Origin of the sequence: Bartonella sp. AP258QHHD (assembly GCF_042196145.1) — a bacterium.
In the GTDB taxonomy this organism is placed as follows: domain Bacteria; phylum Pseudomonadota; class Alphaproteobacteria; order Rhizobiales; family Rhizobiaceae; genus Bartonella.
The window spans coordinates 57672-101847 of the sequence record NZ_JBHIPR010000019.1; the positions used below are offsets into that span (position 1 = coordinate 57672).

The following is a 44176-nucleotide window of genomic DNA, read 5'->3' on the forward strand; positions in this document are numbered from 1 at the left end:
AATGTTTCTGCTTTTGAAGGAGCATGCCGACACAATTATTCACTTTGCTAGCCCCTAATGTTGCGGACAGCCCTTGGCTTTTAAGACGGTTCATAAGAGGCAGTTTTTAGTCTTTTCTTTGATGTTTTGCCCCACACGGCTTTTCCCGCTTGTGACGTGCAAGCAAGTGATTTTGATTGATTTAACATACACAGATTTGAAATGAGAGAATCTTACGGTATTCAGGGTTCTTATTCAAGTTAAAAACCGCAAATTATCATTATAAATCAATGTATTATATATTTCTTGCTAAGAAAAGAGAGATCGGTAATAATATTTTTTTGGTCTTTCGTTCTATTGAAATTAATGGCTTTATTTATCCTGTTATGCCGTAACATACTGTCATTTGAGGGGTGGTGAAGGTATCTTGTTTGATACATTAAGTATTTTAAGAAGTGTATGGTGAATATTCTTAAGTCTTGTTTATTGCGTCTTTAGTTTAAGTGAATCGCATGCGTGGAAAACGAGAGAAACCTACTCGGTAGGACACTAGACTGTTTACAGAGCAGATTGGATTAAAAGACTTTGTTCTTTGAGGGTGGCATAAAAATCAAAATAGCCATTATATTCATTTTTTTCTGATATTTTAAATACGAGCTTCAAAAAAATGATGCCTAAACTAAACAACGAGCACTTTTGTAAAAGTGTTTTTAGAGAGCAAGTAATACACGAGTGAATTTACAGAATGTGACCATATTTGATCTTTTACAACAAGATAGCGTGGAAAGGCATAAAAATTACGACTCTTTACTGAGGGCAGTGTACTCCTAGGGTTGGCAATAAACAACAGATGACTTTGATAAGGCTACAAAGCCAATCGGCATTTTTATTGTTTTTTGCGGGTTTATAAAATGCCTGGTTTTATACTTATTCTGTTTATTTTTTGCCTTATCGTTAGAAGATTAAAGATATAAAGGAGAAAATGAGTTTTCCTCTTTCCGGTTGTTTTTTATTCGGCTTTAAAGCATCCACTGTAATATCTTTTAAAGCCTGAATATTACGCATTGCTTTACCGTTTTTGTTTCTTTCAGTCTTTAATGGAAGGCATTTTTTATGCAAAATAGGATACCCAGAATGCATTTGTGTTATAAATTTACGCGGCTTGTTTTAATGAAATTCCTCTTAAGATTTGTCGCACCCATTTCATGATAAGGACTATAATGGAGATTAATGGTAATGTTTCTTTGAAAAATCTATTATGCATTCAATAAATATGATGGTGTACACTATGTACAATAGGGCGGATGAAGTTTAATTTTGGCGTATTGCACTAAAGTGTGCTGCTTGTTGGAGGGGGAGTGCTTTAGCGCCAAAAGGATGTAAGAATGCTTCTGCTTTACTGATGAGTGTATCTCGCTTTTTTTGGGTTTCTTTAATGCCGTAAAGATGAACAAAAGTGGCTTTTTGTGCCGTTTCATCTTTTCCAGCCGTTTTTCCTAGGGTTTGCGTGTTGGCAGTGACATCAAGAAGGTCATCGGTTAATTGAAAGGCTAAACCAAGATAGGTCCCAAAATCAGTAAGTTTTTCAGTTAATTCTTTAGATGCATTGCCAATGATGGCACCTGCTTGGCAAGCAAAGCTTATCAGGGCTGCTGTTTTCATGTGTTGTAGAGTGATGATGTCAGTACTTTCTTGCGGTCTTTTTTCAGCTTCAAGGTCCAGCATTTGTCCACCTAACATACCGCCAAGTCCTGCCGATTGTGCAAGAGACGTGATCAGCTTGATTCTAATATCTGTAGATAGATTACTAGCTTTATGGGCAATGATTTCAAAGGCAAATGTTAAGAGGGCATTGCCTGCTAGAATTGCTGTTGCTTCATCAAATGCTACATGGACAGTGGGTTTTCCACGCCGGAGTATATCGTTATCCATAGCGGGAAGATCATCATGAATGAGCGAATAACAATGGATACATTCTAAGGCACACGCAACATCAAGAGAATGTTCTACAGGGACATCAAAAAGTGCAGCACTTTGAATTACAAGAAAAGGACGCAAGCGTTTTCCACCGTTCAGCACACCATAGCGCATGGCTTTGATTAAATTTTTAGGGCGTGAAATTTCACCAGTTTGGATTTGATCACTTAACAGGGTATCAAGCCGCTTTTCAACGGTATTTCCATGTTTTGCAAGAAGGGTGGTAAATTCGTGCATTCTTGCTTCCTTTGTTTTTACAAAAATGAAATTATGAAGTTTAAAGAGAAAGGTTGTTGCTTTTTCTTGTTTTCATAAATTGGCGTCGTTTTTTATTAAAAATCAACTTCTCTTTTTATCTGTATCTCTACTGTATGCGCAAATCCCTTTTTAAACCAAATAAAAATTGAATGAAGGGCTTATAAAAAAGCTTTCATTGGTGTATAAAATTCTTAAATTTTGCAGTGTTTTTGATATTCATTTGATTATTGTGACACCATTTTTGATAACAGGAAGGTCATTTTTGGTAAGAGGAGGATCATTTTGACATTGCCTCTTCTTTTTTATCAGTGTATAATATACTCAAATTTTATGGTATTTTAAATGAAGCATTGTCATTTTTGACATTGCTTTTTCTGTTTTAATGGATTTGGAGTGTCTTTTTATGGCTGTACCTAAACGAAAAACCTCTCCAGCGAAGAGGGGCATGCGCCGTTCGGCTGATGCTCTGAAGGCGCCGACTTATATCGAAGATAAAAATTCTGGTGAATTACGTCGTCCTCATCACATTGATTTGAAAACGGGAATGTATCGTGGGCGTTCCGTTTTAGTGGTTAAAGACTGAGCGTTTTCTTTCTTTTCCAGAGGTCAACTTCTTTTATTTCATCGATCAATGCACGCTTGGGGCGTGCATTTTCGCTTTAAGATGAATGTTGAGGTTCCCTTGCGTCGTCTTCTATCGATGTGGAACAGGGAATGTATCGTGGGCGTTCTGTTTTAGTGGTTAAAACTTTAGCGTTTTCTTTCTTTTCCAGTGGTGAACTTCTTTTATTTCATTAGTGAATGCATTGGGTAAGATGCGTTTTTCACTTTTTCTTGAGAACATGTGTGGGATAAAGTTTTGCTGTAGAGAAATGATTCTATTGTGGGAGATGATTTTCTTGTTTTCTTGAGAGGCTATAAGGGATTGCTTGTATCAGTGTCTTTTATGATGACTTCGTTAAGAGCTTGGGTATTGATATAAGTTAGCTCAGTAATAGAATCATTTTGTATCGCACTTAATCTTTATTGACTATAGAGAGAATCCTATTAGACCGTAAAATATCATCGTTTAAGGCGGTTGATCTATGTAAGGATTTAAGCATACCGGTGTTTTCCGGTGTTTGTTATGAGAATATTTAAGGCAATGGTTTGTCTATAGACTTATATTGTGACATGTGATTCTCCTTAAAAAAATAGAGATCGACATCACATTGATTTATAAAGATCATTTGTTGTTTTGCGCCTTGAATGGAAGCTCTATCGTAGGATTTTCTCATTTCAAATTTTTCCCCATGTTGAATCAATGACAATCACTTGCTTTTCGGTCACAAGTGGGGCTGGCATGTGGGTGAAAACTCTATAAAAAAGGAAAAATGTTTATAATGAATATTTTCAAATGTAAGAATTGTTGTAACATTGGGGTTAAGTGTATGCTGATGCCAGCGTGCTTTCTTATGAGCAGAAAAGAGAAAACCGTTACAAGACAGAAGTTGTACACATTCAATAATCTTTAGTGCTTTTTATGATAAAAGTGCATGAGACTTTTCTATGAATATCACGCTGTCTTTTCATATTTTTGAACTAAGAATTGTCCATATATTTTTCGTATTTTTGTGAATATAAGGGATTTGTTGCGAACAGCTTGTAAAAATAAGTAAACTTAAAACCAGATATGTTATGTGTGGGGGTGAGCAAAGTATTTTATCAAAGCCGGTACGATTCTCCAGTTCATAGCTGGTTTATGAATGATTTTATAGTGTTTCTTACCTAAGTTTATGATTTTTTTGTTATCTGTTCATCACTAGACAACATATTGATTTATATATATAATTCATTGTTTTTCATATTGAATTAGAACCCCGAATAACGTAAGATTCACTTATTTCAAATCTCTCTATCTAGAATCAATCAAAACCACTCGTTTGCACGTCACAAGTGGGATGAGTGTGTGGATAAAATTTGTATAAGAAAGGACTAGAAATGGTTCTTATGAATCGTCTTAAGAGCCAAGGGCTGTCGTAACACCCACGAGCTGGAAAATATAATGATGGTACCGGCTTGCTTCTTCACAAACGTAAGAGATGGGGGTGGTCAATGGATTTACCGTTATACCTTTCACGGGGGCCGCGAAATGGGCTTGGGAGCGTTGCGAGATGTTTCTTTAAACAAGTCCGTGAATTGGCAATTGGGTGGGGTGCTGTTTTACGTGAGGGGCGTGACCCCATTAAAGAACGCGATAAACAAAAGTGTGAGGCAATGCGTAATCTCCATTATTTAAAAAACATTGCTCTAGATGCTTTTGAAAGCCGTAAAGCTGAATTAAAAAATGATGGTGAAGCTTGTAATTGGTTTTTACATTTACGCCTCCATATTCTCCCCAAATTAGGCTGTCTACCCGTTTCAGAGATTACGCAAACAGAGATACGCAATACCCTTGCCTCTATTTGGCATGCAAAAGCTGCAACAGCAGATAAAGCACTGAAGCGTCTTAATCGTTGTCTTAAGCATGCGGTTGCTTTGGGTTTGGATGTTGATTTACAAGCAAAAAAAGCACGCGCACTCTTAAGGTAAGCAACGCTATAAAACTATTAATAGACTAGCCATGGATTGGAAAGATGTTCCTGCCTTTTATCAGTTACTCTGTAAAACACAAAACATAACACGACTGGCTTTGCGTTTGCTTATCCTGACAGGCGTTCGTACTAATCCTTTGCGTCATATTCGTGAAGATCAGATTGAAGATGATAACTGGACAATTCCTGCTGAGAATATCCAATCTTTAGCGGTCTGTTTAAAATAGAGATTGAGACTTTTAAGAGTTCTATGAATCGTTCTAGATTTTTTGTGTCCGATTGGAGTAAGAATATTGCATATATTTCGTAATCTCTGAAATAAGAAACCTCATTTTGGAAAAATATGAAATTGAAAGGGGCAATGCTAACGTTCATTTTTATTGTTATTTTTTAAGTTAATTTTACAGCTTTCAAAAGTATTTGGAATGCCTTTTACAGAATGGAGATGATGGTTTTAGTTCATGCTTTTTTTATCGCGTTTTTTAATGGGGGGAATGCTTCTCATGCAAAATAGAGTGCCCAAGACAAAATATGCTTATGTTGTACTGTCACGCTTTTTTTAAAAGGAATATTTTTCAATATTTGTGGCATCCATTTTATGACGGTGTTTTTGAATGTTCCAATGGTTTTGTAGAAGGGGGTAAATGGTAAAGTTTCGGTGTAGTGTATAAACGGCACTATGATCTTTACGCTTAATAAAAAAGCAAGCCTGCAGCCTTACACATCTTGCCAGATTCCAATGTTGGTATATCCTTTGGTGCTTGAGACAGTGTCTCGCTCTTTTTGTACAGTTTTTACCCACAGATCAGCTCCGCTTGTGATTGACAAGCAAGTGATTTGATTAATTCAACATGAGAGAAATTTGAAATGAGTAATCTTACCATATTCAAGATTCTAATTTAATATGAATAATGCTAGATTATGATGATTAATCAGTTTGTTATCTATGAAGAAAGAAAATGAGGAAGAGGAATTTGTCGAAAAGTTAGATTGTTTATAGATTGGCGCTGGTTAAGAAACTTTGTCCTTAAGGGCAGAGAGGATGTTAAAAAATAAAACCAGCTTTTCGCTGGTTTTATCGAAATATCATCATTATGATGAAAGAGTGTATTATGCAGCGTAGACAGCTTTACTGTTTTCATCTGTTTCTTCTCTCTCAGTTTTAAACTCGCGTTCCGGCTTGTTGGAGAGATGCATCTCTATGAGATTGATAGCTTCTGTTTCAGAAAGACTATTGATAACCGCAATTTCACGGGCCATTCTTTCAAGAGCAGCTGTATAAAGTTGGCGCTCAGAGTAAGATTGTTCAGGCTGTAGATTAGAGCGGAAAAGATCACGGACCACTTCGGCGATACAAATAAGATCTCCTGAGTTGATTTTAGCATCATATTCTTGTGCACGACGTGACCACATGGTCCGTTTAACGCGTGCTTTTCCACGTAAAACTTTTAAGGCACGTTCGACAGAATCACTAGCAGATAATTTACGCATTCCAACGGAAAGGGCTTTTGCAATGGGGACTTTGACATCCATCTTATCTTTCGCGAAATGAATGACAAAAAGTTTTAATTTATGTCCTGCAACTTCTTGATCTTCAATCGCTATAATTTGTCCTACTCCATGCGTAGGGTAGACGATATATTCAGAGGTTGCAAATTCTTTGGTCTTGGAAGACGTTCCATGTTGGGATGCCATATTTTAGTTTACTCCCTTATGATCAACAAATGTATCGGAAAACAGGTTATAAACCTGAGGGTTGAGTTTTCTTTAACCAAGTATATTGTACCAATTAAGTGAGCATAAAAGCCGAGTACTTTTAAATCAAAAAAAAATACACCGCTTTACTATAACAAGCAAAGAAAAATACTTAGAAAGATGATCATGTTAAAATAACACTAACATCAAAATTTAAAAGAATCAATCATTTCGCTTAAGGATTTTTTATTTTTACAAGAGAAGTCTTTCAATCGTTGAAGGAGGAGAGTGTACACTTTATCATTACTCTTCGCCACTTCCTGGATTTTCTGAAAAATACTTTTCTAATTTATTTGGAACACCATCCATTTCTTTTGCTTGAGGAAGAGGATCTTTTTTGGTGGTTAGATTAGGCCATTTGTTTGCATAATGAAGATTGAGTTCTAACCACTTTTCTAATCCTGGTTCTGTATCAGGTAAAATCGCTTCTGCTGGGCATTCTGGCACGCAAACACCACAATCGATGCATTCATCGGGGTGAATAACAAGCATATTTTCCCCTTCATAAAAACAATCAACTGGGCAGACTTCAACGCAATCCGTATATTTGCAGTGAATGCAGTTGTCGGTTACTACGTGGGTCAAGATCAAACTCCATTTGTTACTTTAATTCTCTTTAGAGGAAAGTGTGTGCGTGTTTTTATGATTGGTGAGTTGATCGCGTAGTACAGCTAGTTTCGCAAAAGGTGAATCAGGATTAAGGCGCTTTTCTTTTTGAAAGGGCTTATGATTTGCATGTTTCCCTTGGGATTTGTGGAACTTATGAGAGCGTTTTGCTTGTGATGGTGCTTCTTGAGGGGAATTTTCATTTTTGTATTCCGCTTTTTTTACAGCGTTCTTCGATTTATTTTGCCACTTATTTCCTAATTTATCACGTGTTTTTTGTGCATGGTGGGGAAATTGATGCTTATAATGCCATAACAAAATAACTTTATCTTCTTCTGTAGAGCGAGGGGATTTGGCAAAATTCCCAACAGGTTCAGCTGCTGGTAAACGATTGGTTTTATGGAGATGTTTTTCAATACCAGAGGATGAAGTGTTTGGGAATGAGGTATTTTTTTCTTCTCGTGTTGTTTCTAAATCGCTTACTGTTTGCCATTGACTTCCAACGCATTCTGCTGCAGGAACATCTTGCATTGCCCTATTGACAGGGGAAGAGGCTTGGTGTGCAAAGAGATTTTGTTCAAAAACAGTATTGCTTATGCTGTACGATTGATAACCAAGTCCTTTGAGGATTTCTTCCATATCGTTTCCATTGGCCCCAAGAATGGACATCATGGCTGGTGTAACAAAAAAACTTTTGCCATCATAGGCTCCATCGGGTTTAGGATCACTTCCTTGTTTCCAATGAAGTGCGGGACGGATGAGATTGGCAAGACGTTCTAAAATATCAATCCGTACAGCACGTTGTCCTAAGATTCGGTAGCCGGCTAATTGATAAAATTGGCGGTTATAGGTAGGGTCAACAATTAAAGAGGTTCGACCAGCAGATAATGCTGAAAAAACTTCACCCAAACCAGTTTGATCTTGTCCCGCATTTTGAAGATTCCACAGGAGAGTAATGGCTTGAACCGGAGCAGGTTTAAGCATTCCGGCAACATAGATATGAAAAGCGCCAAAACGCACGCCTAGACGCCGAAGAACGGCACGTGATTCTTGCGCAAGGTTTTTGACAATGTCTAAGACTTCGCGGCGTGGTAAAATCCCTAAAGAGTTAAAAAGTTGTAAAGCAAGACTGTTTGTTGAATCCGTTAAATTATCAGCATTGCGCAAATCAAACAGGGGTTTTAAAGTCGTTTCAAAATGAAAGGTGACAAAGCGTTCTAATCGTTTCACAACGTTATTGCGGGATTCTCCCGTGAGTTGTTCATCTGCTAAAACAATCAGTTTTGGTTTAAAAAAATCTTCTGTTGCTACAAGTTGTCCTACGGGTTGACCAATCCAGCGCACAATTCCATCAGAACTGAGGGTAAAATCTCCATTTGCAGAAGCACAAAAACGTGTCGCGCGTTTGGAAAAAGCAAGAATCAAATTCTCATTCTCTGTTGAAATTTGCTTCTCAGCTATTTGATCGGTACTGTTTTTGTTGGCATAAAAACGAAAACCTTCAAATTTACCCCTTCCGTGTTTTTCAATGAGAATATCATCTTGAAGAATCTCATTCTGTTGAACAATCTTGCTATCCATGATCATTTTCTTTCTCAGTGTGACACTGGTCAAAAGCTTTTTGCGACAATTTCATAATGGTGCTCTTTCTTTAACACGTTTGTTGCGTTTGCTTCAATCACTCTTGTCATTTTTTGCTGTTTCTTTGCGCCTTTAAAACTTGAATGATTCTTTTTTCATTCAGTTTTCATTCAGTTTGGATGCTTTATATTTGCAAATTACACTTATTAGTTGTATTGTAAAGCTAAAAGCATAAATAAATTCTTCAATTTAAAAGGAAACGGAACCGGTTATCAAAAAACGGCATTTCTTTTGCATGATCACTTTATTTTTTTGCTGTTTTGTCATGAAAAGTGAAGAGAAAGTTTTTTCAAATATTTCATAGGCTAAAAGGCATATTGTAAAGGCATTTTGCAGGTGAAATTGTGTCTTATGTCAAGAAGTTTTACCATGACAGTAAAAAAACAATTGCGATTATAAAATTACACGTTAAAGTAGTGGTCACAGAAGTTAACAACTTTTGCGTTCTTTTTAAGCGAAGAACAATGATGTCGTTGCCAAATCAATTTTGATAATTTTAATCGCAAGGGGTTATTATGGGTAATCTTTCAAATGCTGTTTATAAAAGCAGCAAAAATTATAGCGATGCAGACAAAAGCTTAGGACGTAATATGATGCGTTCTGCTATGCAAGCACCTTATCTTGAACGACAAAAAGAGCATGATTTGGCTCTGCGGTGGAAAGACAAACGTGATGATGATGCCATGCATCAAATTGCAGCGGCTCATATGCGTTTAGTGATTGCTATTGCTAATCGCTTTAAACGTTTCAAAATGCCATTGGGGGATTTGGTACAAGAAGGGTATGTGGGACTATTGGAAGCAGCTGCACGTTTTGAACCTGATCGGGAAGTGCGTTTTTCAACATATGCAACGTGGTGGATACGCGCTTCTATTCAAGATTATATTTTGCGAAATTGGTCAATCGTTCGAGGGGGAACGAGTTCTTCGCAAAAAGCACTTTTCTTTAATCTTCGGCGTTTGCGTGCAAAACTGATACAAGATGATAGTGCTTTGTCAAAACAGGATATTTTTCGCACAATCGCTGAAAAACTCGGTGTTTCCGTGCGCGATGTTGAAACGATGGATTTTCGTTTTTCCAGTTCTGATAATTCCTTGAGTGTTTCTGTTTCTGAGAACAGTGATAATCCCATTGCTAAGATGGATGTTTTGGTGGATGAGAGTCCTCTTCCTGATGCTTTAATTGAGCAAGTCATTGATGGTCAACGGCGTACACAATGGCTTTACGATGCGTTGCAAATTCTCAACGAACGGGAGTTGGAAATTATTCGCTTTCGTCGCTTAAATGAAGAGGGGGCGACTCTCGAAGTTTTAGGTGAAAAGTTAGGAATCTCGAAAGAGCGCGTGCGTCAAATTGAAGCTAGGGCTTTGCAAAAATTGCGCTCTGCTCTCCTTACGGTTCATTCAGAAGACGCTTACGATATATAAGCAGTGAAAGGCTTTGGGGGGGAGGAAAGAGAATGTATTAAGTGGGGGCATATGAGAATATGATAAAGTCAGTTTTAGGGGGTGTTCATATTTGTTTAGGAATATGCCTCCTTGGGGGCGCTACTGATAAACAGAGGAAGATAGGGGGCTGTTAGTTGGAGGAAATATATATATCAAACGGAGACCTATAAAGGCATGATGAAGTTGGATTTTAAAGTGTTCCTCTTTATTTTCGAATATGCTTTAAGGGGGAGGGCGTGATACAGGCAGAAAAGAATCAAAACTGTAACGGATGAGAAGAAAGGCTTATTCTGTAATAATTTTCACTTTTGTACCTGCGGGTAAAGTTTGCGTTGGTGAGAGGGCGTTGAGGATGCGAAAGAGTTTTTCTTTATATGGTGTGTATTGCATTTTATCTGCAAGATTGGCAACGGTTTCTCCTTGTTTAACACGGACAACACGGATTTTTAAGGGCTGCAATTTTTTTAACTGTGAAGATGAAAGAGAATGAAAGCTTTGTAGCGTTTTTTGGGCAACCTCTGCAAAATTTCGAGAATTATATGGAGCGGCCGTCAAAAAACGAAAGATGTGGTTGTTGAATGGAATGACAACCACATCAAATTGCCATTGATCATTGGTAGCATAGGCCCGCGCTCCAAGTAAACTTTGGCTTTGGGATTCTTGGCGCATAAATTCTTGATTGGGGAGCCCTTGAATTGTGATGGGGCGGATAGATGATTGATCTAGACCGATAATCCAGCCGCTTTTCAAATAATCACTCGCAGATATTTCAGCAGGATGTGGAATAGCATCAAAACGAATCGCAATTTTATCTGGTCCACTGGCCCAAACAGTGTGTGCTGAATGTTCTATTGTAAAATTGTTTGGAACAGAAAAAGCTATGCGCAATTGTGGGTGAATAAATTGGTTGCCTCGTACAAAACCTGTATAAAAGCCTCCTCCAAAAATTATGCCATCAATGCTTTTGAGAAAAGAATCATGATCGGATATTTTACTATTCCCTTTACTGATTTTACGCGCTTTTTCTATCGCAAGCCGAATGCGTTGAGGGGTAGTTGGGTGGGAGGCTAAAAAATCTAGAGAGGCATTTTGGGTGCCAGAGATATTACGAAAAGCACTATAGGCTTCCATTGTTTGAAGAAAGCGTGGTGAAGCAAAAGGATCATATCCTGATTGTTGGAGCATTTCGAGCGCAAGGGAGTCAGCTTCCAGCTCTTGATTGCGGGAAAATTGCGCGAGTTGTTGCTTGTTTTGCATAGGGTTATGAAGTTTTTTGCCAATAGAAGAAAGAAGACGTGAAGACATGTGATTGGTCATCTTTAATTGGGCTTCTTTTTGCAGGCGTAAAATGCCATGATTGGCTCTGATATGTGCTATCTCATGGGCTAAAATGGCTGCAACTTCTGAAGAATCATTGGCTAATGCCAGCATACCACGAGTGATGTAGATCGAGCCGTTGGGGAGCGCAAAAGCATTGATAGTTTCTGAGTTTAAAATTGTTACAGAATAGCTTTGATGAGAACTATGTGATGCAACTGCCAGTTTACGGACAATCTTTGCTAAAAGGTGTTCAAGTTTTGCATCATGATAAGCGCCACCATACATTTGCAAAATACGTGGGTGTTGCAGAGCGCTTAATGTGACATAGATATTGTGGTTGTTGGTACGTTTGATCGTTTTAGAAGAAGTGGAAGAAAGCCTATCATTTTGAGAAAGTGGTGTATGACAAGCCGAAAGGAGAAACGTTAGACTTATGAAAGTTGCTTTATACAGGCAAGAGCGAAAAAGAAAATTGCGGTGAAAAATGGGGTGCGTTGGACCATGGTGCACATTATTTCTGCGGAGTAATTTGGCAAATTGCATTTGTATCTTTGTATCGTATGTTTCTTTAAGAAAGGCATTAGGGATAAGGATTCGTTTGGCTATATCATGCTTTTTGTTTATAAAAAATGACTCTCACTTATAAAAAGATGCACTGTAAAGAAAATTTTGTGAAAGGCAAAGTATGGCATGACAACATTTACGATATTATTAAATGGGGATGTTCATATCACTGATCGTTTGCTTAATCAAATTCAAAACAGTCGGGTGATTGCTGCGGATGGTGGTATGCGTCATGCGGCAACGCTTAATGTAACGCCTGAGTTGTGGTTAGGAGATTTTGATTCATCAGATGAGAATTTAATCCGCCAATATAATCATGTTCCGCGTGAAGTTTTTCCCTCTGATAAAGATATGACAGATAGTGCTCTGGCATGTGAAAGAGCGCTGCAAAAGGGTGCTAAAAAGCTTATTTTATGCGGTGCTTTGGGAGGGGAGCGAAGTGATCATAGCCTTTCTCATATGACGCAAGCGTTGATGATGGCTGAAAGGGGTATTTCAGTGTTGTTGACAAGCGGTTTGGAAGAAGGTTGGCCGGTTTTGCCAAAGCCTTGTTCATATGATTTGCCTAAAGGGTGTTTGTTTAGTCTTATCGGTTTTTCTGATTTAAAAGGTTTAACGCTTAAGGGAGTAAAATGGCCAATTTGTGACAAAAATGTGTCATTTGGCTCTTCTTTAACACTTTCTAACCGTATTTGTGGAACCTTTTCTTGCCATTTAGGTTCTGGAAAAGCTATATTGCTAGTGTCTGTACCTATTCCATAAAGCTCTTCCAATATATTTTGAATAAGGCAGGGGGGGGCCTAGTGATGAAGTGCCGACATAAACGATATATGTATTGATCTTGAGAAGGAAAGGTTTTGATATGTTAAAATCAATTTTTAAAGTGGCCGTTGTTGCAGCCATTGGTTTCAGTTCAGTCGCTTGTACTACAAATGATGAACGCGTTGCACGTTACGGCGTAGGAGGAGCAGCAATCGGTGCTTTGGCTGGAACTGCTATTGCTGGAAGTACGCCTGGAGCAGCACTTACCGGTGCAGCATTTGGTGCTTTGGCTGGAACAGTAACAGGTGCAGCTGCAAATCAAAGAAAACAACAAAGACAGGCATCACAATTGTGCACGTATCGTGGTCGTAGAGGGCATGTTTACCAAGCACCTTGTAGACAAAGAGTTCCTGTACGGCAATTGTGTGCTTACCGTGATGCAAGAGGGGTGATGTATCAAGCACCTTGTCCGCGCCGCGTTCGTTAATGGCGGTGCCGCTTCTGCGGCTTGACCGCATTTTCTTAAATTTTGGAAAAACGCCTTTGCTCAATCAAGCTTCTTTATCGGTTGAGCAGGGGGCGCGTATTGCGTTGGTTGGCCGTAATGGTTGTGGAAAATCAACCTTATTAAAAATTGCCGCAGGAATATTAGAACCTCATGGTGGCGAAATTTTTCGCCACCCGCGAGTAACGCTCCGTTATGTCTCACAAAATCCGGATTGTTCAGGATTTGAAGATATTAATGCTTATATGGAAGCGGGGCTGGATGATATATCTGATGTTCAGTGGATTAATACGCTTCGCACAAATTTAGGGTTTTCTGGGACGGAAAAATTGGAAACGCTTTCGGGAGGCGAAAAGCGGCGTGTTTCATTGTTACGGGCCATTGCTGCAAAACCCGATATTTTGTTCTTAGATGAACCAACCAATCATCTTGATTTACCAACCATTGAATGGCTGGAAGCTGTTTTGGCTTCTTTGCGTTCAGCGATTGTGGTGATTTCCCATGATCGGCGATTTTTAGAAAATGTTACGCGGTCAACGGTATGGCTTGATCGTGGCACAACCAAAAGACTGGAAAAGCGTTTTTCTGAGTTTGAAAATTGGCGTGATAAAGCACTGGAAGAAGAAGCCATCGAACAGCATAAATTGGGGCGCCAAATTGCTCGTGAAGAGCAATGGTTGCGTTATGGCGTGAGCGCACGGCGTAAGCGTAATGTACGGCGCTTAGGCGAATTAAAAGACTTAAGACAGCGTCATCAAACCTATAAAGGGCAGCCAGGAAATGCACTTTTGACAGCAGCAAAAAGTCATGATTCTGGGCAATTGGTGCTTGAAGCAAAGAAAATTTCAAAATCCTATGGTGATCGCATTATCGTGAAAGATTTCTCTTTGCGCATTCAGCGGGGTGATCGAATCGGTTTGGTAGGACCCAATGGAATCGGAAAGACAACGCTCCTTTCTGCATTAATTGGGCAAGAAGCCGTGGATAGTGGAACGGTGAGGCATGGCTATAACCTCTCTATGGCATTGCTTGATCAGCAACGTATTTTAAATGAAGAAGAAACTTTAGCGCATTATTTAACGGGGGGAAGAGGTGATACTCTTGTGATCAATGGGTTGGAGCGGCATGTGGTTTCTTATATGAAAGACTTTTTATTTTCACCGGAACAAGCACGCACTCCCCTTAAAGAATTTTCTGGGGGAGAAAGAGCACGCCTCATGCTTGCACGACTTCTTTCTCGTCCTGCAAACTTTTTGATTCTTGATGAACCGACCAATGATTTGGATATGGAAACTTTGGATTTGTTGCAAGAATTTATTGCTGATTTTGCGGGGACAGTATTGTTGGTCAGCCATGACAGAGACTTTTTAGATCGTACTGTAACGCATATGTTGGCACCTCAAGGTGATGGTCATTGGGTTTTGTATGCGGGCGGCTATAGTGATATGATGGCGCAAAACCAGCATGCTCTTCGCTTACAACGCAAAAGAACAGAATTATCGCAACGTAAAGCACCTTCAAAATCTCATGCGGGAGAGCTTTCAAAGCAGGACACATCAACAGATGATCGCTTGATAGGGCGGGAGAAAAAAACACGAGGTAAATTGTCTTATAAGCAGGTTTATGCATTGGAAAAATTGCCTGAAGAAATTGCTGTTTTACAGGACGAAATCAAAAAAATTGAGCAAGAACTCTCTGATCCAGCCCTTTATCGCAGTGATAAAGAGCGTTTTGAACGTTTATCAACAACGTTGGCAAAAAAGAAAAATACTTGCACACAAAAAGAAGAAGAATGGTTAGAACTTGAAATTTTACGCGAAGAAATGGAAGCGCGTTCACGGTAATATCTAAAAAACTTTAAAAGATTTGTATTGCATCATCGCTTTTCTTTAATTTGTTACAAGAGTTTGTCGCTGATTTAGCGGGAACAGTGTTGTTGACGAGTTATGGCAGAGACTTTTTAGATTGCACTGTAACATATAGCATCTCAAGGCGATGGTCATTGGGATTTGTATACGGGGGAGCAGTGATATGGTAGCGCAAAACAAGCATGCTCTGAGCTTACAAGGCAAAGAAACAAAACTATCTTTGCCGTAAGTTTTTTCAAAATTTCGTATATGGAAGTACGCCAATTCCCTTGCATACTTTGCCAGTCCCCAATGTTGCTACAGCGCCCCTTAGAACTTGAGAGCATTCATAAGAAATATTCCCCTGTCTTTACCTTATGCTTTAAACATACCACCCCCACTTATGACGGAAAAGCAAAAGATCCTCATTGATTCTAACGTAAGAAGTGTTGTGATGAGAAAAGCTTACTGTATTCGACATTATGATTTGAGTTTAAAAATGATGATTTGTTAAGATAAATCAACGTGTTATTGTGACATTGTCTAGGAGGAGAAAATGATGGCAATTAAAACAAAGCGAACAATTTCCACATTGATCGGTTTAGAAGATGCAGCTGAACTGTCTTCTTATTTCCTCCGTAATGCGAATCATCTGCGTCCTTTTGAACCTGTTAGATCTGATGGTTACCACAGCCTAACAGCTTGGGAAACACGAGCCAATGCATTTGCTTATGAAAGCGCACAGGGACAAGCATACCGATATGCTGTACGATTAAAAAATGAAAACACAGTCATCGGTGTTGTGAATTTTACAAATGTGGTTCGGGGTGTTTTTCAAGCCTGTCATCTTGGTTTTTCTCTTGATGAAAAACAACAAGGCAAAGGTCTCATGTTTGAGAGTTTATCGGCTCTAATACGCCATATCTTTCATGTTTATCATCTGCATAGAGTGATGGCAAATTATAGACCTGAGAACATAAAAAGCGAACGTTTATTAAAACGCCTTCATTTTGAAAAAGAAGGCTATGCCAAAGACTATTTGATGATTTCTGGAAAATGGAGAGATCACATTCTAACCTCTCGAATCAATGATCTTTATGAGTCCGTTAATAGATTCGAATAAAGTTTTGATAAGGGTCTTTTTATCAAATGTGTAAATATGCTGCACTTTTCCCTATCCTAAAAGACGAAGATCCTTAACCACCTCTTCTTTTGTAAACGGTTCAGACTCTCGTTTAGCGGGTTTCAACTGCTGACCGCTTTCATATGTTTCTTTTCGTAGATAATAAATTGATTTATCATCATAATTCATTTTTTTCAATTTGAAGAGAGTCCTCAATATCGGAAGACTTTCTCACTTCAAATTTATTGATGTTTAATCATAAAAAACACCTCTCTTGCACATCACAAACTGGGTTGGCATACAAGTGAGGGTTTATGTGGATAAACAATGATTGAAGAATAAGAATAAAAATTCTCTGTATAAATCCTTTTAAATGTGAGGGCTGTTGCAATATTGTGTATTCTGTGACCGATAGTCTCGTTACAAGTTACACAAACTGCTTATTATTGGGTAAAATTTTATACATTCATTTATTTTTTGCCATTTGTTTTTTGTATTTTCTTTTCTTAAGAAAATTTCCAATGTTATCAATGGTTTTAATTCATACCAAGCGCATTTTTATAAAGCTCAATGATTGCTTCTTCTTCCATTCGTTCATGTTCTTCTTTTTTACGCAGCCGTATAATGCTTCGAACAGCTTTACTATCGAAACCAGAGCCTTTAAGTTCAGTGTAAACGTCTTTAATATCATCAGAAATGGTTTTTTTCTCTTCTTCTAGCCGTTCAATACGTTCGATAAAAGAGCGTAATTGGTTTACGGATATAGCGTGTGTTTGATCGGTTACTGTATCGTTCATTGTATTTTTCTCCAAGTTATATATTTTAAGTTGTTTTTCGACGACGAATTTATGTTAAAAAAGCTTGAAAATAAAAAGTAAATCAAGCTACACAGCTTTTTTACAAATTGACTTTAAATATTTTGTAAAATTTTTAAGATATATGCATTGATAAAAGGGCTATAAAAAGAAAAATATAAAAATATACGTTTTAGATTTGAAAAGCTTTAAAAAAAAAGAAATGTGTAATTTGTTTTGAGAATTTGGCATTATAGAGGAAGTTTTGTGATTTTAAAAAAGCGATATTGGGTGTTTCAGAAAGGATTAAAAGTTTTTCTCTTGAGCATTTTGCTCTTGTTTCCCCTTGTTGTTTTTGCAAAAGCTGACTTTAGAGTTTGTAATACAACCCAACAGTCTGTAGGGGTTGCTCTTGGATATCGTACATTTTCAGGGTGGGTGAGCGAAGGCTGGTGGACGGTACCAGTGACGGAATGTAAAACTTTAATTGAGGGGCCTCTTGCTTCACGGTTTTATTATTTTTATGCGGAAGGGGCACAAAAACAAGGGAACTGGGCAGGCTCTGTGACTATGTGTGTACAAGATAGCCAATTTACCATTCAAGGGGTTCATGATTGTTTCCCTCGAGGATATCAAAAGGCTGAATTTAAAGAGATCGATACCGGAAATCAAACCAGTTGGATGGTACAGTTGACGGATGAGTCTTTGTTAAACAATTCAGTTATACCTTCTCTTTCAGGAAATTCTCCACCGTGAAACGTGCACGTAAAGTAAAAATTATTGCGACTCTTGGTCCTTCTTCTTTTTCTCGTTTGATGATTGAAAAGCTTTTTAGGGCAGGGGCAGACGTTTTTCGTCTTAATATGAGCCATACTGATCGTGATATGCTGGGTGATTTGGTCAAGTCTATACGAGAAGTTGAAAAAACAGTTCGACGTCCCATAGGTATTTTGGTGGATCTTCAGGGGCCAAAACTGCGTGTGGGACGTTTTGCTAAGGGGCAAGAAGATTTGCGTGTTGGGCAAAGCTTTACATTAGATAATCGCGATGTTCTTGGTGATGCACAGCGTGTTTTTTTCCCTCATGAGGATGTATTTTCGGCTGTTAAACCAGGGGACCGGTTGTTGATTGATGATGGAAGGGTGGAACTGCGTGCGCAAGTTTGTGATGATCACTTTGTACAGTGTCGCGTGGTTGCTGGTACCCGTATTTCTGATCGAAAGGGTGTCAGTTTTCCCGATACAATTTTGCCTTTTGATTCGATGACGTCAAAAGATAAGGAGGATCTTCAGGCTCTTTTACAGCAGCCTGTTGATTGGGTTGCTCTTTCTTTTATTCAACGTCCAGAAGATATTATGGCGGTGCGTCAGTTGACGAAAAGTAAGGTGTCTTTGATGGCTAAAATCGAAAAGCCTCAAGCCTTGGAGCATATAGAGAAGATTATTGAAATTTCCGATGGTATTATGATTGCACGGGGTGATCTCGGTGTGGAAATGCCTCTGGAAAAGGTCCCTGCACTTCAGATGGAGTTGATAAAAGCTTGTCGTTTAGCTGGAAAACCGGTTGTGGTGGCAACACAAATGCTCGAATCAATGATCACATCTCCTGTTCCCACACGCGCAGAAGTGTCGGATGTTGCTACAGCAGTTTATGCAGGAACAGATGCGGTGATGTTGTCTGCTGAATCTGCTTCTGGTCGTTATCCTGAAGAAGCTGTGCTTATGATGGACCGAATCGCGCGACAAATCGAACAGGATCACACTTATGCCGCTCAGGTTGGAGCACAACATCCAGCACCAGAATCAACAGGAACGGATGCGATTTCTCTTGCTGCGCGTCAGATTGCTGAAACACTTGCTCTATCCGCTATCGTTGCCTATACGGCTTCAGGAACAACGGGGGTGCGCGCCTCTCGTGAACGCCCTAATAGACCGATTATTGCTTTATCGCCCATTGTGGAAACAGCAAGGCGTTTGGCTCTCGTTTGGGGGCTTCATTGTGTGGTCACGCAAGATGCTCGCAATTTAGAAGATATGGTTGATCGAGCAGCAGCCATTGCATTTCAGGAAGGCTTTTGCCAAGGAGGGGATCGTTTCCTTGTAACAGCCGGTGTTCCTCTTGGAACGCCCGGTGCGACAAATCTCTTGCGTATTGCTTCTGTCTCTCAAGATGGAACGAAAGGGATTTGAGCCGTTTACGCATGGTGTTTTTTCATGCGCCTTTGAACAGGCTTTAAAAACAACGGGTGTGCGCTTCTTGTGAATGCCTCCATAGACCCATTATTCTTTTATCTCCTATCGTAAGATAGCAAGGTGTTGCATTAGGTCGTCCAGTTTGGGGATGGAAGCAGATGCGGTGATGTTGTCTGTTGATTTTGTTTTAGTTCTGAGGAAACTGCTTTTACGGTAGGCATTTAATGGGAGCCCCCCTTTTATTTCATTGAGACAGATTGGGGATTGCTTTATTGATGTTTATACGAGCGAGATGTTTATTGATAATGAGAGTTCATTCTTTCGCTTTTTGGATAAGAGCCTTGAAATTTTTCCCATTTTAAACTTTTGCAAACAGAATTGAATAAAATTAAAATTATGTGCCTAAAAAATCGTACTGGTATGTTATGAGAAAAAGTGATGGGTGAATGTGTTTTTAAAATATGCTTTGTCGAAGCATTTGCAACATATTGATTTATAATGATAATTTATCGTTATTAAACTTGAATTAGAACCCCGAATTCCGTAAGATTTTCTTAAATTTATTTATGTTTTGTTAATCATAACTCTTTGTTTGTGCATCACAAGCGGGTGGGTTTTATGGGAAAAAGCTGTACAAGAAAGGCGTCCCTCTTATGAATCGTTTTACGAGCCAAGGGGGCTATCGCAATATTGAGGTCTGACTATAATGATGATGCCGACTTGCTCTTTCTTTTATTAAGCTTGGAGATTTTGAGGGGTGGGGAGAGAAATATGGATTATTTGTTATAAGGATAAAAATAGCGGTAGAGGATGTTTTCAAGAGCTATTATTGTTGTTTATGATGTTTGAGGTTGTATGAGATTAACATACTCTTCGGGTTTGACTTTTTTCCTGCTCTAAAAGATGAAAATACTTAATTCACGCTGGTTTATAAATGATACGGTTCTTTTCGGTGGGTTTCATCGGATGGACATCTCAGGTGCAAAGACTCCATGGTGCTTATAGTATCAAATAGCGGTGTTTTACGGTATAATAGATAAGGTTATTTTTTAATATATATTGAATCTGCTTGATATTATCTAAGGGGCAAGGATTTTTGGGCATGCATTCATAGGGAACATGAATATAGCTCTTTTTTTCGAAGGGTGCTTTATTTGTTTGTTGCTGTTGTCATTTATATGATTTTTTTACAATGATGTTGATTTTGTTATCTTATTGCGCGGTTAAAAGACATCTCATTTGAAATGTGGTGATATAAGGCAGTCTCCTTGATGTAGGAAGCGTTTGTGCGGAGGTGAAATATTCAGGGTAGGGCTTTCTTGTTGAGGTTTAAGTTAATCCCATAAGTCGTGAGTAGCTGGAATCCTTCCTATAAAAAACCAGACTGTTTACACACTGGTGTGGGTTTAAGAATTTTTATCCTGTGAGATGTGGCGGACAAGTCAAATCTCTGGTTTATTATGCGCTGATGTACTTTTTAGAAATCTTCCTGTTCCTGTTCTTGTTCTTGAAGGTTTGTGCGGTTTTGATCATCTTTGAGCAATTGGTTTGTGAGATTTTCAATGCGTTGTGTGGTGTCACGCATAATTTTCCCCATGGTGCGGTCTCTTTCGTTGTGGAGTCGTAAAAGAGTATTGTAGTCTTCTTGTAATTTTTTATTTTCTCGTTTTATTTCTTCCATTTCATCAATAATCATTATGCCAGCCATAACCGATAAACGATGGTCGCCAATTTCACCAAAATTGTTCTTTAAATGTGTGATATATTGATCCAATTGAGCAGCAAGCGCAATAAGACGACGTTCTTGTCCTTTGTCACAAGCCATGCGATAAACTTTACCATCAATGGTAACGGAAACAGTTTCCATACATTCAAACCTTTATCTATCAATGACAACACGAATTGTTTCCATTGCTTTAATAAGACGTTTGGAAACTTCTTTGTTTACGGACTCTAAGCGTTCAATTTGGGCTTCAGCTTTGTCAAGCGCTTGGGCAAGATGGCAGCGGTCAGCATTCATTCGTTGGATTTCTTCTTCCCATTCGTTATTTTTATCAATAACGGCATTGCGGTTTATTATGGTGATCTCTAAAGTTCTAAGTGCCTTTTCTAGGTGCTCTAAAGCATCTTGTAGAACTGTAGTCTCTTGGTTCATTGCTTTTATCCTTTGGGTAATTGTATCCTTTATCAATGTGTTATGCAAAAACGAATCACTTTCACTCTTGTGTTGTGTGCATTTTATTTTTAAGTATGTAGGATATTTTAGCAAGCAAAGCAGGGGATAGATATAAATTAAAAGCTGGATTTTTTGCGCGTATTGGCATAAATGACATGGATATACAGAACGCGTGAGGGGAATGTTATTAATATTATTGAAGTGGTGGCAAAAAGTCTCACGCTAATGGTTAGAAAATAGTATTTCTTGAGAATTTTAAGAGAATACGGAAAAAGCAACAGAATAACGTATTTAACGAAATGGTCGAGTATTCATGACAAACACCCACCAACAGAATCAGATGGCCAATGCTATCCGTTTTCTTGCTATTGATGCGATTGAAAAAGCAAATTCTGGTCATCCGGGCTTGCCAATGGGAGCAGCCGATATTGCTACGGTTCTTTATACAAGATTCCTTGCTCATGACCCCAAAAAACCTCGCTGGCCTAACCGTGATCGTTTTGTGTTATCAGCAGGACATGGGTCTATGTTGCTTTATGCTCTCTTGTATCTTTCTGGTTATGAAGATATTGGCATTGAAGATCTCAAAAATTTTCGCCAATTAGGAGCAAAGCTTGCTGGGCATCCAGAATATGGGCATGTGGCAGGAATCGAAACAACGACTGGTCCTCTTGGACAAGGGTTGGCTAATGCTGTGGGGATGGCTCTTGGAGAGCGTTTGCAAAATGCTCGTTTTGGTGATCTTATCAACCATTACACTTATGCGTTGGTGGGCGATGGATGCCTTATGGAAGGGATATCTCAAGAAGCACTTTCCCTTGCTGGTCATTTGAAACTCAATAAGCTTATTGTGTTGTGGGACGATAATAATATTTCTATCGATGGAGAGATTTCCCTTGCTGACAGTACAGATCAGATTGCGCGTTTTAAGGCATCTGGTTGGGAGACACATAAAGTCAATGGGCATGATCAAGCAGCAATTGCGCGGGCTATTGAGGCGGCACAAAATTCCGATAAACCAACTTTGATCGCTTGTAAAACAACAATTGGCTTTGGAGCACCCAATAAAGCGGGTACCAATAAAGTTCACGGAGCCCCTTTGGGCGCACGAGAAATCACTGAAACCCGTATCGCGTTAGGGTGGGATGCTGAGCCTTTCGTTATTCCAGCCGATATTCTCGATAATTGGCGCTTGGCTAGTCTCAATGCTGCTAAAAAACGCCAAAAATGGGAAGAAAAATTTGCTGATCTTCCTGTCTCAGAGCGTGTGGAGTTTGAAAGATTGATGCGGGGCGATCTCGTGGGCGGATTTGATGGCGCTATTGATACTTATAAACAGAAATTGGTTGAAGAGCGCCCCGTTGTTGCTACGCGTAAAGCTTCGGAAATGGCTCTTGAAGTGATCAATGAAGTCGTTGTTGAGACTATTGGTGGTTCGGCTGATTTAACCGGATCTAATAATACAAAAAGTAGCCAGATGAAAAGTATCTCTGCTGAAGATTTTTCAGGGCGCTATCTGCATTATGGAATTCGCGAACATGCAATGGGAGCTGTGATGAATGGTCTTGCCCTTTATGGCGGCTTTATTCCTTATGGGGGAACCTTTTTATGCTTTTCTGATTATATGCGTCCTGCTATGCGTTTGTCTTCTCTCATGGGGTTGCGGGTGATTTATGTCATGACTCATGATTCTATTGGTCTTGGTGAGGATGGTCCGACCCATCAACCCGTAGAGCATTTGGCTTGCCTGCGTGCAATGCCTAATCATCTTGTGTTCCGCCCTGCTGATGCTATGGAGACAGTCGAGTGTTGGCAATTGGCTTTGAAAGCACGCGGGACGCCTTCTACCTTGGCTTTAAGTCGACAAAATCTACCGCTTTTGCGTCAAGAATATGAAGAAGAAAATCTCTGTATGCTCGGTGCTTATGAATTCCTAACAGCTAGCGATGATGCTCAAGTGACTCTGTTTGCTTCTGGTTCAGAATTGCAAATTGCAGTGGAGGCACATACGGTGTTAGAAGAAAAAGGCATCCCAACGCGTGTGGTTTCTGTGCCTTGTTTTGAACTTTTTTCTCAACAATCTCTCTCCTATCAGCGTGCTCTCATTGGAGATGCACCAATTAAAATTGCCATTGAAGCTGCTGTCGCCCAAGGATGGGATCGTTTTATTGGCTGTGATGGTGTGTTTATTGGTATGGAGGGCTTTGGGGCAAGTGGAACAATTGATGCCCTTTATGCGCATTTTGGTATTACTTGGGAAAATGTCGTTGCCACCGTTGAAAAAGAGCTGGAAAAGATCAAAGAGGAAAAGACAAAGTGACAGCTTGTGTTGTCATGAATGGGGTGATTGTAGGGCATCATATTCTGTGCAGTGCTGTGGATGATCTTGTGCATTATTGTGGATAAGTGAGTGAGTGATCAAGATATTGACATTGTGGGAATTAATGATTTTGGATTGGTGAAATACCCATTTATTGTGTTTTAAATGTTGTGCTTTTAAAAATTGATGAGGAAACATGTGAAATGACAGTTCGTGTTGCAATTAATGGGTTTGGTCGTATTGGTCGCAATATTTTACGTGCGCTTGTGGAAAGTGGACGACAAGATATTGAAGTGGTTGCAATTAATGATTTGGGATCGGTGGAAACAAATGCCCATTTATTACGCTATGATTCAGTTCATGGGCGTTTCCCTGGGATCGTTAAGGTGGTAGGGGATGCTATTGATGTGGGAGGTGGTTTAATAAAGGTATGCGCAGAGCGTGATCCTGCTCAATTGCCTTGGAAAGATTTGGATATCGATATTGCTTTGGAATGTACGGGCATTTTTACTGCGCGTGATAAAGCAAGTGCTCATTTAGATGCGGGGGCAAAGCGTGTTCTTATTTCTGCGCCTTCTGAAGGAGCAGATCTTACGGTTGTCTATGGGGTTAATCATCAATCTTTAAGCAGCGAGCATCGCGTTGTTTCAAATGCTTCTTGTACAACCAATTGTTTGGCGCCTGTTGCACAAGTTTTACACAATACGGTCGGCATTGAAAAGGGCTTTATGACAACAATCCATTCTTATACGGGTGATCAACCTGTATTGGATACAATGCATCGGGACCTTTATCGTGCACGTGCGGCAGCTCTTTCTATGATTCCTACCTCAACAGGAGCGGCAAAAGCTGTGGGATTGGTCTTACCAGAATTAAAGGGATTGCTTGATGGTGTATCGATTCGTGTTCCGACCCCTAATGTTTCTGTGGTTGATTTGACATTTATCGCTAAGCGTTCCACAACAATCGAAGAAATTAATACAGCTATTGCTACTGCTGCACAAGGTTCTTTGAAGGGCGTTTTGGACACTACAGAAGAGAAACTCGTGAGTTGTGATTTTAATCATAATCCTCATTCAGCTATTTTCCACAATGATCAAACCAAAGTGATTGATGGTAAGCTCTGTCGCGTTCTGGTTTGGTATGATAATGAATGGGGCTTTTCTAACCGTATGAGTGATACGGCAGTGGCTTTTGCTAAGACAATATAAGAGGACCTCAGGGTCCTCTTTTTATAGGGAAAAGTCTCATTTTTGTGCAATTTTGAGAAAAACAGATAGAGGCTGTTGTTCTCATGCGCTAGAGAGAAGAGGCTATTGAAACATTGATGATGTATTTTGTTTTAATACTGTGTCAATACGTGCTTTTAAAAGATGAATGAAAGAGTAAACTTTAAAAAGTAAGATCTGAACGAGATACCCTTTGAGAAAACGTTAGAAAACAGGAGATGTAAACTCTTTTTCCTAGAAGTAAAAGGAAGCTTTAATAGAGATCAAGTTGAGCCAATGCATTTGTTTGCCACAATGGAATATGAAGATTAAGAGCAATGGTGGGCTTTTGTACATTTGACGATAAAAGCTTTGGCTTTTCAAACAGAGGGTGAGAGATGGGCTGTCGTGGATCTCTTGTAAAAGCAAAGAGGGGGGATAAGTGGAAAGAAAAGTGGGCAGGGTTGTTGGATGCGTTTTTATTTGAAACAATGGAAAGTGAAGAGGAAGCAGTGATGGGGTTTCGTACACTTGATGATGTTGATGTTTTGGGTAAACGTGTTCTGGTGCGCGTAGATTTTAATGTTCCTATGGCGCAAGGTAAGGTATGCGATGAGACGCGTCTTGTACGACATAAAGAGACACTCGTTGAGCTACAAAAGCGTGGTGCTAAACTTATTCTGCTTTCTCATTGTGGTCGCCCCAAAGGAAAGGTAGAGCAAGAGTTTTCACTCCGTCCTGTTGTGCAAGTGCTGGAAAAGATCATTAATCAGCCGGTTGCTTTTGCTCCTGACTGTATCGGTTCGGCGGTTCAGGTTGCAGTTGAGTCATTACAAAATGGTGGTGTTTTACTGCTTGAAAATGTTCGTTTTTATGCTGGTGAAGAAAAGAATGATTGTTCTTTTGCAGAAGCTTTGGCTCATAATGGAGATCTCTATGTCAATGATGCTTTTTCAGTTTCTCATCGTGCCCATGCTTCGGTGGAGGGAATAACGCATTTGTTGCCTTCTTATGCAGGACGCTCTTTGCAAGGTGAATTGCAGGCATTAGAAAAAGGACTTGGCAATCCAGCACGTCCTGTGGTTGCCCTTGTGGGAGGAGCAAAGGTTTCTAGTAAGCTTTTTGTGCTCAATCATTTGGTGGAAAAAGTTGACTCCTTAATTATTGGTGGGGGGATGGCTAACAGTTTTTTAGCTGCGCAAGGTATCCATGTAGGGAAATCACTGTGTGAACATGCATTGATGGAAACGATAAAAAAAAATTATTAAAAAAGCGCGAGAGTGTCACTGTACGCTTCTGCTCCCTCAGGATGCTGTTGTGGGATTTCGTTTTGAAAAAGATGCACCGCATCGTCTTTATGACATTGAAGATATTCCACAAGATGGCATGATATTGGATATTGGGACGCGCTCTATTGCGCATATCAATGCTGCGATAGATGAAGCTGCTACTCTTGTGTGGAATGGACCCCTTGGTGTTTTTGAGATGCCTCCCTTTGATAAGGGAACCATTGCCGTTGCACGCCATGCAGCAGAACGTAGTTTGACGGGAAAGTTGGTTTCAATTGCGGGAGGGGGCGATACGGTTTTTGCCCTTAATCATGCCGGTGTTGCCAATGATTTTACTTATCTCTCAACTGCTGGAGGAGCTTTTTTGGAATGGATGGAAGGTAAGGTTCTTCCTGGTATTCTTGCCCTTATGCAGGCTTAAAGGGCTTCTTTGAAGGGGAAGGTTAAAGAAAAACTATACGGTCGTGTAGAGTGTTTTGATAGTGTTGCGCATTTTTAGAAATTAAGACAAAATAAGAGGAATTTTTTATGAATGAACGGCTTGAAGATATTGCACTTGCTTTGGTGCATGCGGGTAAAGGTATTTTGGCGGCAGATGAAAGTACGGCGACCATTGGAAAGCGTTTTGAAAGCATTGGTGTTGAATCCAATGAAGATAAGCGCCGTGCTTATCGTGAAATGCTTTTTAGTACAAAAGAAGCGATGGAAAACGCCATCTCTGGGGTTATTTTATTTGATGAAACCATTCGGCAAAAAGCATCAACTGGGAAAATGTTGACGGATCTTATTCGGGATTCAGGCGCTTTGCCAGGGATTAAAGTTGATACCGGTGCAAAACCCTTGGCTGCTTTTCCCCAAGAAACAATTACCGAAGGGTTGGATGGTCTTCGTGAGCGGCTAAAAGATTATTATGCTTTGGGAGCACGTTTTGCTAAATGGCGTGCGGTAATTGCTATTGATGAATACACTTTGCCAACAAGAGGCGCCATAAGACAAAATGCACAAGCTCTTGCACGCTATGCTGCCTTATGTCAGGAGTTCAATATTGTGCCCATTGTTGAGCCGGAAGTGTTGATGGATGGATCATCGTGTGGGCATTCAATTACACGCTGCTTTGAGGTGACACGCACTGTTTTGCAGGCTGTCTTTAAAGAATTGTTTGAAGCTCGTGTTCTTTTGGAGGGGATGATTTTAAAGCCCAATATGGTGATTGATGGAAAGGATGCACGCAAGGCTTCTGTTGAAGAAGTTGCTGAAAAGACCGTCCAAGTGCTTAAACAAACTGTTCCTGCTGCTGTTCCAGGAATTGCTTTTCTTTCTGGAGGGCAGTCTGATCAGGAAGCAACGGCGCATTTATCTGCTATGAATTCTTTGGGCGTATTGCCTTGGAAATTGACCTTTTCCTATGGACGCGCATTGCAAGCAGCTGCCTTAAAAGCATGGGCAGGAAAAGATGAGAATATTGCTGTTGCACAGAAGGCATTTCGTCATCGGGCTCGGATGAATCATCTTGCGGCTTTGGGACAATGGACAAAAGAACAAGAAAAAGCGTGCGCTTGAAGCACAAGCTCTGTTTTTAAATGCGGAGAGATTTTTCATATTTCTGCGTGATTTTTTGTGCCCTCATCATGATAAAAATGGCGGGGGCATTTTAGGCTTGAAAGCTTTCTCAGAGAGTTTTTTCCTTGGACCTTTTAAAAGTCTTTAATGGGTGCTATCGAGAGATAAAATTGCGGGAGAGGTGCAATTTCGAGAAGGGGAGACAATGCTAGGAAATTTGTGAATGCACAGCACTTTAGTATGGTGTCGTTCATGGGTGGGTACTTACTTTTTGCGTGAAAATCATAAAGCTCATACTGTATTGAAGAGTTTGATATTATGATATTTTTTCTTTTTCATGTTATCATTACTTGTCATCAGCAGAATTTATTTGATTGCAGTTTCAAAGGTGGATTAAGCGGGTAGATTAGAGAGTTGCGATTTCTGAGCGGATTGGAATACAGCTTATGAAGCTTTTCTGCGTCAGGATAGCTTCCTCTTCAATGGGGGTAGTTTTTCTATTGGCGAACGAATTGAATAACTCTTGCGAAAGAAAATAGATTTGCACCTCAATAAAACACCTATTTTTTCGTTAAAATGGATAAATTTTTCTTGTATTTTTTGATGATATAATTACAAATGTCTAACTTCATAGCATCTTGGCTTAAAACGGGGTGGAGTTGTGGACGGTATATCTTCTAAAAATAACAGTATATCTTCTAAGAATACAAGCATCAAAAGAAAAAATCGATACGCAGAACAGAGCTTTTCTGCAATTATGATGCGAAAATTGTGCAATATGGTGCGTGGGGTATTCGAAGGGATCTTTGCAGTATTTACTTTCACAATTTTTCTTATCCTGTTCAACATACGTGGACCGGTTCATGCCATACTAAGCTTCTTTTCGGGTGCGAGTGGATTAGCGTGCTTTTTCTTTTTTGTCGGATACTACTTACAACGCCGCGAAGCAACAGCAGATGAAGCCGGTATATCGCTCACATTAATCTTAGCAATTGGTGAAGGCGTTTTTTCTATTTGCTGCATGTATGCTATGTGGGGTTACGACGCTCTCTTGTTCCGTTTAGCACCTCCTGGGTATGTTCTTATTCTCCCTGAATAAATAGAGTGCAATTCGTTTGCATACAAATAAAAATGAGAGGCTGTCTGCCTCTCAAATTCTTAATAATCGCTCTCCAAAATCATAACATCAAACCCGCTTTTAATGAAGGGACTAACAAGCCTTGGGTCCTTAAGCCTCAAGGCAACCCTTTACAAGGGCGGTGCGCCTAACGGCATCCTTGACCTTAAGACACTCAAATGGCTTATGAACAAACTCTCTTATTAAGCCACATCATCTTTTATTCTTCTCATGTGGTTCTGAAATCATGATATAAGGGGCAAGCTTCTCATCGTGCCTAAATGGTAACTTATCGTGTGTTAAATGGAAAAATGAGAAAAAGCATCTTTATGCAATATAATCCAATTATAATTTTTTGATTTGAAGGTAAAGGGTTTAAAGTTCTACAAGACTGATACGATAAAGGGGGGAAGTTGCCTATCTTAGAAACTAAGGCGTATTTTAGGTGCTCTTGATATAGTTACCAAATGGTTTTGAAGACTTATCCTTTTAGCTCTATTCACTAAAAGGTCATTTTGAGGGGGCTTGGCTAATGAATGTAAAGGAAAATTAGCACGTAATATTTCGCTTTGCTGGTATAGATGCTGAATGAGTTAATTATCGAGAGGATCACTGAAGAGGGAGCGCTAAAAAATGGTGAAAATCCTCCGTACTTCGGTGAATTCGTGGTTGAAGATATAATCGTAGAACTTGGCTTATCTGTTCCTGAAACAGCTGAATGGTTTGAAATGGTTAGGGTGTCAGTTCTGCATATGCTTGACTCGCTATACAAAAAAATTACGATTTCGTGCAAGCTTTAAAACATAAATACCCTAAAGATATATCCTCTTTGTACATGTTCTTATCATCGTTAAAATGCCTTCTTAAAGCACGACAGGGGATGCTATAAAATTGAGAGCTGTAAAATATATGGGGCTTGGAGGGGGTGAGAAGATGGTGTTCAATCGAAGTACTCTATCCTTATTTTTATGGGCTATGCCTGAAAGAGAGAGCTGGAGAGACAATTTATGAGCAAAGAGAAAGTGTTTTGAGGTTGCGTGTCTGCAAGAGCAGAACAGTAGTCGTGGTGATATTTAAAAACAATAAATTTGATAAAATTTTACAATTTTGCCAAAAGCCAGTTTATTATAAAAGCTGTTGCTTATACGCGCTCATACAAAAGTTATAAGAAGCCCAAAAGTGCTAAAAAAGTCTTTGCTCTTTTTCAATAAGACGGATCTGCAAACAATATTCAAAAAGTGTTCGTGTGTTTGAAAGAGAATAAAAGGATATTCTTGCAATAGAGAGAAGCGTATTTGTGAATTACAATTTGTCATGATTTTCGGTAAACACTATTGTTTAGAGCGGTGAGAGAGGGCATGAAAAAATTTTTATATTCAGTTTTTTAAAGAGTGTGGTCAGTCTTTAGGGTAGTGCTTGTGTCCCTAGAGCCTATCAAGTGAGCCGCGTAAGGGTTTCAGCAAGCGAGCACCATTATACTCTTTGCCAGCGTATACTCTTTTGTCAGCGCCCCAATGTTTTGACAGCCCTTAGAACGTAAAGGGGCAAGAGAGGTATTTTATTCCTTTCTTGTACCGTTTCACTTCACACGCCAACTCTGCTTGTGATGAGCAAGCCAAGAGATTTTGTTTGACTCACTATGAGGGTTTGACATGAGAAAATCCTATGGTATTCATGATCTTTCATGAAAAACAATGAATTGTCCTTATAAATCAACGTGACAGTGCTGTTATGAAGAGAACTCCTTGCACATCTTAATAGCCCATAGAGATTTAACTGGGTATTATTTTATATTCTGTACACAGAAGTGTCTTTATAAAAATACTCCATCTTGCGCAGAAAAAAGAACAGCCCGTTAAAAAAGAAAAACATCTCAATGCTTGCTTTTCTTTTTTCCATGAGAGATTTAAATTGATAAGCCTGTCTGAAAAAAGTGCTGTTTATGCCCTTAAAGATATTGCTCTTGTATCAAGATTACTTATTCGGGTGAAAATTGCAATTTTGCGAGGTAAGCATAAACGCCATTTTTTGCCACAAGTTCGGCATGGGTTCCTTCTTCCACAAGGGCGCCTTTATCCATCACAAGAATGCGATCTGCTTTTAAAATTGTTGCCAAACGATGTGCAATGACCAAGGTTGTGCGGTTTTGCATCAACCCTTCTAAGGCGTCTTGCACCAACTTTTCACTGTTTGCATCTAAAGCAGATGTTGCTTCATCAAGCAGCAACAGGGGTGCATTTCTTAAAATTGCCCGCGCAATACCAATGCGTTGTTTTTGTCCCCCAGAAAGCATGGTACCGCGTTCTCCTACTTGCGTATCCAAGCCATCTGGTAAAGCTTGAATAAATTCAAGTGCATTAGCCGCTTTAGCGGCAGCAAGGATTTCCTCTTCATGGGTATTTTCAGTTCCAAAAATAATATTATCACGCAATGTTCCATCAAAAATGGCAACATCTTGTGGAACATAGGAAATTGCACTGCGTAAATCTTGTAAAGAAAGGCGATTAATTTCCATGCCATCCAACCGAATTGTTCCATTTGTCGGATCATAAAAACGAAGGATCAAAGAAAAAATGCTGCTTTTTCCTGCTCCAGAAGCCCCAACAAAAGCAACCGTTTCGCCTGCTTTTACAGAAAATGAAAGCGAGCGTAAAACCTTCTCTTGTGGTCTAGAAGGATAGGTAAAATCAACCTGATCAAAAACAAGTTCACCTCGAATAGGTTGCTCTAATGATAAAGGATTTTTAGGTGCTACAATAGTAGGTTGTTCTTGTAATAATTCGGCAAGCCGTTCAGCAGCGCCTGCTGCTTGGATTAATTCTGCCCCAAGTTCCGATAATTGCGCAAAAGTAGAAGCTCCAAAAACCGCATAAAGAACAAATTGCCCTAATGTCCCTCCTGTCATCGTTCCATTCAAAACATCGCGCGATCCAATCCATAAAACAGCAACCACACTGCTAAAAACCAAAAAAATTGCAAACCCCGTAAAAAAGGAGCGCAAGATTACAGAAGCACGTGCTGTTTGAAAAGCACGTTCTATCAATTGTGAAAAACGTATTGTAACGCGTTTTTCAGCGGTAAAAGCTTGCACAGTGCGAATAGCACTTACCTGCTCTGTAGCAACAGCATTGGCATCTGCGAGACGATCTTGCGCCGCGCGGGTACGAGAGCGAACTTTACGTCCAAAGACTACTAAGGGAATGGCCACAACAGGAATAGCTGCTAAAACCAACAAAGACAATTTAGCATTGGTGATCACCATCATTACGACGGCTCCGATCACGATAATCAGCTGACGCAAAGCGGTAGAGGCGGTAGAGCCCACAGCTAATTTTATTTGTGTGGTATCTGTTAGAAGCCTTGAAACAATCTCTCCTGAATGTGATCGATCAAAAAAAGCAGGAGAAAGTTTCATAATATGGACAAACACATCACGCCGTAAATCGGCAACAATCCGTTCTCCCAAGGTGATAACACAGTAATAACGGGCTGCTGAAGCAAATGCGAGAAACAAGGCTAAGATAAACAAAATTCCAAAGTAAAAATTGATATGTCCATGGCTTGAAGTAGAAAACCCATGATCAAACATTTGGCGGATAGCCACAGGCAAAGCTAATGTGACTAGAGCAGCAACAGATAACGCTAGAAAAGCAAAGATAAACAACCAACGATAGCGCAAAAGATAAGGAACAAAAATTGCAAGCGAAGAGAATGAAGATTTTTTAGGGGAAGACTTTGTCGATTTTTCTGAACGAGAACGTAATGTCATAAAATTTTGCTCACTGTATTGGATTTGTAACACTTGATACAATGATGTATCTTGAACACTTGTTTTTTGATGCGTGCTCAGTTATAGAAATAAATACTTTAATCAATGTATCAAAAAGACAAAGGAAGTGCACTTAAAAAAACAAGCAAGTGCTATTTCATTCTATAAACGCAAAAGGTTTGACGCATGAAAGCGAATATTCACCCCAATTATCATAAAATTACCGTTGTTATGACGGATGGAACCCAATATACGACGCGCTCTACTTGGGGAAAAGAAGGCGATACTCTTAATCTAGATATTGATCCAAGAACGCATCCGGCATGGACAGGTGGCTCCCAAACACTCGTAGATCGTGGTGGTCGTCTTTCTAAATTCAAAAATCGTTTTGGTAATATTGGCATGTAAAAGCCTCCTTTTTATGGGGAACAAAGGTTTTAAACAAATCGATTGCAAATGGATGGATTTTTATCCTATCAAAGAGTGCACTTTAAATATTAATTCAAAAACGCATCCGACATAAACAGATGGGTCTTAAACACTTATAAATCATTGTGGTTGCGTTTTTTAAATTAAAAAATCATTTTGAATATATGCATAAATCCTTTCTTCCCTAGAGTATAAAGACTTGAAATAAAATAATTGCAAACTTTTCTTCTTTTTTTGGAACTGAACATACCCATGGAGAGGAAATTTTGGCCACTTCTAAAGCTGCCAATGCATTTGAATTTATTCAAGCTTTACCAGATGGCTTGGATACGCAAGTAGAAGAACGTGGTACTATGCTTTCTGGGGGGCAAAAACAACGCATTGGTATTGTACTGGCGATTTTAAGAAATGCAGCCCTCTTGTTGCAAGCTGGCACCGTCATTATATTTGCCAACTCGTGGATGTTGCTACAGCCCTTGGCACTTGAGATAATTTATTATAGGCATTTTAAGTTCTTTCTTAATAGTTTTTTATTCACGCGGGCTCTCTCCGCTTGGTACGTGCAAAAGACATGGTTTTGATTGGTTCACCATGGAACAGGTTTGAAATGAGAGAATCTTACGGTATTCGGGATTCTCATTCAACATACAAGACAATGAATTATTATTATAAATCAAAATGTTGCCACTTGATGAAGCAAGATTTGCTTTAGATGCAAACAGTGAAAAGTTGGTGCAAGATACCTTAGAAGGATTGATGCAAAATCCTAAATCCTGGTCATTGCACATCGTTTGGCAACAATTTTAAAAGCAGATCGTATTCTCGTGATGGATAAAGGCGCTTTTGTGGAAGAAGGAACACACAACTCATTATAAAAAATAATGTTTATGCGCATTTGGCTCAACTGCAATTTTCATCTGAGTAAGTGATCTTGATACAAGAGCAGTATCTTTAAGGGCATAAACAGTATTCTTTTCAGACAGGCTTATCAATTTAAATCTCTCATGGAAAAAAGAAAAGCAAGCATTGAGGTGTTTTTCTTTTTTAACGGGCTGTTCTTTTTTCTGCCTGACATTTTTATAAAGACACTTCTGTGTATAGAATGTAAAACGATGCCACGTTAATCTCTATGAATAATTAAGGGGAGAGTTCTCTTCATAACAGCACTGTCACGTTGATTTATAATGATAACTCATTGTTTTTCATGAAAGATCATGAAAAACATAGGATTTTCTCATGCCAAATGTAGTTATATTAAATCAATCAAAACCATGTCTCTTGTATGTGGCAAGCAGAGAGAGCTCGCGTGAATAAAACACTTTAGAAAGAATAAGTCCTCTTTATGAATCGTCTCAAGTTTCAAGGGCTATCACAACGGGGGGCGCTGGCATAAGAGTATGATGGTGCTGGGCTACTTAAAGAAGAACTGCTAAATAGGCAGAGGCGCTTTTTATTGATGTTATAAAACAGTGCGAACAAAGCACGCAGTTTGTTTTGCTGTTTGGTTGAGTTAAGGTTTTTATTACTTTGAAAATCAATATTTCATGGATCATGCATTTTGAGGGCTTATAAGGCTTTTCTTTAAAGTACATAAATCATTAAAACAGCATTATTAAATACAAATTGTTTTATTTTACCAATAAAAACATCTATATTTTGTGTATTGTTTTTATTAAAATATAATATGTAGTGATTTTCAAATCAGATGTACACACAATGATACAATATCGAGGGATCGATAAAAGAGCTGCGTTAAATATTGGTGGGAATAAAAGAGAGCAAGAATGGAAGAAGACATAAAATTGGCAATAGCTTTCATAATAGCTATAATTAAGGTCATTTGGAAATGGGGGAAAAAATGTGGGAGTGTAAGATGCGGCGTTATGATTTTCTGCATCATATGGATGGGGAAGTCGTGGTATTCGGGATACTCAGTGGATTTTTTGTTCGGTTTGGCAATGATAGTGTGTTGTGGGGGAAGCTTAATGCTTGCATTGGCAATTTATCAGAACAAGCATTTAACTAAACAACTTGAGCAAAAAGAGCAAGAGTGCGCTGGATATCAAGATATTATTGCTCAAGGGGAACAGAAATGTCTTCAATTGACTGAACAACTTGAGAAAAAAAAGCAAGAGTGCGTTGGATATCAAGATATTATTGCACAAGGGGCATATAAGTGTCTTCAATTGACTGATCAACTTGAGCAAAAAGCGCAAGAGTGCGCTGGATATCAAGATATTATTGCACAATGGGAACAGAAGTGTCTTCAATTGACTGACGAACTTGAGCGAAAAGAGCAAGATTGCGCTGGACATCAAGATATTATAGCACAATGGGAACAGAAGTGTCTTCAATTGACTGCCCAACTTGAGCGAAAAGAGCAAGATTGCGCTGGTCATCAAGATATTATTGCACAATGGGAACAGAAGTGTCTTCAATTGACTGACCAACTTGAGCGAAAAGAGCAAGAATGCGCTGGACATCAAGATATTATTGCACAATGGGAACAGAAGTGTCTTCAATTGACTGAACAACTTGAGCAAAAAAAGCAAGAATGCGATGGACATAAAGATATTATTGCACAATGGGAACAGAAGTGTCTTCAATTGACTGAACAACTTGAGCAAAAAAAGCAAGAATGCGCTGGACATAAAGATATTATTGCACAAGGGGAACAAAGGCTTGTTAAAAAAACTCAAAAAGTATCGCAGGAATGGTTGAAACAATGGGATGAGGGAGTAAGGCTATGGGAAAGAGACGTACTGGGGATAAAAAATCCTAGGGAAGATATGAAATTCAGTGGAGATCGGCTTCCATTGGTAAAGGATATTTGTGTTCGAGGGGATCACAAAGTGCGTTTATTGTACAAGCAAGCACTTGGAAAAAAACTTACTTATGAACATTACAAAAAAATATGTAGTCTCTTGGATACCTCGTATTTTAGGAAATTTTTTATAAAAGCAGTGCGATTAATGAGAAGGAATGGAATAACTCTGCAAAAGTTTGTAGATCCTCTTACGAAAAAAACGGAGTCAACCTACAATGTTATTACTTCATTGGTGGTTATATGTTCTTGATGATATGATTACAGCTGAATGCAAACAGCACCAAAAGGAAAACTTTACAGGGGAGGATGAAAAGAAAAAATTTACAGATACTTTGTGGGACCACATATCTATAAGTATAGAACACAAAGAGATAGAGAAAATGCTAAAGCTTTCGGAATCTTGGTCTGGTGAGTGTACTTTATTATTATATTGTAAAAAGAATGTGTTGTTGTTGTTGTGTGATATTTCCAGTGATTATAAGGAGGCAAGAGAAACTTTCATTTACTATAAGAAGCTTATTAAAACAGTGAAAAAAGGCTATGTTGCCTTTGATAATGGTTGCCATTCTGTCACAGTTAGAGATGTAATCAATACTTGTAAAGAGAATGACACAAATAGAGCAAAAAAGCTTTCCATTGTTGAAGGGAATCCAACATTTGAAGAAGCTTACAAATTAGGCGTTAAAGAGTGGATGAAATCATCAAATGAGAAATGCGATAACCGATTGATCTTTTGGGAGAAGCTTGTTGAGGAAAAAAAGTTAAAAGAAAAATTAAAAATTATCTTCGGTAATGAGAAGGTAAAGGCGCTGAAAGAGGTTGTTGAAAAAGATAAAGAGCAGCTTGCAAGTGAAATGCAGAAAGCAATTTTGGAAAACAAAGATTTTCATTATTATAAATGTCGTCGGCATTTGATAAACTATTTGTAAAACGGTTGAATAAAGGGGTAGAGAACAACCCACTGAATCAGTGGTTTTTCTGAAATTTCTGCTATTATGTAGTGGTGGAAAAGAGTGAAAACTCTTAAGCATATGCGGCAGCTTTTATGAGAGAGGAGAGTTTTTCGATCAATGGATAGCGCACTGTAAAGAGCATATATTGAGGAGTAAATGGGCTGTGTTCTTGTTTTGGGTGCGATAATTGCTTTTTGGGGCGTTTGGTTATGATGGGATTTGTGTTTATTGCCTTTTGCAGCTTGTTTGCAGGGGAATTTGAATAACAGAAACGTCAATAAGGTAAGCTATTGGGGATTGCTTTTGTGGGGGGTATAGCAAGTACATTTTTTGTTCGTGGTGATGTTTTTTGTCACTATCTAATCAGTTATTTCCTATCGTTTTCTGTAAAGAAAATTAAAAACTCTTTCTTCATGTGTTTGTTTAAGGTTCTAAGGGTTTTGTAAAAAACTGTAAGAATTAAATGCTTTTTTGAAGTTTTTTTTATAGTTTGATGCGAATGTGTTCATTTCCGGCAATGATATTTTTTTTGCGAAATATATCGCTGCTGCCTTCTTTATCAGTGACAAAAACACCGGTTTTGCGAAGCATCAGTATGCTGGTAGTTTTATCAAAAATGTGCAGGTTATCTCCCCAAAAACCATCGGTTTTTTCTGCGGCGACATAAGATAAACTCAAGAGCAGCGCCAAAACGGCGCAATCCAGTAACTTCCATCATTATATTGCGTAATTCAATAAGATAGGTTCCATGATTTGGGCGACCAAAATGAGGCATTCCCGTGGCAATGACACAATCTTCCAGTCTGCGTCGAGCAGAAACGCGACAGCGTCGGTTATTGAAAAAAGCACCATACCCGCGTTCTGCGGTGAAGAGTTCATCACTCACGGGATTGTAAATGACACCACCAACGATTTTTCCTTGGCTTTCTAAGGCAATGGAAACAGCAAAAAAAGGAATGCCATGGAGAAAATTTGTGGTGCCATCTCAAAGGGTCAACAATAAAACGGTGTTGTGAATCTTCTCCAGTGATTTCTTCTGACTCTTCCATCAGAAAACCAAATTTGGGGTGCGCTTTGCTTAATTCATTTAAAATAATTTTTTCCGCTTTGCGATCTGCTTGGCTGAGGTAATCTGCTGGATTTTTTTAGGCTTAAATGCCTTTTTTGAGGGTTTTTTCTAATTTTAGGCGAATGTGTTCATTGCCGGCAATGATATTTTTTTTGCGAAATATATTGTTGCCGCCTTCTTTATCGGTGACAAAACCACCGGCTTCACGAACCATCAATATTCCAGCAGCCATATCCCAAATTTGCAGGTTATCTTCCCAAAAGCCATCGGTTCTTCCAGCAGCCACATAAGCTAAATCAAGAGCAGCAGCACCAAAACGGCGAAGTCCGGCAACCTCTGCCATCACATTACGTAATTCAATAAGGTAGGTTCCATGATTTGGGCGACCAAAATGAGGCATTCCTGTAGCAATGACACAATCTTCTAGTCTGCGTCGAGCAGAAACGCGACAGCGGCGGTCATTGAAAAAAGCACCACACCCGCGTTCTGCGGTGAAGAGTTCATCATTCACGGGATTGTAAATGACACCACCAACGATTGTCCCTTGGCTTTCTAAGGCAATGGAAACAGCAAAAAAAGGAATGCCATGGAGAAAATTTGTGGTGCCATCTAAAGGGTCAACAATAAAACGGTGTTGTGAATCTTCTCCAATGATTTCTTCTGACTCTTCCATCAGAAAACCAAATTTGGGGCGCGCCTTGCTTAGTTCATTGAAAATAATTTTTTCCGCTTTGCGATCTGCTTGGCTGACATAATCTGCTGGTCCTTTCAAAGACACTTGCAAATTTTGCACTTCACCGTAATCACGTACCAACGAGCGTCCTGCTTTCATTGCAGCTTGCACCATGACATTCATGACTGCAGAATGGGCCATTTTTTATTCCTTTATTTATCTTTTTCATTTGCGCGACGCAAATAAATCAACTCATTGGTGTCTACAATGATACGTTCACCAGCATTCATAAAGGGGGGAACAAGAATACGAATCCCGTTTTCAAGAATGGCGGGTTTATAAGAGGAGGTAACCGTTTGTCCTTTGATGGCAGGATCGGCTTCCGCAATTGTGACAGCAACTTGATCAGGAAGTGAGATGCCAATAGGCTTTTCTTGATAAAGTTCAACTGTGACAGTCATCCCATCTTGGAGAAACGCAGCACGTTCACCAACAAAATCCTTTTGAAGTTCAAGTTGTTCATAAGATTCTGAATCCATAAAGACCAAAGCATCCCCTTGTTGATAAAGAAATGTGAAATCCTTTTGTTCAAGGCGCACGCGTTCAACTGTCTCAGCAGCACGAAAGCGTTCATTAAGTTTTGTACCATCAATCAAATTTTTCATTTCAACTTGGTTAAATGCACCACCTTTTCCTGGTTTTACAGCGTTACATTTAACAGCAACCCATAAGCTTCCTTGATGTTCGATCACATTACCAGGGCGAATTTCATTGCCATTAATTTTCATCGTTTCTATCCAATTCTATTCTTGCAAAAAGAACTCTCTTGTTGTTTTTATGGCGCTTTTTTTTGCTGCCTTTAACAGTCAAGCTCTTTTGTTATTTTCGGGCTAAAATCCCTTTGATTAACCTTGCGGCTCTCTCATGGTCCTGTGTGCTCTTTATGGGCTTTCTCCTGCTTTTTGCAAAGAGAAAAGCTTAAGTAAAAAAGGACCTTTATGTATTTTTGCTTTTCAGTTCTTTGCAAGACCATAAAAAGCGCTCAGACGCAAGCTTTTTAAAAATTTGCACAAAAATTTTTTAGAATTTTTGGGGAAATTTATCCCGTTGTGTCGTAAAATATCATCATTGATGGCAATAATATAATTGATGGCAATGATATAAGTTCCCTAAAACCATGAGGTGTTTTTAATTAAGAATATGTGATGAATATGTGAATACGGAGTTTATTATAGTGTCTCATGGGATAGAGCGTGGTGTTAGCTTTCATTTTGATCAGAGAGTAATTGTAAAAAGGCTCTTTGTTTTATCGAGATTAGGACTCTAAATTTTTTTAAAAGCAGGTATTTTTCTGTACTTGATGCGATTTCATCATGGTGGTATGGGGGCTGTTGTTTTGTTAAGATATCAGCATAGAAAAAGACAAGTGGAGCATTTAGGATATCGGCTATTTCTTTTAAACGCTCTGCGCTGACACGATTTAAGCCGTTTTCATATTTCTGGATTTGTTGGAAAGTAACACCTAAATGTTGACCTAATGTTTTTTGAGACATCTTCAACATTTTTCGTCTCAAACGAATTTTTTTGCCAATGAATTTGCCGCTGAAAATGTCGTTATAAGGATTTTTACCAAAACCCTAGAAAATGCTACACGGGATATAGAAAACTCTTCAGCTGCTTCAATCACAGATAGTCCAAGTTTTGCATTTACATCTTCGCGTAACAATTCACTAGGGTGTGGGGCATTTTCATTATTTTTAGTATTCTTCTTTTCTTAAATCTCAAAGCTATAATTTACACTATTTTGTATTGTCACAATCTATAATAAAATTTATCCACTCTGGCTAAAAATGAGGGTTTTTATTGAGATGCAAATCTCTTTGCCTTTCGCAAGAACTTTTAAGTCTTTACGTGTAAAATATAGAGAATGTTTACATTAAATAGCGGGTTCATTTGGGCTGAGTACTTATATGAGCACGTAGTTCTCCGTTCACACTATACTGAAAAAGAGACACTATAGTGCTACTATTTAATTTTATTCTATACCTCAAATTCACACCCATGTTTTGTTGCTTTTGAGGTTGATCTGTATAGATCACATTATATCCATTCCGTCGCAACAGATTGATAAATAAAGGAGTAAAGTTGTCTGCTGTATTATTTTTCTTTATAAGAAATGTGGTTGTAGCTGGTGGTAGAGGTCTCTTGATATAGCTAATAAATTTGTTAGCAACTAATTGTGCCTGACGCTTTGTAAGACTTTGATCAACATAATTTGATGAATAATTGCCTACAGATGCGCAACCAGCCACCAACACAACCGGTGACAGCAATAAATATTTTAACATCTTTAATTCCCCTTACTTATTGTTGCTCTTTATTTGCGAAGCTCCTCTTCCAGAAATTAAGAGCAACTTTACTTATAGCACATTAACAACATATCGGTATCTAATCAATCGGTTAATTAATCAATGAATAATGGTTTCAGCTGTAAAGGCTGCTTGAAGTGCTTCTGGTGGCGTATATTTTAATAAACAGCTGCTTTTAGTGATTATGATAAAAAAGCAATTTTTTGCGTTTGCATGTTAAGATCATGTCCTCTATCACCATTATAAAATGATGCGTTAGGTTCTGTTCCAGATCGACCAAAAAAATTTTCAAGCATTGCTTTTTGAGGGCTGTCTTTTTTTAAATACGTATGAATGCTTATTCTGTTTGCTGTAAAATACTGTCGTTTGAGGTGTGGTGCTATAAGACATAAAACTTTGTACATGTGATGTTTTTATGAGAGTGTGTGGTGAATATTTGAGGGAGAGCTTGTCCGGATAATCTTGTGAAATGAACCACATAAAATGGGAAGCTAAAAGAGTTCTGTTCTGAGAAGACGGATTGTTTCCCAACTGGATAGGGAAGGGGCTTCTGTCCTTTGAGGGGTGGGAGGCAAGTCAAGAATAGAGAGTGTAGCGCCCTATATTATGATGTTAAAAGCTTTCATTTTGATCAGAGAGTAATTGTAAAATGGCTCTTTGTTTTATCGAGGTTAGAACTCTAAATCTTTTTAAAAGTAGGTATTCCTCTGTACTTGATGCGATTTCATCATGAGAGTACGGGGGCTGTTGTTTTGTTAAGATATCTGCATAGAAAAAGACAAGTGGAACATTTAAGATATCGGCAATTTCTTTTAAACGCCCTGCGCTGACACGATTTAAGCCGTTTTCATATTTCTGGATTTGTTGGAAAGTAACACCTAAATGTTGACCTAATGTTTTTTGAGACATTTTTAGCATTTTTCGTCTCAAACGAATTTTTTTGCCAATGAAAATGTCGTTATCAAGATTTTTGGCTCGCATTTTAAAGCCCCCGCCGGTTGCGAGCGCCCTCGCGTTGGTATTCCGGGAGTCTAAAAACACTGACCTCGAATCAGCATTTTGCTTTTAGTGCTTAAAGCACCTGGACATAGCAAAATCTCCCGGAATTCCGGGATACCCGCAAAGCGGGGTAAATTTATGTACGAGGTTTCGGGTTTTTAGAGCCCTATTGGTCGTTGCGTATGCGACCAAAACACCTTTCAATATGTAAAGTAATTTCGGAGGCTTGGCAATAAAAAATAGTTTTTTAATGAGAGTTGGCGTGTTTTTCATCCAAGCAAAAAGAATGAAAAAATAGAGCTTGCGGAATTTTCGGGATAGCCTAGCTCTTTTGCTTATTGGATATTGTTTGCTTAAGCAAATGATACCAGTGCGTTTTCTTTACCAATGAAAATGTCATTATCAAGATTTTTGGCTCGCATTTTAAAGCCCCCGCCGGTTGCGAGCGCCCTCGCGTTGGTATTCCGAGAGTTTGAAAATACTGAATCCGAATCAGCCTTTTTGCTTTTAGTGCTTAAAGCACCTAGACAGAGCAAAATCTCCCGGAATTTCTATAAATTTTATCTTTTTGATGCAGAGAGGAGTATTTTAAAAAACAGGAAGGAGCTTTATTGCTTCTTTGTGCGCTTTTTCTAGTTGTGCCTTATCCATGCCTTGGAGCATTATTTCAAGATCAGGAGCTTGCATTTTTGCCTCCTTTGCGAGCATATACCATGCCGCTGCCATTATTATATCGCCTTTTGTTCCTGTGCCATCTCGATAAAGCCTTGCAAGGGAAATCTGTGCTGGTGCTACCATGTTGATAGCATTTCTTTGAAGTAAATGAAAAGCACGCTGAAAATCTGTTTCTCCTCCACGCCCCTGTACAAGCCATTGTGCTAAATGAAGTTGAGCTTTTAAGTGGTTGTTTTGAGCCGCTACCTCCATGAGCTTGCGGGCATTGCGATCATCCTTTGGTCGCTTTAATGTGCCTAAGGAAAGAATTTTTGCAGCAGAAAAAGCCGCTTCAGCATCGCCAAGAGCAGCACCTTTTAAGTACCATTTTAAGGCTTGCTCTATTGCTTCATTTTCACGACTTTGGGAAGAAACACCAGGGAGAGCTTGTTTTTCCTGTGAGGCCTTATAAAGAAGCAGTTGTCCATAATAAAAATAGGCTTCCTTGACGCCTGCTTTGACAGCTTTTTGAATGAATTGCGCACCAAGTTCTTGATTTTGTTTTATAAAGTTACCATCAAACAACATAAGTCCATAGCGTAGTTGTGCTTGGGGTTCCCCCTGTTTTGCAGCGCGTTCAAACCATAAAGCAGCACGCGCACCGTCAATAGGAACAGCACATCCTTCCATATAAATTCGGGCAAGAAGAGTTTGTGCAAAAGGATCATTTTTTTCAGCACGTCGGAGTGCTTCACGAAAAGCTTTTAAATAATAACCTTGGATGTAATAGTCATAGGCTTGATCATAGTCTCCAGCTTTTAAGGGCTGAAAGGGTTCTTGAGTGTTTGAAGCTTCTTGAATCGTATTGAAAGAGCTTTCAGAATTTGAGATTTCTTCAGTGTTTCCCGCTGAACTTACAGCAGAACTTGCAAGCCCAATCACGCCTAAGATGAGCAGCTTCACGCTTCTCTTGATCATGGTGTTTTCTCCTCATTACCGATCAGAATTTTCACATTTTTCTTTCATCATTACAAGCCGTATAAGAATTTCATTTCTATATTACTTTTTATCTCTCAGTTTTTCGTCTTGGTTCAAGGTAGGGTTGGGTAAGTTAAAAAAGTAGCATAAATGTCGACGAGAGACAGACTGTTTAAAACAGTTCTGTTAAAAATAATACAGTCCTGTTAAAAATAATAATGATGAAGGGTTATCGTATGTAAAGATGCTTATCTTCTATTATATCAAGGGCTTCTCCCCCTAAAATGAAAAAATGCTTACAATGGAGGTTGCTTTTAAAAATACGTATGAATGCTTATGAATAGCGCACGCTATCCGTGTGATGTTAGCTTGCATTCTCATCAGAGATCAGCTGTAAAAAGGCTTTCTTTTTTACCGTTGTTAGAACTCTAAATCTTTTGAG

At 39.0% G+C, this 44176-nt stretch carries 33 protein-coding genes and 4 pseudogenes; 21 read left to right on the forward strand and 16 right to left on the reverse strand.

Going from position 1 to position 44176, the window contains the following annotated elements; translation table 11 throughout:
* Window positions 1–1290: 1290 nt before the first annotated feature.
* Entirely contained in the window at window positions 1291–2193 is a 903-nt protein-coding gene (locus ACFIMM_RS02640) for a polyprenyl synthetase family protein (RefSeq protein ID WP_375632065.1), read from the reverse strand.
* Window positions 2194–2617: 424 nt separating this feature from the next.
* Here ACFIMM_RS02640 and rpmF point away from each other — a divergent pair, with 424 nt between their 5' ends.
* Together rpmF and ACFIMM_RS02650 are read left to right on the forward strand one after the other, a co-directional pair.
* Entirely contained in the window at window positions 2618–2797 is a 180-nt protein-coding gene (gene rpmF / locus ACFIMM_RS02645) for a 50S ribosomal protein L32 (protein WP_005774555.1), read from the forward strand.
* Window positions 2798–4272: 1475 nt separating this feature from the next.
* A pseudogene (locus ACFIMM_RS02650) lies at window positions 4273–4990 on the forward strand (tyrosine-type recombinase/integrase); the annotation flags it as partial.
* 907 nt (window positions 4991–5897) lie between these two features.
* On the opposite strand, the gene ACFIMM_RS02655 reads toward ACFIMM_RS02650, so the two are convergent.
* The 3 genes from ACFIMM_RS02655 to ACFIMM_RS02665 form a co-directional block, all read right to left on the reverse strand.
* On the reverse strand, window positions 5898–6482 hold the full coding sequence (locus tag ACFIMM_RS02655) for a CarD family transcriptional regulator (protein WP_273790499.1): 585 nt from the start codon (window positions 6480–6482) through the stop codon (window positions 5898–5900).
* Window positions 6483–6785: 303 nt separating this feature from the next.
* Window positions 6786–7127, reverse strand: coding sequence for a ferredoxin FdxA (gene fdxA, locus ACFIMM_RS02660; RefSeq protein ID WP_015856977.1), 342 nt, complete (start codon window positions 7125–7127; stop codon window positions 6786–6788).
* Between the two features lie 21 nt (window positions 7128–7148).
* Window positions 7149–8729: a hypothetical protein gene (locus tag ACFIMM_RS02665; RefSeq protein ID WP_375692597.1), complete on the reverse strand. Its 1581-nt coding sequence runs from the start codon at window positions 8727–8729 to the stop codon at window positions 7149–7151.
* 575 nt (window positions 8730–9304) lie between these two features.
* Here ACFIMM_RS02665 and ACFIMM_RS02670 point away from each other — a divergent pair.
* Complete coding sequence (locus ACFIMM_RS02670) at window positions 9305–10216, forward strand: RNA polymerase factor sigma-32 (protein WP_375628693.1); 912 nt, start codon at window positions 9305–9307, stop codon at window positions 10214–10216.
* Window positions 10217–10522: 306 nt separating this feature from the next.
* Here the strand turns inward: ACFIMM_RS02670 and ACFIMM_RS02675 are convergent, their stop codons facing one another.
* Entirely contained in the window at window positions 10523–12100 is a 1578-nt protein-coding gene (locus tag ACFIMM_RS02675; protein WP_375613184.1) for a M48 family metalloprotease, read from the reverse strand.
* 147 nt (window positions 12101–12247) lie between these two features.
* Here ACFIMM_RS02675 and ACFIMM_RS02680 point away from each other — a divergent pair, with 147 nt between their 5' ends.
* The 4 genes from ACFIMM_RS02680 to rimJ all read left to right on the forward strand — a co-directional run bounded on the left by ACFIMM_RS02680 (window position 12248) and on the right by rimJ (window position 16358).
* On the forward strand, window positions 12248–12883 hold the full coding sequence (locus tag ACFIMM_RS02680; protein WP_375613185.1) for a thiamine diphosphokinase: 636 nt from the start codon (window positions 12248–12250) through the stop codon (window positions 12881–12883).
* 100 nt (window positions 12884–12983) lie between these two features.
* Window positions 12984–13370, forward strand: a complete 387-nt coding sequence (locus ACFIMM_RS02685; RefSeq protein ID WP_375645924.1) for a hypothetical protein — start codon at window positions 12984–12986, stop codon at window positions 13368–13370.
* Window positions 13370–15232 carry an ABC-F family ATP-binding cassette domain-containing protein gene (locus ACFIMM_RS02690; protein WP_375682661.1) on the forward strand — a complete coding sequence of 621 codons (1863 nt, stop codon included), beginning with the start codon at window positions 13370–13372 and terminating at the stop codon, window positions 15230–15232. Before ACFIMM_RS02685 ends, ACFIMM_RS02690 begins: the two co-directional genes overlap by 1 nt.
* A 562-nt stretch (window positions 15233–15794) precedes the next feature.
* Window positions 15795–16358 (forward strand): ribosomal protein S5-alanine N-acetyltransferase, encoded by a 564-nt coding sequence (gene rimJ, locus ACFIMM_RS02695; protein ID WP_375628687.1) that lies wholly within the window; start codon window positions 15795–15797, stop codon window positions 16356–16358.
* A gap of 536 nt (window positions 16359–16894) precedes the next feature.
* On the opposite strand, the gene ACFIMM_RS02700 is transcribed toward rimJ, so the two are convergent.
* Window positions 16895–17155: a DUF2312 domain-containing protein gene (locus tag ACFIMM_RS02700; RefSeq protein ID WP_005774567.1), complete on the reverse strand. Its 261-nt coding sequence runs from the start codon at window positions 17153–17155 to the stop codon at window positions 16895–16897.
* Window positions 17156–17419: 264 nt separating this feature from the next.
* Between ACFIMM_RS02700 and ACFIMM_RS02705 the strand changes: the two genes are divergently transcribed.
* Window positions 17420–17908 carry a DUF1036 domain-containing protein gene (locus ACFIMM_RS02705; RefSeq protein ID WP_375692598.1) on the forward strand — a complete coding sequence of 163 codons (489 nt, stop codon included), beginning with the start codon at window positions 17420–17422 and terminating at the stop codon, window positions 17906–17908.
* A complete protein-coding gene (gene pyk, locus ACFIMM_RS02710; RefSeq protein ID WP_375628685.1) occupies window positions 17905–19341 on the forward strand; it encodes a pyruvate kinase in 1437 nt (478 codons plus the stop codon). Before ACFIMM_RS02705 ends, pyk begins: the two co-directional genes overlap by 4 nt.
* Before the next feature lie 1480 nt (window positions 19342–20821).
* On the opposite strand, the gene ACFIMM_RS02715 is transcribed toward pyk, so the two are convergent.
* Both ACFIMM_RS02715 and ACFIMM_RS02720 read right to left on the reverse strand, forming a co-directional pair.
* Window positions 20822–21211, reverse strand: a complete 390-nt coding sequence (locus ACFIMM_RS02715; protein ID WP_375613188.1) for a cell division protein ZapA — start codon at window positions 21209–21211, stop codon at window positions 20822–20824.
* A gap of 12 nt (window positions 21212–21223) precedes the next feature.
* Window positions 21224–21499, reverse strand: a complete 276-nt coding sequence (locus ACFIMM_RS02720; RefSeq protein WP_375682646.1) for a DUF4164 domain-containing protein — start codon at window positions 21497–21499, stop codon at window positions 21224–21226.
* A gap of 334 nt (window positions 21500–21833) precedes the next feature.
* Here ACFIMM_RS02720 and tkt point away from each other — a divergent pair, with 334 nt between their 5' ends.
* From tkt to ACFIMM_RS02750, 6 genes and pseudogenes are all read left to right on the forward strand, one after another.
* Entirely contained in the window at window positions 21834–23840 is a 2007-nt protein-coding gene (gene tkt, locus ACFIMM_RS02725; protein WP_375674808.1) for a transketolase, read from the forward strand.
* A 203-nt stretch (window positions 23841–24043) separates the two neighbouring features.
* The gene (gap, locus tag ACFIMM_RS02730) at window positions 24044–25051 is read left to right on the forward strand and encodes a type I glyceraldehyde-3-phosphate dehydrogenase (protein ID WP_375613190.1); all 1008 of its coding nucleotides are present in this window, start codon (window positions 24044–24046) and stop codon (window positions 25049–25051) included.
* Window positions 25052–25563: 512 nt separating this feature from the next.
* Window positions 25564–26758: pseudogene (locus ACFIMM_RS02735) on the forward strand (phosphoglycerate kinase).
* Window positions 26759–26865: 107 nt separating this feature from the next.
* Entirely contained in the window at window positions 26866–27897 is a 1032-nt protein-coding gene (locus tag ACFIMM_RS02740) for a class I fructose-bisphosphate aldolase (RefSeq protein ID WP_375632062.1), read from the forward strand.
* Between the two features lie 661 nt (window positions 27898–28558).
* The gene (locus ACFIMM_RS02745) at window positions 28559–28996 is read left to right on the forward strand and encodes a hypothetical protein (protein ID WP_375611741.1); all 438 of its coding nucleotides are present in this window, start codon (window positions 28559–28561) and stop codon (window positions 28994–28996) included.
* A 599-nt stretch (window positions 28997–29595) separates the two neighbouring features.
* Entirely contained in the window at window positions 29596–29814 is a 219-nt protein-coding gene (locus tag ACFIMM_RS02750; protein ID WP_375668277.1) for a hypothetical protein, read from the forward strand.
* A 1178-nt stretch (window positions 29815–30992) separates the two neighbouring features.
* Here ACFIMM_RS02750 and ACFIMM_RS02755 read toward each other — a convergent pair.
* The gene (locus ACFIMM_RS02755; RefSeq protein WP_375682645.1) at window positions 30993–32783 is read right to left on the reverse strand and encodes an ABC transporter transmembrane domain-containing protein; all 1791 of its coding nucleotides are present in this window, start codon (window positions 32781–32783) and stop codon (window positions 30993–30995) included.
* Window positions 32784–32969: 186 nt separating this feature from the next.
* Here ACFIMM_RS02755 and rpmE point away from each other — a divergent pair, with 186 nt between their 5' ends.
* The 6 genes and pseudogenes from rpmE to ACFIMM_RS02785 all read left to right on the forward strand — a co-directional run bounded on the left by rpmE (window position 32970) and on the right by ACFIMM_RS02785 (window position 36968).
* Window positions 32970–33191 carry a 50S ribosomal protein L31 gene (gene rpmE, locus ACFIMM_RS02760; RefSeq protein ID WP_005774581.1) on the forward strand — a complete coding sequence of 74 codons (222 nt, stop codon included), beginning with the start codon at window positions 32970–32972 and terminating at the stop codon, window positions 33189–33191.
* Window positions 33192–33478: 287 nt separating this feature from the next.
* Window positions 33479–33793 (forward strand): hypothetical protein, encoded by a 315-nt coding sequence (locus tag ACFIMM_RS02765; protein ID WP_375638269.1) that lies wholly within the window; start codon window positions 33479–33481, stop codon window positions 33791–33793.
* 97 nt (window positions 33794–33890) lie between these two features.
* Window positions 33891–34137 (forward strand): annotated as a pseudogene (locus ACFIMM_RS02770) (ABC transporter); the annotation flags it as partial.
* A 933-nt stretch (window positions 34138–35070) separates the two neighbouring features.
* The gene (locus ACFIMM_RS02775; RefSeq protein WP_273790483.1) at window positions 35071–35238 is read left to right on the forward strand and encodes a hypothetical protein; all 168 of its coding nucleotides are present in this window, start codon (window positions 35071–35073) and stop codon (window positions 35236–35238) included.
* Window positions 35198–36289 (forward strand): hypothetical protein, encoded by a 1092-nt coding sequence (locus ACFIMM_RS02780; RefSeq protein ID WP_375692599.1) that lies wholly within the window; start codon window positions 35198–35200, stop codon window positions 36287–36289. The genes ACFIMM_RS02775 and ACFIMM_RS02780 overlap by 41 nt, the downstream gene beginning before the upstream one ends.
* A 4-nt stretch (window positions 36290–36293) precedes the next feature.
* The gene (locus tag ACFIMM_RS02785; protein ID WP_375692600.1) at window positions 36294–36968 is read left to right on the forward strand and encodes a hypothetical protein; all 675 of its coding nucleotides are present in this window, start codon (window positions 36294–36296) and stop codon (window positions 36966–36968) included.
* Window positions 36969–37458: 490 nt separating this feature from the next.
* Here ACFIMM_RS02785 and ACFIMM_RS02790 read toward each other — a convergent pair.
* The 7 genes and pseudogenes from ACFIMM_RS02790 to ACFIMM_RS02820 all read right to left on the reverse strand — a co-directional run.
* Window positions 37459–38137: pseudogene (locus ACFIMM_RS02790) on the reverse strand (inositol monophosphatase family protein); the annotation flags it as partial.
* Window positions 38138–38143: 6 nt separating this feature from the next.
* Window positions 38144–38935 carry an inositol monophosphatase family protein gene (locus ACFIMM_RS02795; RefSeq protein WP_375638271.1) on the reverse strand — a complete coding sequence of 264 codons (792 nt, stop codon included), beginning with the start codon at window positions 38933–38935 and terminating at the stop codon, window positions 38144–38146.
* Between the two features lie 11 nt (window positions 38936–38946).
* Window positions 38947–39522 carry an elongation factor P gene (gene efp / locus ACFIMM_RS02800; protein ID WP_015856958.1) on the reverse strand — a complete coding sequence of 192 codons (576 nt, stop codon included), beginning with the start codon at window positions 39520–39522 and terminating at the stop codon, window positions 38947–38949.
* Window positions 39523–39993: 471 nt separating this feature from the next.
* Window positions 39994–40344, reverse strand: a complete 351-nt coding sequence (locus ACFIMM_RS02805; protein WP_375681307.1) for a helix-turn-helix domain-containing protein — start codon at window positions 40342–40344, stop codon at window positions 39994–39996.
* A 339-nt stretch (window positions 40345–40683) separates the two neighbouring features.
* Complete coding sequence (locus ACFIMM_RS02810) at window positions 40684–41082, reverse strand: hypothetical protein (protein WP_375610286.1); 399 nt, start codon at window positions 41080–41082, stop codon at window positions 40684–40686.
* A 633-nt stretch (window positions 41083–41715) separates the two neighbouring features.
* Window positions 41716–42084 (reverse strand): helix-turn-helix domain-containing protein, encoded by a 369-nt coding sequence (locus ACFIMM_RS02815; protein ID WP_375638272.1) that lies wholly within the window; start codon window positions 42082–42084, stop codon window positions 41716–41718.
* Window positions 42085–42690: 606 nt separating this feature from the next.
* The gene (locus ACFIMM_RS02820; protein ID WP_375611748.1) at window positions 42691–43734 is read right to left on the reverse strand and encodes a tetratricopeptide repeat protein; all 1044 of its coding nucleotides are present in this window, start codon (window positions 43732–43734) and stop codon (window positions 42691–42693) included.
* Between the last annotated feature and the right edge of the window lie 442 nt (window positions 43735–44176).

Excerpts from the sequence above, each read along its gene's own strand:
- ACFIMM_RS02640 (WP_375632065.1), bottom strand. The coding sequence starts at position 2,193 with ATGCACGAATTTACCACCCTTCTTGCAAAACATGGAAATACCGTTGAA.
- ACFIMM_RS02820 (WP_375611748.1), bottom strand. The coding sequence starts at position 43,734 with ATGATCAAGAGAAGCGTGAAGCTGCTCATCTTAGGCGTGATTGGGCTT.
- ACFIMM_RS02700 (WP_005774567.1), bottom strand. The coding sequence starts at position 17,155 with ATGAACGATACAGTAACCGATCAAACACACGCTATATCCGTAAACCAA.
- tkt (WP_375674808.1), top strand. The coding sequence starts at position 21,834 with ATGACAAACACCCACCAACAGAATCAGATGGCCAATGCTATCCGTTTT.
- ACFIMM_RS02665 (WP_375692597.1), bottom strand. The coding sequence starts at position 8,729 with ATGGATAGCAAGATTGTTCAACAGAATGAGATTCTTCAAGATGATATT.
- ACFIMM_RS02750 (WP_375668277.1), top strand. The coding sequence starts at position 29,596 with ATGCTGAATGAGTTAATTATCGAGAGGATCACTGAAGAGGGAGCGCTA.
- rpmE (WP_005774581.1), top strand. The coding sequence starts at position 32,970 with ATGAAAGCGAATATTCACCCCAATTATCATAAAATTACCGTTGTTATG.
- ACFIMM_RS02755 (WP_375682645.1), bottom strand. The coding sequence starts at position 32,783 with ATGACATTACGTTCTCGTTCAGAAAAATCGACAAAGTCTTCCCCTAAA.
- ACFIMM_RS02795 (WP_375638271.1), bottom strand. The coding sequence starts at position 38,935 with ATGGCCCATTCTGCAGTCATGAATGTCATGGTGCAAGCTGCAATGAAA.
- rimJ (WP_375628687.1), top strand. The coding sequence starts at position 15,795 with ATGGCAATTAAAACAAAGCGAACAATTTCCACATTGATCGGTTTAGAA.
- ACFIMM_RS02815 (WP_375638272.1), bottom strand. The coding sequence starts at position 42,084 with ATGCGAGCCAAAAATCTTGATAACGACATTTTCATTGGCAAAAAAATT.
- ACFIMM_RS02655 (WP_273790499.1), bottom strand. The coding sequence starts at position 6,482 with ATGGCATCCCAACATGGAACGTCTTCCAAGACCAAAGAATTTGCAACC.
- ACFIMM_RS02715 (WP_375613188.1), bottom strand. The coding sequence starts at position 21,211 with ATGGAAACTGTTTCCGTTACCATTGATGGTAAAGTTTATCGCATGGCT.
- ACFIMM_RS02675 (WP_375613184.1), bottom strand. The coding sequence starts at position 12,100 with ATGCAATTTGCCAAATTACTCCGCAGAAATAATGTGCACCATGGTCCA.
- ACFIMM_RS02810 (WP_375610286.1), bottom strand. The coding sequence starts at position 41,082 with ATGTTAAAATATTTATTGCTGTCACCGGTTGTGTTGGTGGCTGGTTGC.
- ACFIMM_RS02685 (WP_375645924.1), top strand. The coding sequence starts at position 12,984 with ATGTTAAAATCAATTTTTAAAGTGGCCGTTGTTGCAGCCATTGGTTTC.
- ACFIMM_RS02720 (WP_375682646.1), bottom strand. The coding sequence starts at position 21,499 with ATGAACCAAGAGACTACAGTTCTACAAGATGCTTTAGAGCACCTAGAA.
- ACFIMM_RS02775 (WP_273790483.1), top strand. The coding sequence starts at position 35,071 with ATGTGGGAGTGTAAGATGCGGCGTTATGATTTTCTGCATCATATGGAT.
- ACFIMM_RS02690 (WP_375682661.1), top strand. The coding sequence starts at position 13,370 with ATGGCGGTGCCGCTTCTGCGGCTTGACCGCATTTTCTTAAATTTTGGA.
- ACFIMM_RS02785 (WP_375692600.1), top strand. The coding sequence starts at position 36,294 with ATGATTACAGCTGAATGCAAACAGCACCAAAAGGAAAACTTTACAGGG.
- ACFIMM_RS02740 (WP_375632062.1), top strand. The coding sequence starts at position 26,866 with ATGAATGAACGGCTTGAAGATATTGCACTTGCTTTGGTGCATGCGGGT.
- ACFIMM_RS02780 (WP_375692599.1), top strand. The coding sequence starts at position 35,198 with ATGCTTGCATTGGCAATTTATCAGAACAAGCATTTAACTAAACAACTT.
- rpmF (WP_005774555.1), top strand. The coding sequence starts at position 2,618 with ATGGCTGTACCTAAACGAAAAACCTCTCCAGCGAAGAGGGGCATGCGC.
- ACFIMM_RS02670 (WP_375628693.1), top strand. The coding sequence starts at position 9,305 with ATGGGTAATCTTTCAAATGCTGTTTATAAAAGCAGCAAAAATTATAGC.
- efp (WP_015856958.1), bottom strand. The coding sequence starts at position 39,522 with ATGAAAATTAATGGCAATGAAATTCGCCCTGGTAATGTGATCGAACAT.
- ACFIMM_RS02680 (WP_375613185.1), top strand. The coding sequence starts at position 12,248 with ATGACAACATTTACGATATTATTAAATGGGGATGTTCATATCACTGAT.
- gap (WP_375613190.1), top strand. The coding sequence starts at position 24,044 with ATGACAGTTCGTGTTGCAATTAATGGGTTTGGTCGTATTGGTCGCAAT.